Consider the following 57,671-nt stretch of genomic DNA (forward strand, 5'->3'; position numbering starts at 1 on the left):
TTTATGAGTGACCAAACCAGGATAAAAGACTTGTTCAACTTCAGGGCGTTCTTTTAAGAAGTGTGCGACCGCAAAAGCATTTTTTTGATGTTCTGCCATTCGTACACTTAATGTTTTGATTCCTCTTTGAAGTAGCCAGCTGTCTTGTGGCCCTAATACACCGCCAATGGCATTTTGATAATAGCCGATAGCATCCGCTAAGGTTTCATTATTTGTAGTAACCAAACCTGCAACGAGATCACTGTGTCCTCCGAGATATTTTGTTCCGCTGTGTAAGACGATATCTGCCCCTAAGTCAAGTGGTCTCTGGAAATAAGGGGTGGCAAAAGTATTATCAACAATTGTTATCAGTTGGTGTTTTTTTGCTAGTTGACTATTTTTTTGGAGATCAGTGATTTTTAATAACGGGTTACTTGGTGTTTCTAAATAAAGTGCTTTTGTGTTGGGTTGAATGGCTTGCTCTACTTGTGCCAAATCACTCGTATCGACAATTGTATATTCCAGACCACTTTTGGTTAGGACTTGATCAAAGAGTCGAAAAGTACCACCATAAACATCATCACCTAATAAAATGTGGTCTCCTGATTGAAAAAGAGAGAAGACTGCATGAATACCGGCTAAACCAGAGGCAAAAGCAAATCCTTTGATTCCACCTTCCAACTCAGCAATCAATTCTTCAAGGGCAAAACGTGTGGGATTCCCAGAACGAGAATATTCATATTGCTTGGGATTTCCCACGCTATTTTGTCGATAAGTGGATGTTTGATAGATCGGAACACTAACTGCTCCAGTAGTAGGGTCTTCACTGATTCCGCCGTGTATTAGTTTTGTTTGAATATGCATTATTTGTTCCTCCTAATTTTTTATATCTGGATTTCGGACAAAACGACTATTTGTTTTTATGAATAGATTCCTTTTGACAAATAACGGTCTGCTCCATCTGGGAAAATAGTTACCACTGAACTTCCTAAAGGTAATCGTTGGACTTCATGTAAGGCTGCCGCAAAAGCAGCGCCGCTAGAACTGCCAACTAGTATTCCTTGTTGCTTGGCTAGTCGCTTCGTGTAAGCAAAGCCTTCTTGATCAGAAATCGTTTCAAAACCATCTATGGTGATTCCAGAAAGAAATGGTGGGGTAAATTCAACGCCAATTCCCTCGATCTTGTGACTATGAGCAGTACCACCATTCAAAATTGAGCCTTCTGGTTCGACACCAATTAAACGAATGTCTGCATTTTGTTCCTTTAAATATTTAGCGGTGCCCGCAAATGTACCGCCACTACCAATCCCCGCTACAAAGCTAGTGATTGGTTCTGTAAGTTCTTGACTAATTTCCGGTCCGATCGTCTGATAATAGGCCATGGGATTCGCCCAATTCTCAAATTGCATTGGTAGAAAGCTGTGAGGAATGGTTTTCGCTAATTCTTTACTTTTTTCAATCGCACCAACGATGCCCAGTTCACTTGGTGTGTGGATGATTGTTGCACCTAATGCTTTCATCACTTGTTGTTTTTCCATACTGAATTTTTCAGGAACGACAAAGATTGTTTTGATAGAATAACTTAAAGCAGTTAATGCTAAACCAATTCCAGTATTACCAGCAGTAGGTTCAATAATTGTTGTCTCTTTTGTGATCTGTCCGGTTTGAATCCCTTGTTGGATCAGATAATGACCGAGTCGATCTTTGATACTTCCGCCGGGGTTCAGATACTCTAATTTTGCATAAATAGCTGAATGTTGGGGCATAGGATAATCTTTAGCAGTAAATTTAAAAAACGGGGTGGAACCAATTGCTTCGGTGATTGTTGTAATGATCATAATTCCCTCCTAAAAAAATAGAATATAAAAAGGAGCTGACTATTAAATCAGCTCCTTGAAAAAATCATGAAATAAGTATTGGAAAACGGAAGAAGGCAATACCAATTTATGAAGGGCTATTAATAGACATGACAAATCGTATGCTGCTTTTATGCACCATACAACAACAAATATTCATTTGTTTTGATTTGCTGTTTGTCATGTGAAGTCCCTCCAAAAATGAATTTCATTAAAAATAGCATGATTAAACGAGAAAGTCAAAGAGTAAAACTTAAAAATAGATAATTCCCTAGTTTTCTAAGCGGTTGTCTGATACAATAAAGTTGATTATGATTAAGTTAAGAAGGAGCAAAAATAATGATCTCAGCAAGTGATTTAAGAGCCGGTATGACATTTGTTCAAGACGGTAAATTAATTAAAGTTTTAGACGCAAGCCACCACAAACCTGGTAAAGGAAACACTGTGATGCGTATGAAACTAAAAGATGTTCGTTCAGGAGCAACATATGACACAACTTTCCGACCAGAAGAAAAGTTTGAAAAAGCACATATTGATACGAAACCAGTACAATATTTATATACAATGGACGACACAGCATTCTTTATGGATCTTGAAACATATGAACAATATGAAATTCCAGTAGAGACTGTAGAAGAAGAAATGAAATATATTTTAGAAAATATGGAAGTAAAAATTCAATTCTTCGGCAGCGAAGTGATTGGTGTTCAACTTCCAACAACGGTTGTTTTGCGTGTTGTTGAAACACAACCTTCAATTAAAGGAGCAACCGTGACTGGTTCTGGTAAACCAGCTACAATGGAAACAGGTTTAGTCGTTAACGTTCCAGACTTCATCGAAACAGATGAACTACTTGAAATCAATACAACAGAAGGCACATACGTAAAACGTGCATCAAAATAACAATAAAGGCTTTTGTTCAAGATCCAGTAGGATACTTGAGCAAAAGCCTTTATTTATAGCTGTTTTTTTAATTTTTCATGGTGGGCATGTGAAAGTCGTTGATACAATGCCGTTTCAAAATCATTGTAACGACAAAAATCAATGACCGCATATTTTGCTGGGTCTAGCTCTGGAGGAATAAGCAAGGGTGAACCAATAATATAAAAATCATACTGTTTCGTGAGTGGCAGATGGGCTTTTTCAATCTCGATAAAAGGAATCTTTTCACCTAGATTAAATATCTCATAAGTGATCAAGTATTCTGAAACGTTGATAAAGCCAACTTTCAATTTATAGTCTTCTTCCAGCTTGGTATAATACGGATAAAGTAAACAAGCTTGGATGAAAGCTAATTCACTACTACAATTTTTTAACCAAAGGAAGTTTTTACGATTCGCAATCTTTTTCCAATAACTTTCGACTTTAGTAGCTAAAATTTGGATCATAGGATATTTCTTTTGGATATACGTAGAAATAAAAAAGGTTGTTAAAGGGATTTTTTGTTTGAATACAGTAAAATTCAACAATGAAAGGTAGATATTCGCATGAAGGGAAGGCTCTTCATGAAAGTTGAAATTACTAATATATTTTTGACAATGCGTTTCAAACTCTTCCAAGACTTTTTTTAAATGGTTGTTCGCCTGCAGATAAGAATGTTCAACGATTGGTAATTGGACATCTGATTTGGAATTTAGAAAAGGCCAATAATAGAACAAATAAAAAAGGGAATTGATTTCTAAAATATCGAGCTTCAAATTAGCAAGTTGAAAGAAATCATAAAAAAATTCAAGATCTGTTCCACTAGGGATAAAAGAAGTGGGAGTTAATTCATAAATATCAGTGAAATGACCCTCTTTAATTCGTAAAAGATTGATTTTACAATGGAGCATAGCTTGCTTCTTGCCGATTGCATATTTATCTTTCAGGTGTTCCGCTTCGTATAACTCAAATAGTGCTTTTAAATCATCGCTAAAATAGAGATCATCTAGACTTTCACCTAATGAAACAAACCAAAAAAAGTTAAAAAACATAATCCGGATCAGCATTTCCGAACCTGTTAGTGTTAAGTTCGTTAAGTTCATAGTGATATGATAGTCTTTAAAATACTGCGCTAATTTTTTGGTTTGGCGAAAACAAGTGGAACGGCTAATATAGTTGCGTTGACAAAAAGAAGCAAGATCTTCATCTTGCTTCTTGATGATACTAAGCAATAACTGATAAGGGATACTTTGTGTGGTTAAAAAATTTTGATATTGATTGTAATGGATCATTCTTTCACGAATGATCAACTTATTTTTAGCCGTTAATAATTGTTTATTACTTATCTTTGCCAAGTCTTCTTGAATAGAAACAAGGATTTTTTTTAGTTTAACCATACTGATTGTTGTTTCTAAGTTTTCTCTTAGGTTATCGATCAAGTGCTCTCCTGGAGATAACGTCAATAGTTGACCATAAACAGCTAATTTTCCTCGCGAATGATCATCTAACAATAATTGCTCGATCAATAAATCACCATCTTTTCTAATTTAGTATTATTATTATTAACTTATCTTTATCATCTTGTAAATATGTATCTCAGATTTTTATATTTTTTCAATAATTGTAGAAATGAGAAGAAAGTCAGTGTTTCAAATCCAAGTCTATTTGATCGGTTATTTTGAAAATATAAACTACATCATTATATAAAAATAACATAACGTTTATAGATATATTTCTTATTTACATATCTTCTATAGATTTAATATAACTAAAAAATCCACTTAAAAATTGAATGAGAATAAAAAGAGAAAAAATAGAGGTTTTTTCTCTTTTTTTATATTATCTAACTGAATTTTAAATAATTTTTAAGGAGGATATCTATGAGAAAGAAACAATTATTCTTTTTGTTAGGGTCTTTAGGAATCATTGTTGTACTCAATTTTTTCTTTCAGAATAGGAAACTTGTCGAAGCAAGTAATGAGGCTACTATGGAAATAATGGCTAATGAATATGGCCAAGTCCAAGCTCATCAATCTGCGGAACAATTGACCGTCGAATTAGGGCTTTCTGAGAATGACCAAGGACATAGATACTTGGTACGGGTTATTGATTCAGAAACAAAAGAAATGCTTCTGCCAATTCCAACAACTGAATATACGGAATACCTTAATGAAACTAGTGGAAAATGGCTCACAACTAGCCAATTTTTCAAGCAAGAGTATCACGAGAAGTGGATTTTTGCAGGCATCAAGCAGAATCAGTCAGTTGACGTAGAAGTTTTAGTGGAACAACAAACGGCAGAAAATGAGCAAGGAAACGCACTCACGCCGATTGTGAAGGAATCATTTAAGTTTCTGGAAAATAATACATTAGAGCAACAAAGTAATAAGGAAACTTCGCCGGAAACAACGGAGCAATCGACTAAATCTAACGAAGCAGACACAAAGGGATCAACAGAAAGAGGAAATGAAGAGCAGCAAGCAAAGGGACAAGATCTTGAAGAAGAGACAAAAGAAGAGGTTGTACGTCCGTTTGAATTTCCCGCTCTCTTTTCTGCTGGAAATAATAAACAAATTGTCACACCTATCGTACCAAATTATACCAACGATTCTACTGGGGTCTACCCACAAGCAGCGTGGCAGCCGACAGGAAACGAAACGGTTCTCAATCATCAAGGAAATCAAAATGGTCAGTGGGATGGTGTGACGTCATGGAATGGCGACCCATCTAATCGGTCAAATTCTTATATTGAATACGGGGGAACAGGAGAAGAATCCTCTTATGCTATTCGTAAATATGCACGAGAAACGACTACACCAGGATTATACGATGTTTTTTTAAATGTACGTGGGAACGTTCAAAAAGAGTTTTCACCTGTAGACGTTGTATTAGTAGTCGATTGGTCAGGTAGTATGAATGAAGACAATCGTTTAGCCGAAGTGAAACGAGGGGTCAATAGTTTTGTAGATACCCTTGACCATAGTGGTATAGCTGAAAAAATCAATCTTGGCTATATTGGGTATTCTAGTGTGGGTTATAACAACGGTTCAATCCCACTAAGTTCATTCAATTCTGTAAAAAATCAGATTAAAGCGATCACTCCTTCAACGACACAAGGGGGAACCTTTACTCAAAAAGCGTTGAGAGAAGCTGGTGAGATGTTGGCTGAACAAACTAATCATGAAAAAGTGATTGTTTTATTAACGGATGGTGTGCCAACCTACTCCTATCACGTGAACAAAGTGTTTACAGAACAAGATGGTAGTTATTATGGAACTGAATTTAGTGATGTACGAGAAGGAGCCGGAAATACTTCTCTTTTAAATAGATATTACGATGTTCCAGATCAAAACAATCGAGAGAAGCAAATTCGGAGTACGTTTATAGCGACGATTGGCGAAGCATTAGCGTTGAAAGAACGAGGAATCAAGATCCATGGCTTAGGAATCCAATTGCAATCAGATATTCCAGCTGGCTTATCAAAAGCTGATGTGGAAACAAATATGAAGAGAATGGTATCAACGGATGAATCTGGTCAATTCTATTACGAATCGGCTGATCGCGCCACAGATATTTCTGATTATTTAGCGAAAAAAGCGGTCCATATTGCTGGAACCATCAGTAATGGAAAAGTGATTGATCCGATTGCTCAACCCTTTGTTTACGAAGAAAATACTCTCACGATCAAAGATGTAGGGAAAAATGCTGTCGCAGTAATGCCTACGATTGGTATTTCTGGTTCAACGATCCAAAGCAATCAACTATATTTAGGGAAAGATCAGGAAATTCAAATCCATTATCAGGTACGAATCCAAACTGAAAGTAAAACGTTTAAACCCGATGTATGGTACCAAATGAATGAAAAAACAACCTTGCAACCGACGGCGGATGCTTCAACAATTGTTGAATTTGGCGTTCCTTCCGCAAAAGCACCAGGCGTAACATTGTCTTTCGCAAAAGAATGGGAAGAATATGATCATGATACTAGCCTACGACCAGATCAAATCACTTATGAAATAAAACGAACGCCAACAACAGATAAAAATAGTTGGCAAACTGGATTTATCCAGTTAAATAAACCAACTAATGATACCGAGGGAACTTGGAGACGTGAAGACATCAAGTTACTCTCAGCAAGTAATGGCACTGACTATCAAGAAAACATGATGTTGCCAAAATTTAATAACCAAGGACAAGCGTTTAACTATCAAGCAAGTAACGAAATGACCGTTGAAGGCTATGAGGCTGCTAAAGTCAACGATACGACTTGGAAAAATACTAAAAAGTTTACACCATTTGATTTGAACATCACCAAACATTCTTCATCTGGAGCAAAAAATCTTGTAGGAGCAGTTTTCGAATTAACTGGTCAATCTAAAACGATCCGCTTGATTGATAACAAAGATGGCAGTTATCACTTGCCTGCTGATGTTCGATTAATGAAAGGGGAAACCTATACGCTTACAGAGGTACAGGCACCAGACGGACATGAACTTGCTCAAAAAAACACCTGGAAGATTGCGGTATCAGCCGAAGGAAAGGTAACGATTGACGGACAATCCGCAAAAATCGAGGAACAGGCGATTCTTCTAACGATCGAAAATCCTTTCAAAAAAATTCCTTTGGCGATTCACAAATATACACTTCATGGGTCAGAAAAAGTCCACTTAGCAGGTGCTACTTTTGAATTACAGAAAAAAGATGCTGCTGATAGTTATCGAACAGTAGCGACAAAAGTATCGGAACTAACGGGACTGGCTCAATTTACATTAGAGGAACCAGGAGAATATCGAATGGTAGAGACGAAGGGACCCGTTGGCTATGATACGATTGCTGGGAATTATGAATGGACGATTGATCAATATGGCACGATCCACTATGAACATGAAAATGTTGAGGTAGATCCGCAGTGGACATTACAGCATCAAAACCATCTCAAACCTTTTAATCTTACGGTCTATAAAAAACAAGATAACGGGCAATCATTAAAAGGGGCTAGCTTTAAACTAGAGGGGGAAGGGTCAAGTGTCGAACTACCTCAAGCAGGTGAATCAACGGATACATTTACATTTGAAAACCTTCAACCTGGTTCTTACACGTTAACGGAAACCAAAACACCAGATGGGTATCAAGGATTGAAAAAGCCAGTCTTGATCGTGGTGAAGGAAGATGGAACAGTGACCGTGGATGGGTCCAAACAAGAAAGTGGATTAGTAGCTGGAGACGAAAATAATCAAATTACGTTAACGATTACCAATCAAGTCAAAGTTCCTTTACCTGAGACTGGCGGAATGGGTCGTATCTGGTTCTATTTAGCTGGTTTCCTTGCGATAAGCAGCACATGTTTCGTTGCCTTTTTCAAAAAACAAAGAAAGGGCGTGGCGTAATGAAAAAAAGAATCTGGTATATCTTGTTCCTCATTCCGCTGTTGTTGACGATTGGATCGCAAAGAAGTGCGGCTCAAAATATTCCGAATCAATCTTCGAATGAGCAAGTACAGATTATCTTGCATAAACTTCTGTTTACGGAAGGGAATTTACCTGATCCACAAAAAAATACGGGTGAAGAGCAAGTATTCTTCCAAGAAGCTCAGGGACTAAATGAGGTGAGTTTTTCGGTTTATGATGTCACAGCTTCTTTCTATCAATTGAGAGAACGAGGGATCGATGTCACAACAGCGCAACAACAATTAGCAAAAAAGGGACAAGAGATCGGAACGTTTGTAACAGAACAAATCACCAAAACCGTTGGTAACGAAGCTGGTATCGCTCAATTTCAATTACCAAAGCAAGATGCACAAGGAAGAGATCAAGTGTATCTTTTTCAAGAAACGAAGACACCAGTAAACGTCAAAGAAAAATCAGCCAATTTAGTTGTGGTACTCCCAATTAATAATGAGCAAGGTCAAGAATTGAAGACGATTCATTTATATCCTAAGAACGAAGAAACGACTCCACTTTCTTTTTTGGAAAAAAAGATCCAAGGAGATTCCAGTGTTTCGTTTGGTGAAATCGTCACTTATACAGTAGATACCATTGTTTCTGACTGTCAAAGCTATCAACTCATTGATGAAGCTGATGATCATTTGCTCTTCTTACCTGATACATGGAAACTCAAAATTGGCGGACAAGAAATACATTCCGGGTATAAGATGGTTTCTCATCAAAATGGCTTTGAATTGACATTGGCTAAAGAGACACTCCAAAAAATGGTTGGACAACCACTTTCGATTACCTATCAGATGCAAGTATCAGCGACAGCAATTATAGACGAGGAATTGAAGAATAACGTCACGGTCACTACAGAACGTGAGTACCTCCAACGATCAACTGCCATCCGTACGGGAGGAAAGCATTTTTTGAAAATTGATAGTCGAAATCAAAGTCCTCTACAAGGCGCTGTATTTCTAGTAAGAAATCAAAGAGGTAAATACCTTCATCAAACGAAGGAAGGCGTTACTTGGCGAATGAGTAGTGAAGGAGCGTATAGACTAACTTCCGACCAATCAGGGAATTTTTCAGTTCGAGGGTTGACCGACGGGAATTATTACCTTGAAGAGATCCAGTCACCGAAAGGTTATATCAAAAGTGAAGAGCTAATTCCTTTTGTAGTTGAAAAAAATTCGTTTCAGCAAAACGGACAACAGGCGGATCCTTTGAAGGTAAAGAATCGTAAAGCAGATTTCGGTTTGATGCCTAAAACAAATGAAAAAAATAGCCAGTTTTATGTCATCGTTGGGCTAATACTAGTTAGTATCAGTCTGTGGAAATGGAGAAAGAAAGGTGAAAATAAATGAAAAAAGAGTGGAAAGCAATCGACATTTGTTGGGGAATATTATTCGTGTTATCAGCTGTTTTAGGTAGCTGGGTAGGGCAATCGCCTGTCTTTGCAGCTACCGATCAAGAAGTTGCACAAGTGATCTTGCATAAGAAAAAAGCACTTTCTTTACCCAATGTTATTCAAAACAGTGGGAAAGAGATGACAGAGTTTGACCAATATCAAGGTCTAGGAGATGTATCATTTACTGTTTATAATGTAACGAATCAATTTTATGAACAACGAAATAATGGTAAATCAGTCGAAGAAGCGCAACAAGCAGTTCAAGAGCTGACTCCTGGAGAACCTATCACGTTGGGAACGACAGATGCACAAGGAAGCGTAACGCTGGAATTGCCAAAATCTCAAAACGGAAAAGATGCGGTTTATGTCATCAAAGAAGAACCGAAAGCAGGGGTAGTCGCAGCTGGCAATATGGTATTGGCTTTTCCTGTTTATGAAATGATCAAACAACCAGACGGCTCTTATCAGTATGGTACAGAAGAATTAGACACGATTCATTTATATCCTAAAAATCTTGTTTCTAATAATGGGGTATTGCAAGTCAAAAAAGTGGGGACAGCCGAAAATGAACCATTGAATGGCGCAGTCTTTAACATTTCAAAAACCGAAGGAGCAGTAAAAAAATACCTTCATAGTGTGAAAGACGGGCTTTATACTTGGACAACTGATCAAACCGCTGCTAAATCTTTTTTGACTGGGAAAACGTATCATATCGGAACAGCTGACTTCATTGAAGAAAACAGTGAAAAAGGTCAGATGGAAATTTACGGGTTAGAAGTTGGCCACTACCTTTTGGAAGAAGTGAAGGCACCAGATAACGCCGCATTGATTGAGAGTCAAACGAAAACAGCATTTGAAATTACCGAAAATAATCAAACACCTGTTGAAAAAACGATTAAAAATGATACATCAAAAGTTGAAAAAAGTACGCCAAAATTAAATGGCAAAGATGTAGCAATTGGCGAAATGATCCAGTATGAAATCAAGGTCAATCTTCCCGAAGGAATTGCTGATAAAGAAGGTTCAATGAACAAATACACGAAATTCAATTTAATCGATCAACACGATGCAGCATTGACTTTTCATCATGCAGTCAATGGCGCCAATGGCTATGCACTTTACGATGGAGAAACAACAATCGATCCAAGTCATTATACAGTGATTGAGCAAGAAAATGGCTTTACGGTGGCAGTTGATCCAGCGTATATTCCTTCTTTAACGCCTGGAGGAACATTGAAATTTATTTATTATATGTATTTGAATGACCAAGCAAATCCAACTACAGGATACCAAAATGAAGCAAATGTAGAAAACGACTATACGAAAGACCAAACACCACCAACTGTTGAAGTAGTTACAGGTGGTAAGCAGTTTATCAAAGTTGATGGAGCGGTTTCAACAAACCAACCGTTAGCAGGTGCTAGCTTTGTCGTTCGAGACCAAGATTCAAGTGAGGCGAACTATTTGTTGATTGATCCTCAAACGAAAGCCGTTAATTGGACGAAAGAGCAAGGAAAAGCGACTGTTTTTACTACTGAAAAAGATGGGTTGATTACCATCATTGGATTAGCTCATGGAACCTACTATTTAGAAGAAATCAAGGCACCAGAAAGTTATGTACAGTTGACCAACCGCCTTTCATTTGTAGTCGATGAACAATCTTATCATTTGTCTGGACAAGTCATTTCACCAGAAAAGGTACCAAACAAGCATAAAGGAACATTACCTTCTACAGGTGGCAAAGGGATTTACCTTTACCTAACAATTGGTACGATCTTATTAATCATGGGAATTGGTTATTTTGTAAAAATAAAAAAATCCCATCATTAAAAGGAAAAACTAGTCAAAAAAGGATGACGATCAATGAGTAACAAAAAGCGGCGATATTTGGATAGTTTCATGACCTTGTTATTCATCACAGGAATCGTAATTTTTATGTATCCTTTTGTTAGTGATCGTATCAATGATTACCTGGATCAGCAAATCATTAGAAAATACCAACAACAAGCACAACAACAAAAGACAGAAGAGTTAGAGAAAATCCAACAAGAATATCTAGAAAAAAATCGAGAACTTGCAAAAAGTAATTCTTCCCCAGGCTCTGACCCATTCGCCGAAGAAGAACCGGAGAAGGTAACACAATCAACGTTCCAAAAACATACCATTGGTGTGTTATCAATCCCGAAAATCAATGTGCGACTACCGATTTTTGACCAAACGACTTCTTTTTTTCTGGAAAAAGGTGCCTCTTTATTGGCAGGAACCTCTTATCCAGTTGGGGGTGAAAGTACTCATGCCGTTCTTTCTAGTCATCGTGGATTACCCAAAGCCAAACTATTTACGGATTTAGATCAACTAGAGAAAAACGATTTGTTTTTTATCGAAAGTCAGAATGGTAAATTAGCGTATCAAGTGGATCAAATCAAAATTATTGAGCCTACAGCTCTTGATGATCTGATGATTGAAAAAGGGCAGGATTTAGTTACATTATTAACATGTACCCCTTATATGGTCAATAGTCACCGGTTGCTGGTACGAGGACACCGTATTCCCTATGAAGATCAAGACATTGAAAAAGAAGTCAAGAAAATCGATAGCCAAAAAAAACGATCTCTTTTGATTCTTGGATTCGTATTGATTGGATTGCTAGTGGTCGGGATAGTGTGTTTCATTTGCTATTTTAAACATTAAGTTTTAATATAGTTTTGAAAACTAGATGTAAAAGTCTTACAAACAGTATATAATAGGTTTATAAGAAGAAGGCATCAATGATTGGAGGAAATACAAAAATGGAAGTAGAATTTAGTCGGAAGTATCAAATAGTGAATGAAGTGTTGAATGCCGTCACCCATGGAATTGCAGCGTTTTTAAGTCTCATTTGTTTTGACTTGCTGATGGAACAAGCTCATTCAACCCTCGATTATGTTGCGTTTATCATTTATGGCAGTTCGCTGTTTTTGCTTTTTTTCAGTTCTACGTTGTTCCATAGCTTGATTTTTACAAAAGCAAAAAAAGTGTTTCAAATATTCGATCATTGTTCGATCTATTTACTGATTGCCGGGACCTATACGCCTTTTTGCCTGTTAATCGTTCAGGGACTTTCTGGTGTACTATTACTTAGTGTAATCTGGGCAACAGCAGTTATCGGGATCATTTACAAGTGTTTGACTTTAGCGAAAGCCAGTCAGGTTTCTAAAGTATCAACGATTATTTATAATGTGATGGGCTGGGGAATCGTGATTGTTTTACCAAAACTTTATCAAAACATCAATTTGACCGGTTTACTTTTATTGGTCGCTGGTGGGTTAGCTTACTCGATCGGCTCAATTTTTTATAGCATGAAAAGTAAGAGATTCACACATGTTATTTGGCACTTATTTGTGATGTTAGGTGCATCATTGATGTTTTTAGCCGTTTACTTTGGGTATGTGGTTTAAATAAAATCAATTTAAGCATGAATTTTTTGATGAACAAAGGAATAGCTCTCCTTTTTACAACGAAGGATTAAATTAAAAAATACGTTTGGTTTCGATGGAATGATCGCAACCAAACGTATTTTTATTTGATGGAGCAGATGCTTTCACTAGATTGTATGATTGAAATAGTGAGATTTATGAGCATATTCATTGTTTTTTAATCTTTTATTCGCTAGTTTTGTATTTATACAAAAAAATGTATGAATGCACTTTTTTTTATTAAATTTATGAATATAGTAGACAATCACTGAGAATTTGTTTAATATTATTCAAATAAAATTCAAATCTTAATGAGAGAAATTTTAAAAAACATTGCGGAAAAGAGGTAGTCTCGAATGTCAGAATTAATGATCGGTGAAATTCCTGTTAGTCAATTAGTAAAACAATATCAAACACCCCTTTATGTTTACGATGAGAAGCAAATGGTGGAGAACATCAAGGCATTTAAACAAGGATTTCAATCAGATCATTTTAAGACAAAGATTTTATATGCATCAAAAGCATTTCAGACCGTTGCCATGTTAAAACTGATTCAATCACAAGGATTAGGTTTAGATGTAGTTAGTGGTGGCGAGATTTATACAGCTGTGTGTGCTGACTTTCCAATGGAAGAGGTCTATTTTCATGGAAACAATAAAACACCTGCGGAAATCCGTTATGCTATCGAAAATGGACTTGTTCATTTTGTAGCGGATAATCTCATGGAAGTTGAATTGTTAGTCGCACTTAGCCAAGAATATCAAAAAGAACTCCAGGTAATGATCCGGTTGAATGTAGGGATCGAAGCACATACGCATGAATATGTCGTTACCGCTCATATTGATTCAAAATTTGGTCTACTCTATGAAAGTGAAGAGTGTCAAAAAGCGATCCAATTTATTCAGGGTAGTGAATTTTTACAGTTAGAAGGCTTTCATGCACATATTGGTTCGCAGATTTTTGAATTATCGGCCTGGATAGCAGAAATCCACAAACTGATTGGTTATCTTAAAGATTTTGATGAAGTACTTTCGCTAAATCTTGGGGGAGGATTCGGTATTCGTTATACCGAAAGTGATCAGCCATTGCCCATTGAAGAATCTGTTCGAGAATTAGTACGTTTTACGGAAGAAGCTTTAAAAAAACAAGGATTAGTAATCAATGAATTGTTGATCGAACCCGGAAGAAGTATCGTTGGGGAAGCAGGAACGACGCTTTATACGGTAGGATTTATTAAGCAAACGCCAAATAAAAAATATTATTTTGTCGATGGGGGAATGACCGATAATATCCGTCCAGCACTCTATCAAGCGAGCTATCAATGTGATCTGGCAACCAAATTAAGGGAAAAGAAAACCGAAAAAGTCACGATCGCTGGGAAAATGTGTGAGTCAGGTGATGTGGTTATTCAAGAAGCTCTTTTGCCTATCGCTGAACCCGGAGATATATTAGCGGTATATGCCACAGGCGCTTATGGTTATTCAATGAGTAGCAACTATAACCGAGCCTTGACGCCTGCTGTGGTATTCGTCAACGGTGAAACTGCTCGATTAGTGGTACGTAGGCAAGAATATGAGGATTTATTGCGAGGTGAAGTTCAATGATCCTGCATAAATATAATGGTTGCGGCAATGATTTTATCTTAATGGACTATGAAGAAGGTATCGATTATCACCAATTAGCCAGCAAGTGGTGTGGACAGGATCGTTTTGATACAGATGGGTTGATTGTCGTTCGAGAGCAACCTTTAACGATGCTTTATTTCAATAAAGATGGCAGTCAGGCGCCAATGTGTGGGAATGGGATTCGTTGTTTTGCTCGGCATGTATGGGATAAAGCTATGGTAGAAACTTCACCTTTCGACGTACACACATTAGCGGGTGTGATTTCCATTGAAATTTTGACAGAAGAACCTTTTTATTGTACCGCTCAGATGGGACAACCCGATTATTCGACAGAAAAGTTAGCGGTCAATCAAACAGAACCTATCGTGGATCAAATAGTACGTATTGGACAAGTGGATGTCCAGCTAACTAGTTTGTTTATGGGCACGATCCATACCGTTGTTTTTGTAGAGGATGCAAAAGCGCAACAAATGAAAGCGTTAGGGGAACAGATTTGTCACCATCCATTATTCTCAGAAAAAACCAATGTTAATTTTGTCCAACGAGTCAATGAACAGGAACTGATCGTACGCACGTATGAACGTGGCGTTGGTTGGACATTGGCTTGTGGTACTGGCTGTTGTGCGGCTTATGTTGTAGCTAGAGATCATGGATACTTAGCAAGTGCTAAGGCCATGATTCACTTAGAGCAAGGAGAGTTAATGATTACTGGGGAGACACAAATACAAATGACGGGACCAGCTGTTCATGAATGGTCACAAAAGGAGATGTCGTATGATTAAAGGTTCGATCGTTGCATTGATTACACCGATGGATGCGCTTGGCGAAATTGACTATCAAGGATTAGAGAAACTAATTGAGTTTCATCTTTCAGAAGGTACAGATGGCCTGTTAGTGTTAGGAACAACTGGGGAATCTTCGACGTTAACGCCAGAAGAAGAAGAGGAGATTCTACGTTTTACAGTAGCAAAAGTAAATAAAAGAATCCCAGTCATCGCAGGCGCAGGAACAAACGATACGAAAAAAACAATTGAAAGAGTCCAACGTTTAGCAGCGATTGGGGCGGATCAATTGTTAGTGATCACGCCTTATTATAATAAGACAAGTGATGCAGGTTTGTTGGCGCATTTTACTGCAATTGCTGACCAATCACCACGACCGATCATTTTATACAATGTACCATCTAGAACTGGAATGACGATCCCAATCCCAGTCCTGGAAAAATTAGCGACACATCCACAAATCAGCGGGATCAAAGAAGCATCAGGTGATCTTGCTTATGTGATGGCAGTTGGTCGTCTTTTGACAGACTCGTTTGTCCTTTATAGTGGCAACGATGATGCTATTTTGCCGATATTAAGTGTGGGTGGAAGTGGGGTTATCAGTGTTTGGGCTAATATCCAGCCTAGATTAGTCCATGAATTAGTCGCAACGTTTGAGCAAGGGAATCTTCGACGAGCGCAGCAAATCCAATTAACTGCCTTACCATTGATCCATGCCTTGTTTAGTGAAACAAATCCGATCCCAATAAAAGCCGCAATGGAGATGATGGCTCTTCCTTCAGGTGTGTTACGGCTACCACTTGTTCCTCTGTCTGAGGACAAGCGAGGAGTATTACAGGAATTATTACCTATGAAAGGACGAGAACAGGTATGAAAATTGGTGTAGTCGGACATGGACGAATGGGCAAAAAAATCCAAGAAGTCATTGAATCTTATGAACATGAGGTCGTTTTTCCAAAGGTCTCCCTTAAAGAAGCGACTACTTTATCTTTTCCGAGTAATATCTCACTCCTTATTGATTTTTCTCACGCAGATAATTTGGAAAAAGTGCTAGATTATGGAGCAGCACACCAACTTCCAGTCGTGATCGGAACGACTGGCTATAGTGAGGAACAATTCCAAGCAATCGAAGCGTTTGGGCAACGTTTCCCCATTTTATACAGTACGAACTTTTCTTTAGGGATTTTTGTCATGAATCAATTAGTGAAGCAGGCTACTGAATTATTGAAAACATGGCAAATCGAATTGATTGAAAAACATCATGACCAAAAAAAAGATGCGCCTTCTGGAACGGCTCAATCACTACTCGCTAGTATGCAAGAAGTCCGCAAACTATCGCCTGTTTTCCAATGGAAAGATCAACCTAGAAAAACCGATGAAATCGGGGTACACAGTTTACGTATTGGTTCTGTACCTGGAGAGCACGAAGTTTTATTTGCATCTACGGATGAAGTATTATCAATCAAACATGAATCGTTTTCCAATCAGATTTTTGCAGAAGGAGCAGTAAGTGCAGCTTTTTGGTTAAGCAATCAACCAGCTGGATACTATCAATTAGCAGATACTTTAGGTGGATAAAGGAGAGAAAGCAAATGGACGCACAAGCAATTATACGTTTGATTCAAACAGCTGATAAAAAAACACCGGTTAAAGTGTATTTAAATGTCACTGAACCAATTAAATTTGAAAAGTGTAAAGTATTTGGTCAGGGGAATAGCCAAATTATTTTCGGTGATTACCAAGAAATCGCACCAACCCTCGCAAAAGAATCCGCTAAAATCATTGAGATCGAAATAGAAGAAACAGCTAGAAATAGTGCCATACCTCTGCTTGATTTAAAAGAAATCAATGCTCGGATCGAGCCAGGAGCAATTATTCGGGATCAAGTAACGATCGGTGATCATGCGGTCATCATGATGGGAGCGATCATCAATATCGGTGCGGAGATTGGGGAAAACTCGATGATCGACATGGGGGCAATCTTAGGCGGAAGAGCGATTGTCGGCAAAAATTGTCACATTGGTGCGGGTGCAGTGTTGGCGGGTGTGATCGAACCGGCTTCCGCTCAACCAGTGGTGGTTGAAGACGGTGTCTTGGTTGGTGCGAATGCTGTCATTGTTGAAGGTGTCCGTATTGGCAAAAATGCAGTCGTAGCGGCTGGAGCAGTTGTTTTAGAAGATGTAGCCGCTGATACCGTAGTGGGTGGAACACCTGCCCGAGTATTAAAAATCAAAGACGAACAAACGAGGGAAAACACCGCATTGATCGCTGCATTACGGGAATTATAGAGAGGATGAAAAAGATGCGCAAAATAGATACCTGTATCGTTGGAGCAACTGGTTTAGTTGGTCAAACGATGTTGAACGTGTTAGCAGAATATGATTTTCCAGTAGGTCGTTTGAAATTATTAGCATCCAAGCGTTCAGCTGGAAAAATCTGTGTGTTTAAGGGAAAAGAATACACAGTAGAAGAATTAACAAAGACATCATTTGACGGGTATGATTTAGCGCTTTTTTCAGCCGGAGCAGAAATTTCACTTGAATTTGCGCCACTTGCTAGAGAACATGGGTTGGTCGTCATTGATAATTCTTCTGCTTGGCGAGAAGATCCGGCGATTCCGTTGATCGTTCCAGAAGTCAATCTAGCAGATCATGAAATGAACCGATTGATTGCCAATCCAAACTGTTCCACGATCCAAGCCGTTTTACCGTTAAAGGCATTGCAACAGACATTTGGTGTCAACCGCGTGAACTATTCCACCTATCAAGCGGTCTCTGGTTCGGGGCAACAAGGGCTAACTGATCTTCACGCCACTCAAAAAGGGCAGGAACCTTCGCTTTATCCGCATGATATCAGTCAAACAGTCATCCCCGAAATTGATGCACCGTTGGACGATGGGTATACGAAAGAAGAACACAAAATGATGGCTGAGACAAGGAAGATCCTACATTTGCCTAACTTACCTGTCTCGGCTACTTGTGTACGTGTCCCCATCGAAGTTGGTCATGGTGTTTTAATCGCAGTCCAGTTGGCGCAGCCATTTTCACTTGCAGCAGTCCGTCAATGTTTGCAACATTTTCCGGGAATAACAGTCGTGGATGATTTGCCCAACCATAGTTATCCGACCAGTATCCTTGCTAAAGGAACAGATGAGGTATACGTCGGCAGACTCCGGCATGATCCTACATTGGAAAATGGGCTGTTGCTGTATACCGTAGCGGATAATATCCGTAAAGGCGCAGCTGCGAATGCTGTACAAATCGCCTCTGCCTTGTTATCACCAATCAGGGAGGTGATCCAATGAAAGTCGCAAAATTTGGTGGCTCATCGATGGCTCATGAAGAACAATTCAAAAAGGTAAAATCTATTATTTTAGCTGCCTCTGAACGAAGTGTGATCGTTGTTTCCGCTTTAGGAAAACGAACAAAAGAAGATGACAAAGTCACGGATCTCTTGTATTTGATCCATGCCTATCTTCATCATGGAGTCGACTGGACACCTTTGTGGGAAAGGATCTGTGAACGATTCATTCAAGTGAGAGATGTCTTGTCGTTGACTTTTCCGATTGAAGATGAATTGTTAGAGATCCAAAAAAAATTACAGCGAGAAAAAGTCTCACAGGATTTTTTGGTCAGTCGGGGAGAATATCTCACTGCGAAGTTATTAGCTGAATATGTTGGTTATACGTTTATAGATGCGAAAGAACTGATTTTCTTTGATTATACGGGTGAGATCGATGAAGAACGGACGAAACAAGCAATAATAACTATTTATCAAGAAAAAGGCCCACTAGTAGTCCCAGGATTCTATGGTGCTAATCCAGTTGGAAAAGAAAAATTGATGGGGCGAGGTGGGAGCGACATCACTGGCGCAATCTTAGCCAAACTATTGAATGCCGACTGTTATGAGAATTGGACGGATGTTTCCGGGATTATGATGGCTGATCCACGAATCATTGACACGCCAAAAATCATCAAAGAAATTTCATTTAGAGAATTACGAGAGATGGCGTATATGGGGGCAAATGTTCTCCATGAATCAGCTATTTTCCCAGTACAAGAAGCAGGTATCCCGATTCAAATAAAAAATACGAACGATCCAGAGGCGCAAGGCACTAGAATTTCCAGCAAAGAAGTCGAAAAAGAAAATGGCTTAACAGGGATTGCTGGAAAAAAAGATTTTCTTTCGCTAACACTATTTAAACGACATATGTCTGATGAAATCGGGTTTATTTGGAAAGCAATGAGTGTCTTTGCGAATCATGGTATCTCGATCGAACACATTCCTTCGGGGATCGACAATATTGGAGTAGTCGTTTCAGCAGAAGCCATTGCAGATCAATTATTTTTGATTACCAAAGAGTTAAAAGAAAATTTGGGTGTCGAGGAAGTCGAAATTATCGAGAATCTGGCATTGATCTCAGTTGTTGGCGGACCACATAAAGAACTGATTGGACTTTCTGGCAAAGTCTTATCCATCTTAAATCAACTAGAGATTCGGACATCGATCTTATCCCAAGGGGCACAAGAATTAAACTTGATCATTGGGGTAAAAAATGAAGAATATGAAACAGTCGTTAAAGGGCTCTATGAAGGGATGGTGAATGTCGATGTTAGCAAAACATCGCACGGCGTTACATCAAATTCCTGAAATCGGCTTTCATGAATTTAAAACCAAAGCGTATTTGCATGAACAAATCAAGGATCTTGGGGGAGTCCTGCATGAAATCGGCGAGACTGGTTTATTGCTTTATTTTGATCATCAACAAAACGAAACGATTGCTTTTCGGACAGATATTGACGCCTTACCGATCCAAGAAGAAACAAATCTTCCCTTTGCTTCTACTCATGAAGGGATGATGCATGCGTGTGGTCACGATGGACACATGGCGATGTTATTAGGGTTAACGGAATATATCGCAGATCATAAAGAACAGTTAATGTACAACGTTGTTCTGATTTTTCAGCCTTCGGAGGAAATATCTGGCGGAGCGGAAAGTGTTATTCAAACAGGCTTGTTAGAGGACTATCAAGTCCAAGCAATTTTTGGGTTTCATCTATGGCCAGGTCTTCCCAAAGGCGAGATCTATTCACGATCGGGCGCCTTTATGGCACAAAGTAGTGAAACAGATATCATTGTCAAAGGGAGGTCTGCACATATTGCCTCTAGTGAACAAGGGATCGACAGTATCCGAGGTGCCGTTGGTTTTATGAATGAAGTATACGAGTTGGAACAATCTTTACCTAAAGAATGGCGACGTTTAATAAAATTTGGGCAGATCACTGGTGGTACGATTCGAAATGTTTTAGCAAATGAAGTGACTATCTCAGGCAGCATTCGTTCTTATGATCAGCAAATCCAAGATTCGATCAAAGCACAACTGGCTGATTTAGCAGAGAAATTTCAAAAAAATTCGCAGGTATCGATCCAATTCCGTTATAATGATGGATATCCAGCGGTCATCAATGATCCTCACATATATACAGCCTTGAAGCAATCAGAAAAATTACATGAGCTTGAACAACCGGTCTTGCAAGCAGAGGATTTCGGTGTTTATACCCAGAAGTATCCATGTGTTTTTTTCTTTCTCGGTGTCGGTGATACACCAGCACTTCATGATGCACGATTTGATTTTGATATGGCTGTGTTAGAAAAGGGTGTCGCTTGGTATCAAACGATCCTTCATACAAAAGGACTTTTGCTAAAAAAGGATCAGTGACAAAGAAGTGATAAAAAGGAGAAAACCACATGAATTTAACCAATCGTTTTAATCACAGGCTTGCAAAAATAGCAGTGTCACAAATCAGAAGTTTTGACCAACAAATTTCTGCTATCCCCGATGTCATCAAGTTAACCTTAGGAGAGCCTGATTTTCCAACACCCGAACATGTTAAACAGGCGGGGATCACTGCTATTGAAGAAAATTATTCCCATTATACGGGGATGAGGGGACTACCCGAACTTTGTGAAGCTGCTTGTTTCTTTCAAAAAGAACGTTATGGGTTGGTATACGATCCTCAAACTGAAGTACTAACGACAGTTGGTGCCACAGAAGCAATCGCTGCTTCTTTACTAGCGATTTTAGAAGAAGGCGACAAAGTATTGATTCCCGCGCCTGCTTATCCTGGTTATCAGCCGATAGTGGATCTTGCTGGAGCGGAATTGATCACGATCGATACGTCAGAAACAGGCTTTATTTGCCAACCAGAACAGTTAGAAGCAGCCTTTGCTACTTATGGCGACTCGATCAAAGCAATTATCTTGAACTATCCAAGCAATCCAACAGGAACACTGTTAACTTCAGAACAAATGGCAAAATTAGCTGAAGTCATCAAACAACGATCGGTCTTCGTGATCAGCGATGAAGTCTATGCAGAGTTGAATTATGTCGGAGACCATGTTTCGCCAGCGTCTTATCTTCCGGAGCAAACAATTGTGATTAGCGGTTTATCCAAATCTCATGCGATGACCGGCTGGCGGATCGGCTTTATTTTTGCTCAAAAATATGTGATTGATGAAATCATCAAAGTCCATCAATATTTAGTCACTTCAGCCACTACGATGGCTCAAAAAGCTGCGGTTGAGGCACTTACTACCGGAATGTATGATGGGGAAAAAATGAAAGAACAGTATGCGAAGAGAAGAGATTATCTTTTAGGTCAATTAAGTGAGTTAGGGTTTGAAGTCATACCACCTGATGGCGCCTTTTACCTGTTTTGTAAACTGCCAAAAGAAGTTACCCTAAATTCTTGGGAGTTTTGCTTACAGTTAGCAGAACAAGGCAGAGTCGCCTGTATCCCTGGTTCAGCTTTTGGACCAGAGGGTGAAGGCTATATTCGGATTTCTTATGCAAGTAGTTTGGCAGAACTTACGGAAGCTTGCCAACGGATTCGCCTTTTTTTAGCTAATATATAATCAAAAAAATGAAAAGCTTCGTTCGTTTTATTGAACGAAGTTTTTCATTTTTTTGTTTGTTTTGTTGATTGAAAGAGGAACATTTAAGTCAAAAACTTAATAGAGAAAGTCTTATTTTTTCTGTCCAATATTTGGGCATTTCTTTTGATTTATAAAAAATCGAGTGTTATGTTTGAATTGTTTAGAGTTATTCTAAATAATTGAACAAGGAGGTTTCATCAATGGAGAAAACAAAGGTTATTATTGTCGGCGCATCTCATGGCGGACATCAATCGATTTTAGAATTGCTATCTAGATATGGTGAAAATGTCGATATCACCTTATTTGAAGCAGGGGATTATGTTTCGTTCATGTCATGTGGCATGGAATTATATTTAGAGGACCAAGTGACAGATGTTAATGATGTACGAAATTTCAGACCAGAAAACTTTCCACAACCCAATGTTCACATTTTAAACAATCATGAAGTAAAAGCGATTCATGCAGACCAAAAGACAGTAACGGTGACTAGTATCTTAGATAAGAGTACCAAAGAGTATGAATATGATAAATTGATCTTAAGCTCAGGAGTAAAACCAAATTCATTGCCAGTACCAGGAACAGATTTAGAGAACGTTTATTTGATGCGTGGGTACGATTGGGCTACTAGAATCAAAGATAAATTAACTGATCCAGCGATCAAAAATGTAGCTGTTATCGGTGCAGGCTATATCGGGATCGAAGCCGCTGAAGCTTTTCAAAAAGCAGGGAAAGAAGTGACGTTATTAGACGTGATTGATCGACCATTAGGCACTTATTTAGATCCGGAAATGACGGATATTTTAACCGAACATTTAAAAGAAAAGGGTATCAAAGTCGTGACGGGTGCGAAAATCACTGCTTTCACTGGTGAGCAACAAGTCGCTGCGATTCAAACAGCAGATGAAGAAATCGCGACAGATCTTGTGATTCAAGCAGCTGGAGTCAAAGCGAATACGGAATGGCTAAAAGGAGTCGTAGATTTAGATGATCGTGGTTGGATCGTTACCGATGAATATTTGCAAACCAATTTACCTGATGTGTATGCAGTAGGGGATGCAACCCTTGCTTATTCGATACCTGCCCGCTCAAAAATGCCGATTGCACTAGCAACAGTGGCAAGAAGAGAAGCACGATATGTAGTCAAACATCTATTTGAGGATACACCAAGCCAACCATTTGGAGGCGTTGTAGGTTCTTCGGCATTAAGTGTTTTTGATTATCACTTTGCAGCTAGTGGTTTGAATAGTTTTACAGCAGAAAAAGCAGGCGTAGCCATTCGCACAGCTTATTATGAAGATACTATTCGTCCTAAATATGTACCTGAAGAATATGGGAACACGAAAGTTTCAATCCAATTATTCTTTGACCCAATGACACATCAAGTCCTTGGCGGAGCTGTTTTATCTACCTATGATGTGACTGCTCAAGGCAACGTACTAGCGCTAGCGATCCAACAAAAACTGACGATCGAAGATTTAGCAGAAGCTGACTTTTTCTTCCAACCAGGTTTTGATCGCCAATGGAATATGATCAATCTAGCCGCGCAACAAGCATTGGGAGAAGAACCATTTGTAGAATAACATCAAACAATTAGAGACATTCGTTAGACATGTTGTATTTTACGTAAAATATAAATGGACCGCCTGAAACATATCAATTATTTCAGGCGGTTTTTGTTATTTTTTTTGTTAATAACTTTTCGTCACTGTTTTACAGTTGGAATTAGAGAGTTGTACCATTCATGTTTCAACTACTCTTTTTACATCCGTTTTTTTCGGAAATAATCAGGTGTTTTTCCGGTTTCTTTTTGGAAAAGTTTGAAAATCGAAGGGACACTTTTATAGCCGATTTTTAAGGCAATCGTACTTAAACTATCGTTTGTTTCTAGCATGAGTCGCTTTGCTTCAGATAAGCGTTTTTGATCGATCAACTCTTGGAAACTACTACCGGTTTTATTTTTTAACAAGTTGCTTAAATAGTTTTTGTTATAGCCAAAAGTTTCTCCTAATTGCTGTAAGGTGATTTCTGCATAGTGATCATTGATATAATCTAAGATTTGAATCAGCGGCTCATTACGAATCGTTTTTTTATTCGTGATAATCACTGGTGCTTGGGCGCTTTCTACCATCAGTGAAGAAAATAATAAATTCAGCAAAAGTTGCTTATGCACAGACTCTTTTTGATAAGTGGTCATCATCAGACTTTTAATTAGCTGATACGCTAAGGGACTCATTGATAAGTCTAGTAGGATATAACTAGTATGTTCAGTAGGCGAACGGGTTGCTTGAAAGAAAAAATCTGTGATTAGATTATTGGATTTTGGTAGATTAGGCAATAGAATATTTTGAATAGCTGGAATATCAAGGAGGAAATTGATCAAGATATCCTCTGCTCCTACATAATCGATTTGTTGGATAACCTTACTATCTAACAGAAGTAACTGTCCTTTTTCTAAATGAAAAACGTCACCGTTCAAACGCTGGGTGCACTGCCCATTGAATAAAAAATTCAACTCAATAAAATGATGGGTATGCGCGGGTGTGTAAGAAAATCTTGGATGTTTGTTAATTGCGATTGATCCAAACTCAAAGAACTTACTTTTAGGAATTTCTGGAACGATCGAACGATGATAGTTGAGGTTCATCGTATTAATATTTTTACCTGATTTTTTTTGCAATTTTTCGATTTCCGTTTCTTTGAATAACTCTGCGATCCATTTCTCCATGAACTTCACCTCTTAATGATCATCTTACCTTGCTATTAATGTAACACAACTTCTTAACCAAAAAACCTGTAGATTTGATATAAACATTCTGGATTTTGGAAATTGTTCCCTGAATATGAAAGCGGTTAATATGTAGAGGGAGAAAAAGCATAAGTGTTTAGGAAGGAAAACTTAAATCTTTTAGCTGTTGATTGATAACGACTGTTTCTGTTTTTTTTTAAGTGATAGAAAGCGCAAAATGGAAAATTTTAACCTATTTTTGAGGAAGAGTGAGCTATCAAAATGACTAAACAAATGTGTTCATTTGGCTTAACTTTCGCTAGTTTGGGTGAGACGTACGGGGCTGTTTCATTTGTTATTAATCAATGTGTTCAAAAGGCTTAGACTATCAGTTATTGACAATGAGAAAAAAGAATCGTGCATGATTACCATTGCTACGATCCAAAACCAAGGAGTGTGGAAGATGAATAGTGAAAAACAAACAAGATGGTTATGGTACCCAGGAGATTTTGAAATCAGACAAGGATTATTACAAAATTTTTCAAGAGAAGAAAGAGGTTATGACTGGCCTGCTTATTGGAACGTTGATGATTGTCATAAAAATGTGAAATTCAAACGTTACTACGAACTGACAGAACCAACTTCTTTTATTGTTTATGCAACAGGGATTGGCTATGTGGAAGTGAATGGGAAAAAGTATCCACTTAAAGAAACAATCAATTGTCAGCCTGGAAAGAATAAAATCAGGATTTTTGTAGGCAACGCAACTGGATTACCCGCTGTCTTTGTCGAAGGAGAGGTTATCAAGAGTGATTTAGGTTGGCGAGCAAGTAACTTTATTGAAGAACTACCAGCTGGTTGGAGTTCCCTTTATTTAGATAAAGAAAACGATCCAAATCATGTCTATTTTGAAAAAAAAGTGGTTACACCTGTTTCAATCAACGAACAGAATGATGGGGTATTGATTGATTATGGTCGTGCGGTTTACGGAACACTGGCAATCAAAAAAATGACACATGGACAACCGATCATGATTTGCTATGGTGAATCTGCATCAGAAGCATTGGATGTGGAGATGTGCTATTACAAGGAAAAAGCAGCTACTGTTGAAACAATCCCAAGAAAGCGTGCTTTTCGGTATTTGTTTGTTCCAGATGTTGCGAAGGAAGAAATTGAGATCGAGGCGATTCATGAATCCCTTCCTTTAACCAATCATGCTGCTTTTTCTTCAGACAATGTCCTTTTAAACAAGATTTGGGAAGTTTCTGTGGAAACATTTACCCTATGTAGCGGATTGTTCTTTATCGATGGGATCAAGCGAGATCGGTGGATCTGGTCAGGCGATGCTTACCAAAGCTATTTTATCAACCAATATCTCTTTTTCGATGAAGAAATCAATACCCGAACGATGTTAGCGCTTCGTGGGCAAAATGAAATCAAGCAACATATGAATACGATCGTTGACTACTCGATTTTATGGATCATCGCTGTTGAGAATCACTATTTAATGACGGGCGACACGGTTTTCTTGAAACAAATCTATCCTAAGATGAAGACGATGATGGACTATCTCCAAGCACAAACGAATGAACTTGGCTTTATTTATGGGCGAGAAAAAGATTGGTTGTTTATTGATTGGACGGAGATGGATCGAGAAGGAACCTTGGCAGCAGAACAAATTCTATTGCTTAAAGCTTACCAAACGATGATGACTTGTGGAGCTGTTTTGGGTGAGGTAGATGACTACGAACAGAAGTATCAACAACTAAAAGAAAATGTCATGAGCTATTTCTGGGACGAAGAAAAGCAGGCATTTATTGATTCCTATGAATCGAAAAAGCGCCACGTAACTCGTCATGCCAATATCTTTGCCATTTTATTCGATTTAGTGGAACAAGAAAAGAAAGAACAGATTTTAACCCATGTATTGTTAAACCCTGAAATTACCCAGATCACGACACCTTATTTCAAATTTTTCGAGCAAGATGCTCTATGTAAAATGGGTCAAACAGACCAAGTGTATCAAATCATCTGTGATTACTGGGGCGGAATGGTTGAAAGAGGGGCAGTGACATTCTGGGAAGAATATATCCCTGAGGAAACGGGCGAACAAGTGTATGAAATGTATGGGGATCCTTTTGGCAAAAGCTTATGCCATGCTTGGGGAGCAAGCCCAATCTATCTATTAGGCAGATATTTCGCAGGTGTCCGACCACTTTCACCAGGATATCAAACTTTCGTCGTTGAACCTAATCTAGCTGCCTTTGAAAGTCTAAACATGCAAATACCAATCAAAAATGGACTTGTCACAATCAATAAAGAACAAGAACAGCTACACATTTCAACGACACGAGAAGGAGGGATTCTCCGTATCAACCAACAAGAGGTTCATTTAGAGCCAGGAAAAAATTATGATATCTCCCTTGAAACAACTAAGAGCAAACAACTGATTTGAAAAAGGAGAGGATTGGAATGCAACAAACACGAATCAGTGTAAAGGAAAAAATTGGTTTTGCTTTAACAAATCTCGGAAATATCCCAGTGATGACGTTGTTGAATACGTACCTTTTGATTTTTTATACCGACGTAATTGGCATTAATCCTGCTGTAGTTAGTACGCTTTTTCTGGTCTCCAGACTACTTGATGGTTTCAGTGATCCTTTATTAGGTTTTTTGATCGATCGTTTCCCAGTGACACGCTTTGGCAAATATCGCCCGATTTTGGTGCTAGGAACAGTAATTTGTTGTATCAATTATTTACTCGTTTGGTTTGCACCGTTACTTTTTACTAGTCAAAAAATCGTCGTTATCTATATTTCTTATATTTTGTTAGGTATCACTTTTGATTTAATGGATATCCCATTAAATAGTTTGATCCCCGTATTAACTGATCAAGAAGCCGACCGAAACATCTTGTCGTCCATAAAAGGTGTGTCGTATACAGTAGGACCTACTTGTTTGAATATTTTGGCACCGTTGATCCTTTCCGCTTACAATAATGGGCTTTCTGGGTATACCTTGTTGATTGTCGGAACGGTACTAGTCGTCTTGTTCTTCACGATTTTTGGTACATTAGCACTGAAAGAAAGAGGGAATGAAGAGCCCGCTGAATTATCGCAAGAGCGCGGCTATTCTTATAAAGAAGCGCTTGCTATCTTAAAAATTCGTCCAGTGATGACCCTATTTATCAGTATGCTTTTTATTACCGCCGCAAGCAATATCTTTAGTGGATCGCTTTTGTATTATTTGAACTATATTTTGAATGACACAAAATTGCTTAGTTTCGCTAGTTTTTTAGGATTGTTTGGTGCTTTAGGAGCAGGTGTGTTGGTCCCTAGTTTATCTAAGCGATGGGGGAAGAAAAAAGTATATGTTGGCGCATTATCTTTACTCTGTTTAGCGATGATCGTGATGATCGGCGTGCATCAATCGAAAATGATTTTCTTAGGGGCTTATCTTGCTGTCCAAGTTGGCTTAGGGCTGACCAATACTTTGCAGTATAGTTTATCTGCTGATAATGTGGATCAAATAAAACACGAGTTGGGAATTGAAACAGCAGCGCTGATCGCTTCATTGAATTCTTTTATCATGAAATTTGCGATGGCGATTGGTGGAGCTATCCCAGGATTTGTTTTGAGCTATACAGGCTATGTAGCGAATCAGGCGCAATTATCTAGCGCATCATTTGGCATTATTTTCTCTACTTTTGTAGTACCACTTGTTTTTTACCTAATCACGCTCGGTGTTTTCCAAATCGGTTATCCAGCGAATGATTTATTTGTTACGACTAAGGAAAAACCTTCCATTGGTTGATTTGCTGCTTTTTCGTTCGTTAGACTGAAAGATAGTTACCTAATTACCTAAAAGATCTGGTTGCTATTGACGAAAAGCTAACTGAAAATGAAGAAAAAGGGGAGGATGCCAGTGTTTACCTTTGAGCAACTAAAAACATTTTTGATGGAAAATAACGAAATTGAATGTCGACAACAAATTGATGGTCAAAATATCAATGACCAACAGTTGCCCTATGAGACAGTCGCAGTACCTAAAATGCCCAAAAACCAATTTTTCAAAGAGGGTAATATCTTTATCAATAAACATCATCGTTACGCTGAAATGCCTGCACATACGCATGAATTTGTTGAATTTAACTATATGTTGTCTGGTTCATGTGTCCAATATGTCAACGATAAGAAAATTCACTTGAAAGAAGGTGAATTGCTGTTATTAGACAAAGAAATCGTTCAGCGTATCGATCCTTTAGAAGAGGAAGACCTTTTGATCAATATTTTATTGAAAGGGGAATCGATTACGACTGACATCGTGATCAATATGGTGAAGTCACGTGGATTGGTCAATGAATTTCTATTAAATGCTTCGCAGGAAAAAGGAAAACATGATGAATTTATCCATTTTCATTGTGGTGATAACTTAGAAGTGCAAGGGTTATTGCACAAAATGATTTTGGAATATTACAACAAACAAGACTATTATATGCGGGCACTGAATCTGAGATTGTCTTTACTATTGATCGAACTTACCCGTGATTTAGAAGAATATGTTACGCAACGTGAGAATCAGGAATTATTAGAGATTTTACGATATATCGATCTTCATTTTCGAAAACTGACACTGAAAAATCTAGCGAAACATTTTGGTTATAATGCAAATTATTTAAGTAATAAATTGAAAAAAGAAACAGGGAGTTCTTTCCAAGAATTGATCAATTCTTTGCGGTATAAAACGATGATCGAGTTGATGAGAGAAACGAATAAAACTTTTGAAGAAATCTCGTATGAACTTGGTTTTGAAACTCTTGCTTCTTTGTATAAATTAGTCGGAAAATACACAGAACTGACACCTAAAGAACTCAAAGATAGTCTGTTAAAAAAATAGAATAGGCAGTTGTGATGCAACGAGTCCTTTTTCTCAGGTGATCTGTAAAAAAGATTTGACCAATCATGAACTGGCAATGAAAAGCGAAGATTAATTAAAGCGTATTCCAAATGTATTGGATAAGTGTGAACCTTCTTTTCGTTTCCTGAATGTTCGAAAAAGAATCGCTTGTTTGATTCGCTGAAGCATACGAATGTGATTTGGATAAAAAGAACACTTTTTTTGCTATAGTCCTGAGTAATTCATACGTTTACAATTCTAACTGTTCGAACTTATAAAACTTATTTTAAGGAGTGTTTTTTATGAAGAAACAACAGGCATCAACTACTACCACGGTCAAAGAGTATTCGCCTCTAGCTGTCGCTGCTGGAATTGGCTCCATGCTTGGGTCTGGCTGTATTGTTGGACTCTCAGCGACGATTCCCGTTTGGCAAAAGGGACTAGAGCTGACAACTGGACAAGTCGGGATCGTTTCTGGCGGGCTAACTTTTGCAATCGCTTTCGGATCGCTGTTTACCGGACAGATATCAAAAGCATTTGGCTTGATCCGTTCATTTAACTGGATCAATTTGTTTTACGCGATCGGAGCTGCGGTCTGTATTCTAGCCACAAGTTTCCCAATGCTCTTATTAGGCGTGATTATCATGGGCGTAGCATCTGGAGCAGACTTACCATTAAGTTTGACCGTTGTTTCTCATGATGCACCTGATGAGCATACTTCTGCTCGTTTGATTTCTTCCACACAGATTTTTTGGCAAGTGGGGATATTCATTTCTTACATCTGTTCGTTTCTTTTATCGGGAATCGAAGGTGTGTTAGGAGCAAGAATTGTTTTTGCCATCTTATTTACGTTTGCAGTGATCACTTGGTTATGGCGGACACTTTCACCTAAGTTTAGACAATTTCATGAAGCCGGAGCTGCTCGACAAGCAATGACCAAAGTGACAAGCGACTCGAAAGAAGTTTCTTTCAAGACAGTACTATTTGGGGAAAACAAACAAAAATACCTTGGCTTTTTCGCCGCTATCTTGATTTTTTATGTGTGTTGGAACCTCTTAGCGAATACTTGGGGACAATTTCAAACCTATGCTTTGACAAATGCCGGAGCTAGTCAAGCACAAGCTACAGGATTAGGGATCGGGTTGAATGTGATTTCTTTAGCAACAACGATTGCATTTGCCTCTGTTGCAGGTGGTAAATTTAGAAACAAAGCTTTCTTTATTGGGGCAGTCGTTCAATTTGGCGCAATGTTAGGTATGGCATTGATCGGTGGTGGTGCAGGATTTATTGCATTAGCGATCACAATTGCTTTTTATAATTTTGGGAATCCACTAGCCGGAGAAGCAATCTACAAAGTGTGGACACAAGAATCTTTCCCAGCAGAAACACGAGCTTCACTTCAAGGGTTCATCAATGGTTTTTCAAGAATGTGTTGTGGATTATTTGCTTTTGTTACCCCTTACTTAGTTGCTCCTGATCGTATCCAGACGTCTATGTTTGGCTTTGCGGGAATCGTTTTGGTAGCGACAATTGCTGGAGTGATCATGATGCGTCTACAGAAAAAATACCCAGTGATTGATCCCGTGGATAAAGAGCTGACTGAAGGAGAAATGACTGCATCGTTCACCAAGTAAAGAAGAGGAGAAAGCAAGATGGCATTTACTTTTCAAATCAATCAAGATGTGCGTTGGAAGAAAGACGAGGCACTGCTAACCAAAGCACAACAACATGTACCAAATCTTCTGAAAACGAAGATCGAACCAGTAGCAATCACTGAAGTCGTTGAAGACCCACATGGTTTGAATGGGTATTCAGCAATTAACAGTGACAAAGAAATCAAACAACTAGCTGATTATACCTTAAAAAGGGATGAAGCGATTATCTTAGATTTAGGGGATCATTATGTTGGGCATTTTAGTCTGTCCATTGACTCGGTTGGTTCGCCAATGGATGCGCCCTTATATTTACAACTGAAATTTGCGGAAGTACCCGCTGAACTTGCGGCAGATTCTAGTGTATATGATGGTTGGTTGTCAAAGTCTTGGATTCAAGAAGAATTTATCCATCTAGATGTTTTACCGGCACGTTTAGAATTACCAAGAAGATATAGCTGTCGTTATATTGAGCTAAAGGTGTTAGATACTTCACCCAAGTGGCAAGCTAGTTTTTCTGATCCGCTTTTTATCGCAGAAAGTTGTGTGTCACTCGATCAATTACCAAAGCCTGTGATCGCTGATGAAGAACTTGCTTCCATCTACCAAGTTTCTGTTAAAACATTATTTGATTGCATGCAAGAAGTCTTTGAAGATGGGCCCAAACGAGATCGCCGATTATGGATTGGTGATTTACGTTTACAAGCGTTAGCGAATTATGCGACTTTCGGTGATTTAGCTTTAACGAAACGTTGTCTTTATTTATTTGGTGGGATGACGACCAGTGAAGGGAAGATTCCAGCTAATGTTTTCACAGCCCCGCAATTGACACCAGATGATACGTTTTTATTCGACTATAGTTTGTTTTTTGCAGTGATCTTAGCTGATTTTTACCATCAGACGAAAGATTCAGTTGTCTTGCAGGATTTATATCCAGTAGCGAAAAAGCAGATGGAACTAGCACTGACATGTGTCGATGAAGAGGGACGCCTGAATTTGTTAGAAGAGTGGCCAGTATTTATCGACTGGTCGAATGAGTTTGAAAAGAGTACAGCAGGGCAAGCAGTGTTGATCTATGCGATGAAACGATTCAACCAGTTGGCAGAACAAGTGAAAGATCCACAACTGAGTCATTACCAAGAAACAACAGAGAAACTGATTGCGTTTGCGAAGCAACAATTATTTGATGAAGAACAAAAGCAGTTTATTATTGAAACAACCGGAGAAATCAATGTGGCGAGTCAAGTTTGGATGGTTTTAGCAGAGGTCTTTGATCAACCAATGAATCGAGAAATTTTGGAGACGATGATTGCGCATCATTTTCCGATCACAGGGATTGCTACACCTTATATGTATCATCATGTAGTCGAAGCGTTATTTGTAGCTGGACTTCAAGAAGAAGCTATCCAGTTAATGAAAAACTATTGGGGCAAAATGATTCAGCTGGGAGCAGACACTTTTTGGGAAGCTTTTAAACCAGAAGAACCAGATTTTTCTCCTTATGGCAGCCCGATCATCAGTAGTTATTGCCATGCGTGGAGCTGTACGCCAGCGTACTTGATCGAAAAATATCTAAATTGAAAAAGCAGTCAGTTACTTTACATTGTCAACTGAAAAAAAGACAGTTGGATCGTTAAGTAATGATTCACTGATTCATCCTAGACATAAGCCAAAAATCTCAAAACCATTTTTGCGGTTTTGAGATTTTTTGCTGTAGTATGAAACGGACGAGCAGTTTATCCGTATAATCAAAGGTTTATCGCTTACGAGAAGACTTGTACGTTTTTTTGGGGGGAGTCCATGCGTTCCATATAATAGGATTAGGTGTTCCAATTATATGGCTTTGTTAGGATGTCGGTTCCTTTAGATGTAAAATATCTTCCCAAAAGTGAAAGTATTGATCGGTCAATTGGATTTCAACGATGTCCACCCAATGAATCAATTGCTCATCTAAGGAAAATCCTTTTTCTGTCATGTCTCGTTGGACAAATCCTCGATAAGTGTTGTTATCCTTACAGCGGACAATGATTTCTTGTTTGGCAATAAACGCAGTGATAGCGATCGTTTCAAAATGTTGATGGACTGTTCTCAAAAAATCACTTCTTTCTAGTTTAATGAAATAGGCATTTTATGCTGATCAATGGCAAAACGCTACTCTTCTTCAGGAAAACTTTGGTAAAATTCATCTTTGATCGGAACGATCTCTTCGTTAAGACTTCGGTTACTTAACGTTTCATGTTGTGTGACTGACTGGGGAAAATAGGAAACATCAAACCACTTATCTTCCTGTTTTATTTGAACATGTCGGACGTCACACCAGTGAACGGTCTGTTCTTCAAGGATAAAATAGTCGTGATAAGCTTCACCAGTAAAGAAACCCTCGATGCTTTCTAAGTAGCGGCCAAATTCATCCTTGGTATTTAATTGCAGACTTACTTTTTTATGGTAAAGAAAAGCCTCTAATAAAACACTATCCATTTCTTCTCGAGACATTTGTTCCAACGGACGAATCTCTTTCACTGCCCACGCTTCATTTTTTTTGATCCCAGTGACTAGCTCTTCCATAGCGAATGCGGTGCCCCATTTTAATCCAAATGGGCGATCTCGGTATTCATTGTAGTCGAGAAATTCTTTTTTTGTTCGACGCATAGCCCTCACCTTCAATACCGGCATGACCACCAGCGTGTCCGCCAACGAGTGAACTCCTTGCGATCGCACGGCCACCTTCTAATAAGCTATGGGCATGGACAATTGCACTGAACCCATATTTTTGGCGAATACGATCAACGACAAAATCGATTTTGGCATCGTTGACTTGTTCATCGGGATCTGTAAATAGATTCAATTGCAGACTGTCTGTGTAAATTAGTTTGGAGCAGTTGACACCGACACTGCGAATGTCTTGATGCTGGTAATGTTTACGAAAAAGATTCAATAAAATGAGACTGAGTTCATGACTAGAATTTGTCGGCTCAACTTTTAGTTGTTGATGAAATCCAGTTTTCCCTAGACGATCTCGATAACCTAAAGAGTAGCCCATCCACAAGCTAACAACTTGCGCTTTCGCATGTTCACGCCGCAGACGAGTTCCGACTTGATCAGCCATTTCTTTAAGAACGATTTCAAGTTCTTCACGCCTTGTATAATCACGATTCAAAATTTGACTATTCCCAATACTTTTTGATTTGGGGGTATAGTCTTCTCCCAAAAAGCTTCGATCAATTCCCCAAGCATGGGCAAAAAGCTGGGTGCCAATCACTCCAAATTTTTCTTTTAGTTGGTAATAATCCGCATGAGCTAAATCATGAACAGAATGAATCCCCAGTCGTTTGAGTCGTTTGGCTGTCCGATGACCAATTCCCCAAAAATCGGTGAGAGAAGGAATACGCCAAACGTTGTCTGCCACATTTGCATAGCGCCATTCGGCCTTTCGCTCTTTTCCTTTAGAACCGTTATCCAATGCTAACTTAGCTAGTAGTGGATTATCACCAATCCCAATAGTTGTATGGATTCCTGTTTGTTGGTAGACATCCTGATAGATGATTTCAGCTAGATCCCAAGCACTTTTGACTTTAAAAAGTTTCAAGCTGTTGGTGACATCAAGAAAGCTTTCATCGACAGAATAGACATGGTGATTCTCTTCATCCACGTACTTTTTATAAATAGCATTGATCTCGGTATTTTTTTTCATGTAGTAAGCCATTCGTGGAGGGACCATATAAAGATCGTCGGGATAGGGAAAGGGTAAATCTCTTGCTCGACTGATATTTGTAATATGATAGGCTTTTTTTGCGGCTGGACTAGCAGCTAAGATCAAGCCGCTCCCACGTTCATCGGTTTTCCCTGACGGATAGGACATGACGACGAGTTTGGTTGTTAGAGGATCTAAATGACGTTCGGCACACTCAACAGAAGCATAAAACGACTTACAATCGATGCAAAGAATATCTCTCGAAGGTTCTTTTGTGTAATCAAAGACTGGATTTTGATTTCGAATCATATTCGTCACCTCTTCTTATTGATTAGAACACATGTTCGTGTTTTGTGTCAACGAAAAAAACGTGATGGAATGGGTAAAAAAACAGTGGAGAAGAAGATTATTGTCTTTTTATCGTTTAGAGAAATGGGTAGTATCTGAAGCAAAATTAATTGAAAGAAAAAACAGCTGGATGACCTCATTAGTTAATAAAAAAAGTTATTTTATTTTTTGCTGATCAGAAAGTCATTAGGAAGTTTTACACTGAAAAAAGAATGAGCCTAGATATACTCATCATTAGAATGGTAAAAAAAGATTTGCTTTGAAATTATCGTGTAAAAGTGCACAAAATCGTTTATAATGAATCCGATCGAATGAGAACGATTCTCAATGAAGGAGGAAGTAAAATGAGAGAGATCGATTTTTCCAAAACATTATTTGAATTAGTTACTGAATATCCAGAAGTCAAACAAATCATGGCAGAGCTAGGATTTAATGCCATCAACCAACCTGGGATGTTGCAAACTGCTGGTCGCTATATGACGATTCCTAAAGGGGCTCAAATGAAAAAAATCCCTTTGGAACAAATTGTTACGGCCTTTGAAACATCAGGATTTATTGTGAAAGGATTGGTAAAATGAAACCCACGAATCAACGACAAGAACGGATTGTTGAAATCCTGTCACTTTTACATAAAGGTGGTTCTTTTGAAGAAGCAAAACGATTGTTCAATGAAGAATTTGAGGGAGTCGATGTTACAGAAATCACTGCTGCGGAAAAAGCATTGATCCAAAGCGGTCTTGATCCGTCAGAAATCCAAAAGTTATGTAATATCCATGCAGCTGTTTTTAAAGGAGCGATCAATGAGATCCATCATTCCAATTATGAACACGCACAACCAGGACACCCGATCCATACTTTAAAGTTAGAAAACCAAGTGTTGCAGTCGTTACTGACGGATGAAATTGACGGGTTATTGGCAAAAATGGCTAAAGGTGATTGGTCACAAAAGGAACGATTGCAACACGCTTTGACTGATTTATTGCAAATCGACAAGCACTATGCACGAAAAGAAACGTTGATCTTTTCTTATATGGAAAAATACGGAATCTCAGCTCCACCTAAAGTGATGTGGGGTGTAGATGATGATATCCGTGAAATGATCAAAGCACTGAATGCTTATTTAGCTACAGACAAAGCGGCTTATAATCCGTTATCCGAAAAATGGGAAGCAGTAAAAACAGAAATTGAAGAGATGATTTTTAAGGAAGAGGAGATCATGGTACCCATGACCTTAGATGTGTTTAGCCTTAAAGATTGGGAACAAATCGCTCATGACAGCTTTGATATCGGTTTTGCGTTTATCCCTGAACCACTTCCATGGAAGCCAAGCCAAGAATCACTCGAAAAAGAAAGCGAACGGGAACCAGCTCGTCAATTAGCCATTAAAAAAGCTAAAGAAACGACCGATGGTATTGCTGCTGGTCTTGGGATCGAAGAGTTTACGTCAGAGGAAGTTCAAGACGAAACAGCACCTATGACTGATTTAGTTGTGCAATTTCCGACAGGAGCGTTACAGTTGGAGCAATTAGTTGCCTTGTTTCAAGTGTTGCCTGTGGATTTGACATTTGTTGATCATGAGGATCGGGTTCGTTTCTTCTCAGAAGGAAAGAAACGGGTCTTTCCAAGAACTACTTCTGTCATTGGTCGTGAAGTCGTCAACTGTCATCCACCAAAAAGCATGCATCTTGTCCAACAAATCCTTGACGATTTCCGTACAGGAACAAGGGATTCAGCAGAATTTTGGATTGATATGAGAGGACGGAAAATTTATATTCGCTACTTTGCTTTAAAAAATGAGACAGGTGATTATCTTGGGTGCTTAGAAGTCACGCAAGATATTACTGAGATCCAAAAGTTAGACGGACAAAAAAGATTGTAAGAGCGGGAAAATTTCAAAATAAAGAACAATTTCAGCTCACTTTTGGGCTCGTTTGATTATAGAAGTAGAAGCCGGACATGCTGTTGATACTTTTCTATGGTATTTTCAGCATTCTCCTGCGACTATTTAGTGGGTAAATTGGAGTTTTTATCAGGTAAAAGCCCTTTTTTCATACCCTTTGATCATTTTATTCAAGAAATTGTTTGACTTCTATCAAAAACATCTCTATACTTAAACTCAATCTTATATCAGTTTGGAGCGATTATTATGAAAATCACACATAGTTCACAACTGAATAATTATTACTTTAGCTATTTTAGATAAGTTTGTATTCATACGATTATGGGTGCAAACATCAGCGTTTGTTTGTATCTATGATGGCTAAGGATGTTTGAGATGACTTGCTCGCCGCATAGATGAAAAATCTATAGTGGCTTTTTTATTTGATTGATTCAGGGGCTCACTGTAGATGGATTTTCTACGGTGGGCTTTTTTTGTTACATAAAGGGGGAACTAAACGCATTCAAACAAGGTATAAGCAAAGTAACGATTGATTTGCAAGAATTTATGTAATCCAATCAAACAGCGAGGAAATCGATGAAGCGAAACACAAAATAAAAAACAAAGGGAGTTATTGTATGATTCTAATCATTAAACCAGGTATCCAAGAAAGTGAGTTAACACAAGTGATTGAACGTATTAAAGAAGAAGGGCTAGATGTACAGATCAACCATGGTAAAGATCGTTTTGTCTTAGGGCTTTTAGGAGATCCAAAGGTAATTCGGGATGTTCCGTTTGAACGCTACGATATCGTAGAACGTGCCGTACCGATTACCAATACGTACAAATTGACGTCACGAGAATTTCATCCTCAAGATACGATCGTTGATGTAGCTGGAGTGAAAATCGGTGATGGAAGTTTTGTGACAATGGCTGGTCCTTGTTCTGTCGAAGGGGAAGAACAAATCATGGAGACAGCACGAATGGCTAAGGCTGGTGGTGCTAAAATCTTACGTGGTGGTGCCTACAAACCAAGAACGTCACCATACGCTTTCCAAGGATTAGGTGAAGAAGGGTTGAAAATGATGCGTAAAGCTGCGGATCATTATGACTTGAAAGTGATTACCGAAGTGATGGATGAAGCGCATATCGATGTGGTCAGTGAATACGCAGATATCATTCAAATCGGCGCACGAAATATGCAAAATTTCCGTTTATTAGAAGCTGTAGGACGAACAGGAAAACCAATTGGCTTAAAACGTGGCATCTCAGGTACGATCGAAGAGTGGTTAAATGCCGCTGAATACATTGCAGTTCAAAACAATTCAAACATCGTCTTCATTGAACGCGGAATCCGCACTTACGAAACAGCTACTAGAAATACATTCGATCTAAGTTCCGTACCACTGATCAAAAAATTAAGTCATTTCCCGATCATCGTTGACCCAAGTCATGGAACGGGTGTCTGGGACTTAGTGACACCAATGGCACGAGCAGGTGTTGCTAGTGGGGCAGATGGAATGATTGTAGAGATCCATCCTGATCCGATTCATGCTTGGTCTGATGGACAGCAGTCATTGAATGAGAAAAACTACCTGAAAATGATGAATGAAGTGGACATCTTAGTAGAAGCGATGAAGAAAATCAACGCTTTATAGAGAGGAGAAACACGGATGTTAGAAGTTGTCTTACCCGAAAAAAGCTATGAGATCATCATCCAACGAAACGCACTAGATCAAGTCGCAGATTGGCTTTCCGGTTTATGGCAAGAAAAGAAAATTGCGATCATTAGTGATGAAAATGTCTTTCCGCTTTATGGTCAAAAGATACAACAACAATTAGCCGATCGGTATGAGGTTGTGAATTATGTTATTCCGGCTGGCGAAGAAAGTAAATCACTGTCGATGGCTGCTAAATTATATGATTTTCTAGCCACTGAACAATTGACGAGAAGTGATGGCATTATTGCTCTAGGTGGCGGTGTTGTAGGCGATTTAGCTGGTTTTGTGGCATCAACTTACATGAGAGGAATTTCTTTTGTACAGATTCCTACCTCCTTATTGGCACAAGTAGACTCAAGCATAGGTGGCAAAACAGCAGTCAATGCACCAAACGCCAAAAATATGATTGGCACATTTGCACAGCCAGACGGTGTGTTGATTGATCCAGAAACGCTGACGACATTACCAGTAAAAAGGATCCAAGAAGGAATTGCAGAAATCATCAAGTGTGGTGCGATCAAGGATGAAAGTCTTTGGAGAGAGTTAGCTCGTTTTATTGATGTAGCTGATTTAGTAGCACATAGCGAGCTAGTGATCGAAAAAGCTTTACGTGTAAAAAAAGAAGTGGTAGAAGAAGATCAATTTGATCAAGGCAGTCGTTTGTTCCTCAACTTTGGTCACACGATTGGACACGCTATCGAGCAAACAGCAGGATATGGACAGATTAGTCATGGAGAAGCAGTGGCGATCGGCATGGTACAAATCAGTCGGAATGCTGAAAAAAGGAAAGAAACACCTGAAGGAACGACGCAACAACTTATCAAGATGATCCAAAAGTATCAGTTGCCCATTTCTTACGAACCATGGGATGAACAGGCGTTGTTCCAGGCGATCACTCATGATAAAAAAGCCCGGGGAAAACAGTTGAAAATTATTTTATTAGAAAAAATCGGTCAGGCAAAAATCCAATCGATCCCAATCGAAGCAATCAAAAATTATTTAGAAGAAGGTGAGTAAATGCGTTACTTAACAGCAGGAGAATCACATGGGCCTAATTTGACAGCGATTATTGAAGGAGTTCCAGCAGGCTTAACCTTATCGATTGAGGCAATCAATCAAGAATTAGCTAGACGACAAGGTGGTTATGGTCGAGGTGGGCGCATGAAGATTGAAAAAGATCAAGTGACAATCACGTCGGGTATTCGTCACGGCAAAACATTAGGCTCACCGATCACAATGACTGTCACGAACAAAGATTGGAAGAACTGGCAAACGGTGATGTCAGTTACTCCAGTTTCTGAAAAAGAAGAAAATCTACGACGAGTGGCTAAACCAAGACCAGGTCATGCCGATTTAGTTGGTGGTATGAAGTATCAACACCATGATCTTAGAAATGTATTAGAGCGTTCTTCCGCAAGAGAAACGACGATGCGAGTAGCAATCGGGGCACTAGCAAAACAGATTTTAGCTGCTTTAGATATAGAGATTGCTAGTCATGTAGCGATCCTTGGAGGAATCAAAGCGAATGTGCCAGAGAATTTGACCGTGACAGAAATCAAAGAAAAGACGACTATCTCCGAAGTGAACATGGTAGATCTAATGATTGAAGAGGAAGTAAAAGCCTTGATCGATGCTACTAAAAAAGCAGGAGACACTTTGGGAGGTGTAGTGGAAGTTCGGGTCGAAAATGTGCCAGCAGGGTTAGGGAGCTATGTACAGTGGGATAAAAAATTAGACGGTAAGTTAGCTCAAGCGATGTTAAGCATCAATGCTTTTAAGGGAGTCGAATTTGGAATTGGGTTTGAAGCTGCTTCGTTACCAGGATCACAGGTGATGGATGAAATCACTTGGGACGAAAGCGGCTATCACCGAGCAAGTAATCATTTAGGTGGCTTTGAAGGTGGAATGACCAACGGAGAACAGATTATTGTTCGGGGCGTGATGAAACCAATTCCTACTTTATATAAACCTCTCATGAGCGTGAACATCGATACTAAAGAACCTTATAAAGCTAGTGTGGAACGTTCCGATAGTACGGCAGTTCCAGCAGCTTCAGTCGTCGCAGAGCATGTGATTGCGACCACTCTTGTTCGCGAGATACTTGAGCATTTTCCAGCAGATAATATGCAAGAATTAAAAAAAGCCGTTGCAAATCACCGCCAAATGACCAAAGAATTCTAATCGGAGGTAGCGATGAAAAAAAAGGTGTTTGTCATAGGATTGGGTCTGATTGGCGCTTCCTTATGCCGAGCGATCAAAGGGTCAGCAATTACCCTTTATGGCTGGGATCATTCAGAAGAAACAAGAGAAATAGCGGAAAAAACACAGTTAGTCGATCAGGTTGTCACAGGGATCGAGGCAGCTAGTCAAATGGATGTGATTATCCTTGCCGTTCCAGTTCAAGTCAGCCTGGAGTATCTCAACTGTTTGGCGACACTTCCCTTGAAAGAAACAGTATTAGTAAGTGATACCGGAAGTACGAAAGCGACGATAATGGCGCTAGCGAAGCAACTCCCATTTGATTTTATTGGTGGGCATCCGATGGCTGGTTCACATAAATCAGGAGTAAAAGCAGGCAATCCGTATTTATTTGAAGAAGCGTATTATATCGTAACGGATGACTGTCAAAGTGAACGTACAGAAGAACTGATCGCTTTACTAGGTCCTACTCGAGCAAAGTTTGTTCGCTTAACTGCCAAAGATCACGATGAGATCGTTGGGGTGCTAAGTCATTTGCCACATATTGTCGCTTCAGGATTAGTACAAATCAGTGAGCAGCTGAATCAAAAATATCCACGTGCCTCACAATTAGCCGCTGGCGGATTTCGGGATATCACACGGATTGCTTCATCAGATCCCCAAATGTGGACGGATATTTTAATGACGAACCAAGAAATGATGATTCAGTTGATGGAAGACTGGCAAGGCGCAATGGAAACGTTAAAACAGGAACTGATTGATCAAAACCAATCGGCAATTCAAGAGTTCTTTGTGCAGGCAAAACAAACACGGGATCAGTTGCCCCGGAAAAAACAAGGAGCGATTCCAGCTTTTTATGATTTATATGTCGATATTCCCGATATCGCTGGTGCTGTCGCAAAAGTTACTAACGTACTAAGTCAGGCAAATCTTTCCATTATTAATTTGAGCATCCAAGAAACAAGAGAAGATATTTTTGGTGTGTTAGAGTTGTCTTTTAAAAATCAAGCGGATTTACTTAAAGGACAGAAGCTGATCGAAGCCGAAAAATTTCATTGTTGGATAAGGAGTTGAAGTCATGAAACTATTGACAGCTAAAAATGGGATCAATGGAGAATTAGTGATTCCTGCTGATAAATCGATTTCCCATCGCAGCATCATGTTTGGTGCGATCAGCAAAGGAACTACGATCGTCAACAATTTTTTAAAAGCTGAAGATTGTTTAAGTACGATTGCAGTTTTTAAGCAATTAGGGGTACGTATTACCGAAAAAAATGAACAAATCATGATTGAAGGAAAAGGATTTGAAGGATTAACAGCACCATCTTCCAGGCTAGATGCAGGAAATTCTGGCACAACGATGCGCTTAGTATTAGGAATTTTAGCAGGCTGTCCATTTACTTCTGAGATTGCAGGGGATGCTTCTTTGAATCGCCGTCCGATGGAACGTGTGATGAAGCCATTGCGTGAGATGGGTGCTGATTTACAAGGAACGGCCGAAGCTGAATTTCCTCCACTAAAAGTAACTGGAAATACATTGCACGGGATCGAGTATCACATGCCCATTGCTAGTGCGCAAGTGAAGTCTGCTATCCTTTTTGCAGCTTTACAAGCCGAAGGGACCACTAAAATCATCGAGAAAGAACAGTCAAGGAACCATACCGAAGAGATGATCAAACAATTCGGTGGGAAGATCCAAGTGGAAGGAAAAGAAATTATAGTCACTGGACCACAGCAGTTGATCGGCCAAGAAATCACTGTCCCAGGGGATATTTCTTCGGCTGCGTTTTATCTCGTCGCAGCAAGTATTTTAGCAAATAGTGAAGTCCTCTTAAAACAAGTAGGAATCAATCCGACACGGACAGGGATTCTCGATGTGTTGATGCAAATGGGTGCTAATATTGAAGAAAGACAGTTGGATGAGCAAAATCAAGCAGCAGATTTGATTGTCCGTTCTGCGCAACTCCATGCTTGTGAGATCCAAGGAGAAATCATCCCACGCTTGATTGATGAGTTACCGATCATTGCATTAGCTGCTACTCAAGCAACAGGCACAACCATCATTCGTGATGCTCAGGAATTAAAAGTCAAAGAAACGAATCGGATTGATGCAACTGCGGAAGAATTAACGAAAATGGGTGCGAACATTGAACCGACAGAAGATGGTTTGATTATTCACGGACCAACACCTTTACATGGAGCGACAGTGGATAGCCATGGGGACCATCGAATTGGGATGATGTTACAAATCGCCGCTTTACTAACCGCAGAACCTGTCGAATTACTCAATCCTGAAGCAGTCAATATTTCATATCCTGAATTTTTTACGGATCTAGCCAAATTGGTTCAGGAGGACCCATCATGACGTCACTTGTATTGATCGGTTTTATGGGCGCTGGTAAGACGACGATCAGTAAAAAATTAGCGGCTCGATTGGATCAACCAGTCATCGATATGGATGACTATTTAGTTCAACAATTAGGCTGTTCCATTGAGCAATACTTTGCTACCTTCGGAGAAGCCGCGTTTCGCGACCACGAAACCGCTCTTTTAAAAACAATTTTACAAAAAAAGGCAGTGATCGCTACTGGTGGCGGGGTTGTCTTACAGAAAGAAAATCAGGAACTATTAAAACAGCAACAAGTCATTTATTTAAAAGGAGAAGCCGATATCTTGATCGAACGGATACGACAAGATCAAACAAATATTCGACCGTTAGCGTTAAAGAATAGTGACACAAAACTACGTGAGATCATGTGGGAACGGGAAAAAATATACAAAAGTTTAGCAAAAATCACGATAGATACGTCTAAGAAATCGCCAGACGAAATTATCACAGAAATCATAAAGTGGGTAGAAAATAATGATGAAAATTGGGTATCTAGGTCCTAAAGGTTCCTTTACTTATAGTGCAGCCACACGTTATTTCAAACAAGGTACTTTTCTTTCTTATGATTCCTTGATTGATTTGATCGATGCACAATTAGAAAAAGAGATTACTTATGCAATGGTGCCGATCGAAAATACGATTGAAGGTTCTGTTTTGTCAACACTTGATCATGTGTATGAGACATTACCTTCTATTCAAGGAGAAATCGTTCTGCCGATCCGACAACAATTGATGGTCCATCCGACCCAACAAGCCAACTGGCGAAATATCACAAAGATTTGTAGTCATCCGCAAGCATTAGCCCAATCACAACTTTTTCTACGGGCAAATTTTCCAAAGGTCGAGATTGAACAAGTAGGTTCCACTGCCCAAGGAGCCCAGCAAGTAGCAACCCATCCAGAAGAATGTCTAGGTGCGATCGGCTCCAAAGAAGCTGCAAACGAATTTGGGTTGACCATCGTGCAATCAGATATCCAGTCCATTGCAACTAATGAGACCCGTTTTTGGGTTCTAAGTGCCGCGCCTGTTGATGCAAAATTACAAAAAAACAGTCATAAAGCGACATTCTTTGTGGATTTGCCAGAAAATAAACCAGGGGCGCTTTATCAAGTTCTTTCGGTCTTTGCTAATAATCAAGTGAATTTAACAAAAATCGAATCACGCCCACAAAAAACGCGGTTAGGTGAATACTTTTTTGTTATCGATGTTGCTATCGATGACAAGATCGACAAGGTGAATGAGCTAATTGAAGTGCTAAAAGAGCAAGGCTATCCTACGCATTTGGTTGGTTGTTATCCGGTTTATCACATCGATGAATGACTAAAAGAAACAAGACGGACGGAGACAAAAACCGATCTTTAGTCCAAACAGATGATTTGCACACTTGAATAAATTCCTTTAGGCTTGAATTAAGCGATAAGAAAGGAAGAGAACAAATGGCAAAAAAAGTTGCAGCAATCGTTACAGATTTAGTTGAAGATGTGGAACTAACGTCACCGAAAGAAGCACTAGAAAAAGCTGGACATACAGTGACTTTGATTGGGTTTGAAGGAAATCAAACAATCAAAGGAAAAAAAGGCGCAGAATTCACAGTCGAACAAAGTATTGCAGATGTTTCTCCTGAAGACTTCGATGCGCTATTGATACCAGGGGGATTTTCACCGGATCAATTACGAGCAGATCAACGATTCGTTGATTTTGTTTCTTACTTTTTAAAAAATGATCAACCGTTATTTGCAATTTGTCACGGTCCACAATTATTTATTCAAACAGGTTTAACTGAAGGACGGACAATGACAGCTTATGATACGGTACGTCCAGATATCGAATATGCCGGTGCCGTCGTGAAGGATGAGCCAGTGGTAATTGATCGAGGCTTGATTACTAGCCGAAATCCTGATGATATTCCAGCATTTAACGAAGCAATCGTTGAAGCACTAGGAAGCTAATTTGAAAGAGGTTGAGAGAATAGTGTTTAGCATCAAGAAATAAGAAGGAATTTCCGAAAATCGACAAGAAACACAAAAACTAGTTTTTGATGTTGATTGTTACCTACTTGGTGCTTCTCAAATTTTTGGTAAATTTCGGCAAATTTTCCGAAGATGCTGCTTTTGTCCCAGTCTCATTAAAAAAAGCAGTCGTATCGGTCGAAAATGGCATCAGCTATTTTCTGAAGGATGCGATTGCTTTTTGTCGTTTTTCGAAAAACTCTTTCTTATTTCTTGATGCTACACACTTTTATCTCAACCTCAGACGATGCGATGCTATTAGTCCATGTTGGTAAAGATTCCCATATTTTTCTACAAGCACCAAATAACCGTTTTTCGAATACTTAGCGATCTAAGTACTTGAAAAACGGTTAGTTAGTGAAACGAATGGTTCTTGACATGATTAGTTAGAGAGTAAATATAAATGGCTACTTCCTGGTTGTAAGCGAGAATCATTTGTATGTAAATGTTCACCATCAAAAATTTGATAAGAATCATTTTTAGTCTTACAAAGTTCTTTTATTTTTCGGACTGTATTTGTGCCTTCAATTAAGACACCAAAGTCTTGTTCACAGGAGTAGTTATACACTACAGCAGAAGGATGTTTGGTGATGCCCATTTCTCGAGCAATTTTTTGATCAGAGAAAAAAACTTCTTTAACAAACTCGGATTGACGATCTTCTTTGAACATCTCGATATCGCCGCCGACTTCTGCAAAAAGTGATTCAGCAAGTTCTGGAGAATACGGTACTTTATTACAACCTACAGCTTCTTGCATTTTGATCAAAAATTGACGTCCTTTTTTCTTACCTTGAAACTGTGCCGCTTTACAGTCTAACGCAGCAGAATAGGTAGTTGAAAATAAGTGGTTACGCGTAACGAGGTCGTTTTGAGAAATTCCGTTACGTTGCATGACATCCCCAATTGTCTGCAAATTAACTAAAGGCAGAAAACGAAATTGCATCTTTTCTTTGGATGTTTTTCCGTACTCTTCTTCAATAAATTGTAATAACTGTTGTTCTAGTGTAAAACAATGTTTCCCCAAAGGATTAACAAATAAATAAATTTCGATCATATGAATCTCCCCCAAAATAGATTCTATACAACTCGTGAATTCTTTTATTCACAACGTATAACTTAACAGAAAAATGATAAAAAATGAACTCAAGTGCCTTGTGAAAATGATAGAACTTTAATTTTTCGCTGCTAGCATCCGTTGAATTTTATTTTTAGCTGGTCGATAAGGGAAAGAATGTCTTTCCAAAAACGCTAAAAAGGCAGATTTACCAAGAGTAGCATCAGATACTTCTAACTCCAGTTCAAAATCATGTAATTGTTCTCCAAAACTTTCATCAATCGCTAAAAGACCTTCCTCAATGTGAAATTCCGCACGTTTGGTAGTAATGTCTCCAATTTTGCCCAATTCATCCGAAGGAACAGCCAATTCTAACAATTTTTGAAAAACAGCACCCTGACGTGGTAATTGACGTTGCTCAATGAAAGAGAGTGCTTCCTCTTTGCTTAAAGTATCAGTGGTTTCAAGTTTTCCTTCTTTTGCAGGTGTTTTTAGTGTATATTCTGCCCGATCTTCAAGTAATCGGATGCGTAATCCACAATTTTTTTGTGCTAGCTGTCCATCTGGTGTATCAAAATAGATATTCGTTTGAACTGTAAAATCTTCTGGTTTTAGTTGATAATACTGGATCAATTGACTATATTCTTGTTGCGTCAGCATGGACTTGTATTCAATTTCTAACATTTCAGACATAATGATCGCCCCTTTCATTCATTCTGCCTAATTTTTCCTTTTTGGTCAATACAAAAAGCCGAGAGGTACAAAAAAACTTCATTTATATGTTAAAATAGAAAAGAATGTTAACGAAGTAGAGGGATCAGCGATGGAACGAGATTGGGAAGAGTTTTTAGCACCGTATGAACAAACAGTATCAGAATTAAAAGTAAAGTTACGCGGGATCCGTAAGCAATTCAGAGAACAAAACCGACATGTTCCGATTGAGTTTGTTACTGGACGAGTCAAACCAGTCGATAGCATTGTGACAAAATCACAGCTGCGTCATATTCCGATGAGCCGTTTAGAAGAAGAAATGTCTGATATTGCTGGATTACGAATCATGTGTCAGTTTGTAGAAGATATCCACCAAGTAGTAAATATCATTCGTAAAAGAAAAGATATGAAAGTGATTCAAGAAAGAGATTATATTACAAATAAAAAAGCCAGTGGGTATCGTTCGTATCATTTAGTGATTGAGTATCCTGTTCAGTTGATCAGTGGCGAAAAGAAAATTTTAGCTGAAATTCAAATCCGGACGTTAGCTATGAACTTTTGGGCGACAATCGAACACTCATTGAACTATAAATATCAAGGCGTGTTTCCTGAAGAAATGAGTGAAAGACTCCAACGTGCGGCAGAAGCGGCTTATCAATTGGACGAAGAAATGTCCAATATTCGGGAAGAAATCCAAGAAGCTCAACGTCTGTTTTCCCATGGTAGAGGAAAACGAGATGACGTTTACTATCGTACCGTATTAAATCGAGAGAAAAAAGAGGAGGCCACGGATGAAAGTAGCGATCGTTCATAACCAAGAAGCGAAAACAATTGAAGTTACCGAACGATTGAAAGCTCTTTTGACACAATCGGCTATTCAAATCGACGGACAACGCCCCGATTTAGTGATTTCCGTAGGTGGTGATGGGACGTTATTGTCCGCTTTTCACAAGTATAGCCATCTATTAAATGAAGTTCGTTTTTTAGGGGTCCATACAGGGCACTTAGGTTTTTATACGGATTGGCGTGACTATGAATTGGAAGAATTAGTCAATAGCTTACAGACCAATCAAGAACAAAGTGTAAGTTATCCTTTGCTCGATATAAAGATCAGTTATTTAGATGATAAGCCAGCAAAACATTTCTTGGCTTTGAATGAATCCACGATTAAACGATCAAATCGGACGATGGTTGCCGATGTATATATCAAAAATGAATTGTTTGAAAGTTTCAGAGGGGACGGATTGGCTGTGTCTACGCCAACAGGTTCAACCGCTTATAATAAAAGTATCGGCGGGGCAGTTATTCATCCGAGTATCAATGCCTTTCAGTTAACTGAAATTGCTTCATTAAATAATCGAGTTTTTCGTACACTCGGTTCGCCTATGGTCATCGCACAAGACGAATGGCTGGAAATCAAATTAGAAAATACAGAGGATTATCTTGTTACAGTCGACCAATTGGATATTAAGGAATCGAATATTCGTTCCATCTATTATCGCATTGCAAAAGAGCGAATTCATTTTGCTTCTTATCGCCACATGCATTTTTGGCATCGTGTAAAAGATTCCTTTATTGGTGAGGGATAACATGGAATTTGTGTGGACGTATGAAAAAAATCATCCGCAGCAGATAAAATATTTTTTAAAAGAAAAAGGAATTTCTAAAGGTTTGTTAGCGAAAATCAAATTTCAAGGTGGCGAGATCAAAGTAAATGGTCAAACTGAAAATGTCTTGTTTTCTCTATCGTACAATGATAAGGTAACGATTGTCATTCCAGCAGAAGGCGAACACGAAACGGTACTTTTAGATGAAACACCGATCGAGATCGTTTACGAAGATGAACATCTATTAGTTGTGAATAAACCAGCTGGCGTTTCTTCGATTCCAGCACAATATCATCCAAACTATACGATGGCTAATCGAGTAAAAGCTTATTACAAACGACAAGGTTACGAAAATCAAGTCATTCATGTGGTGACAAGACTAGATCGGGATACTTCTGGGTTGATGTTGTTTGCCAAACATGGCTTTGCTCATGCAAAGTTAGATGTACAGCTTCGAGAAAAACGATTTGTGAAGAAATACCAAGCACTTGTGAGTGGCGAAATAACTAAATTAGCACCTCACGGCTGGATTGACCTTCCAATTGCGAGAGACCAATCTTCTTTACTGAAACGGATGGTTTCGACAGCTGGGCGAAGCGCACAAACCGAATATTGGTTAACGAAAAACACCGCAGAGGTTGCTTTGGTAGATATACAACTGCATACGGGGAGAACCCATCAAATCAGAGTTCATTTTTCAGAAATTGGCTGTGCGCTATTAGGAGATGAAATGTATGGTGGGCGTATGGATCTTGGAATAGCAAGACAAGCTTTACATTGTTACGACCTGCGTTTTGATCATCCTTTTACACAGGAACGATTGGAATTTAAACAGCCTTTGGCTAAAGATATGGCGACTGTTCTCCAGCATTTTGAAAGTTAGGGTGAGGTGAGATAGAGTTGGATGAAAATCAAGAACTAGAGGAACGATTTGCCCAGTTACTACAGGATTTAAGAGAAAATAACCTACAGGAATTTAGAAATAGTTTCCTGGAAATGCATATTTACGAGCAGGGGCAATTCTATCAATCTCTGAACGAAGAGGATCGTCAACTGATCTATTCCTACTTATCTCCTAAAGAATTGGCAGATATGTTTGATGTGATTGAAGAAGACAATGAATATATGAAAGAGTATTTAGCTGAAATGCGTCCGAGTTATGCTGCAGAAATGCTTTCAGAGATGTATACCGATAATGCGGTAGATTTGCTAAATACCTTAGATAAAAAACAAGTCGCTAAATATTTAAGTTTAATGACTACTGACGATGCTAGTGAAATCAAAGAGTTATTACACTATGAAGATGAAACAGCTGGCGCGATCATGACGACAGAATTTGTTTCGATCGTGGCGAATCAAACGGTTCGTTCTGCGATGTATGTCTTAAAAAACGAAGCAGATGTAGCTGAGACCATTTACTATATCTATGTCGTCAATCAAGAAGAACAATTGGTTGGAGTTATTTCATTGCGGGATTTGATCGTTAATGATGATGATGCAATGATCTCTGACTTGATGAGCGAACGTGTGTTATCCGTCCATGTGGGAGATGACCAAGAAGATGTCGCGCAAACCTTTCGTGATTATGACTTTCTAGCATTACCCGTAACAGATTACGATGACCATCTACTGGGGATCGTAACAGTTGATGATATTATTGACGTTATTGATGATGAGGCTGCCAGTGATTATTCTGGTTTGGCAGGGGTCAATGTTGAGGAAATCAATGAAAATCCCGTGAAGTCAGCTGCTAGACGTCTTCCTTGGTTGATCACCTTATTATTTTTAGGGATGTCTACGGCTTCGTTGATCAGCCATTACGAAGAACTGGTGAGTGAAGCAAGTATTTTAGCCGTCTTCATTTCGTTGATCACCGGAACTGCGGGGAATGCTGGCACCCAATCATTGGCGGTTGCAGTTCGTCGTTTGGCTGTTTCTGACGACAAAGATGCTGGTTTTGTCCGTTTGATTCTAGCTGAAGTACTCACAGGACTTGTGACAGGGGCAATCACTGGCTTGACGATCTTTTTGATTGTAGGAATTTGGAAACATAACTTTATTTTAGGCTTTGTGATTGGGATTGCCATGTTATTTGCGATTACTGTAGCCAACTTGGCAGGAAGCTTGATTCCGATGTTGATGGATCGCTTAGGGTTTGATCCTGCCGTGGCTAGTGGTCCTTTTATTACCACCTTGAGCGATTTGACTAGTGTCTTGATCTATTTCAACATCGCTTCATTGTTTATGGGGTATTTTATGTAGCCATTCCTTTTGAGATGGTAACAAGTCTGTGATAAAAATAAAAAACGTAAGGAGCAAAGTAATCAACTTGCTTCTTACGTTTTTATTATTACTAGAAAAAATTTAGTCGAATGAAACGATCTTTGTTCCATGAACTTCATTCACGCCTAGTTCTTTGGCAACATGTTCTGCATTTTTGTAATCGATCTTGCCACCAGGTAAGATGATCAGACGTCCGTCAGCATAAGCAATCAATTTTTTTAAATGGTCAAAATTGGCTTCAATTGGTGCGTTCGCATCTCCACCATGAGTTAAAATACGGTCTACACCGTGTTCAACCAGCCAATCAATTGCTTCAAATTGCCGTTCTTGCGGGATACAATCAAAAGCCATGTGGAACGTGATTTGTAGTCCTTCTGAGGTTTCGATCAATAATTCCATTGCCTCTTCATCAATCCAATTTGAAGGAGTCAAACAGCCTATAACTACGCCATCTGTACCTAATTTCTTCGCTTCGATTAAATCAGTATGCATGATCTTTAATTCAATATCATTATAGACAAAATCGCCACCTCGTGGTCGGATAATTGTCATTACAGGTACTTCTTTTTCATTGGCATAGCTTAAAACTTCTTCGATCACTCCGGTGCTAGGTGTGGTTCCGCCAGCAGCTAAGTTATCGCATAATTCGATCCGGTTCGCTCCCTTAGCAATTGCTAGAGGAATGGAAGTATAATTTTCTGCACAAAATTCTTTGATCATTTGCCTGCTCCTTTATCATTCGCCTTCTTCTTCTAAAATTGTACCATATTTTTTGTAGTTGCTAAAGTTTTCTTCTAACGGTAAGATGAAAAGGGAATAAAGCAATATTCAACGATTAAAACAAGAAATGAGCAAAAAAAATGTTAAAAAAAATTGATCAAGGTCGCCAATTTTTAAAGGAAAATCAACAGCTGTTCCGATGCCCACTTTGCCATGCTGGAGTAGCAGTCACTGAGAACGGTTTGGTTTGTCATCAGAACCATCGCTTCGACTTATCCAAAAAAGGCACGCTTTACTTTTTATCTCATGGGGTAAAAACGGAATATGATCAGAGTATGTTTGATCCCAGACGTAGAATGATCCAAGCAGGGATGTATCAGCCAGTGATCGACTTGTTAGCACAACAAGTATCGCAGGGATCAGAGGTCTTAGATGTTGGCTGTGGCGAAGGAAGCTTTTTAAATGAATTAGCACGACTGCAACCGTTGAAAAAGGCCGTAGGTTTTGATCTTTCTAAAGAAGGTGTTTATGCGGCTACTGCTCAGCCGGTCGAGGCGTTTTGGTGTGTAGCAGATTTAACCAATCTTCCTTTTGAAGACCAAACATTTACTACGATTCTAAATATTTTTTCGCCTTCTCACTATAAAGAATTTCAACGTGTGCTAACCGATGATGGGGAAGTCTTGAAAATCGTTCCGCAACAAGATTATTTAAAAGAATTACGCCAAGCGTTTTATCCAGATCAGCCTGAGAAACAACAGTATTCAAATGAACGAGTGGTGGCTAAGTTTGCGGAGTCCCTAGAATTGACTGAACGTCGGCGTGTTACTTACGAATTTGATATCCCAGAAAAAAATCGGCAAGATTTGTTAGCGATGTCTCCGCTCGAATGGCAAGTCAGTCAAGACGTCAAAGAGCGTGTGTACCAGAATCCTTTGAAAAAGATTACAATTGACGTAGAATTATTAAAAGGAAATAAGAGAAAACGATTGCAATGAAATTATTCATTTCTAAAGGTTGCAAAAAGAGTTTGTTGATGATATAGTAACGACAAGTTGTTTTTTCATTGGTTTTTATCAGGTTCCTGTTCTGATAAAAGTTAGTGAGAAGAGCTTCACTAACGTAACGACTCGCAGTGACTGACACCGAGTTGATACGTTTTTTTTTATGCCAAAATCACTACTAGTTAGTTAACATATAGATGAGAGGATGGATCTTAATGAACCATATCGTTTTATTTGAACCATTGATTCCAGCAAATACTGGAAACATTGCCCGAACTTGTGCAGCAACCAATACGCCCTTGCACTTGATTGAACCGTTAGGATTTTCAACAGATGATAAACATCTAAAACGTGCAGGATTGGATTATTGGAACGATGTCAATATTACCTATCATCAAAATTTAGATGCTTTTATGGCTTATTTAGGGGAACGTAAACTTCATTTGGTATCGAAGTTTGCCCATAAAGTATATAGTGACGAAAATTTTGCTGATGGAGAAGACCATTTCTTTTTATTCGGCAAGGAGACAACAGGATTACCTGAAGAATTTATGCGTGAAAATGAAGAAAAATGTTTAAGAATCCCAATGAATGACGAACATGTCCGTTCATTGAATCTCTCAAATACGGCTGCAATGATCGTCTATGAAGCATTGCGCCAACAAGGATTTCCTAATTTAGAGTTAACGCACCATTATGAAAATGATAAACTAGACTAGAGGTCATTTTCCAAGTGCTCTGATTCAAGCATTAAGGAGAAACAAAGAAAAACAGCTTTTCATGTTTTACTTGGTTTGGACTTAATGCACAGAATCAACTTGGAAAATACCGTTTATCAAGAGGTCATTTATCAAGTATTCTGATTCAATACGAATAATCACAAGGACTTTTTATTGAAGGAGTTCTTTGTTTTTAAGGAACAAATTTTATAAAATAGTAGCATCATCTTTGTCTAAATGAGCCTATAAGGAGTCCGATATAAATGGAATTATATTTTACCCGACATGGAAAAACACAATGGAATCTCGAACGCCGTTTTCAAGGAAGCCAAGGCGACTCACCACTTTTACCTGAAAGCTATGAGGAAATCAAAGCATTTGGTAAAAAAGTGAAGTATGTACCATTTAAAGCAATCTATTCAAGTACCGCTAAGCGTGCCCGTGACACAGCCGAAGGAATCAATCAGGAATTAGCGCATCCAGTCGAAATTATTTATACTGATAAATTAAGAGAATTGGGTTTAGGAGAATTAGAAGGTCAATCAATTGATGAAATGTACGAACGATATCCGGAAAACCTTCCCAATCTACGTAACCACTTAGATCGTTATGATCCGACACCTTTTAAAGGAGAAGCGATCGATTGTGCCATTACTCGTATTGAAACAGTTGTGGCTGATGCCGTTGCTTTACATGATGGACCGATCTTGTTTGTTGGACATGGGGCATCATTAACTGCGACGATCCAATGGTTGACAGGAAAAAAACTGAGTCAACTAAGAGAAATGGGTGGCTTATATAATAGTAGTTTGACGATTTTAGAAACAGGAGAACCCAACAATTTGTTGCCTTATGAACTAAAAGTTTGGAACGAAATTGACTTTTTAGGAAAAGAGACAAAACCAGAACCATTACTCTAATTGGAAAGGAGGCGGCAAGATGCAGCCAGAAGAAATGCCTTATTTTGTTGGTACAGTTGCCGCAATCTTTTTTCAAAATCCAAGTAATTTTTATAAAGTACTGTTGGTTCGGCTCACTGAAACAACAGCTGACTATCGTGAAAAAGAAATTGTGGTCACTGGAAGCTTTGGTGAAATCCAAGAAAATGAGCTTTATCGTTTTTACGGCGAATTAGTCGATCATCCTAAATATGGGCGACAGTTAAAGGTTGAACGCTATGAGCAGGAGAAACCAACAACAGTCAACGGGATCGTGGGTTATCTATCCAGTGAAAAATTTCCTGGGATTGGCAAGAAAACAGCTGAGAAGATCGTGGAGAAACTAGGTGAAGAAGCGATTGAAAAAATCATCGAAGAGCCGTCCGTATTAGAACAAATCGCAGGCTTGAATCAGGCCAAAAGAGATATGATCGTTGAGACGATTCGTTTGAACCATGGGATGGATCAAGTGATCATGGGCTTGAATCGTTATGGCTTTGGTAGTCAGTTAGCTTTTAGTATCTATCAAGCATATAAAAATGAAGCTTTAGATATCATCCAGGAAAATCCCTATCAGTTAGTCGAAGATGTGGAAGGGATCGGCTTTAAAAGAGCAGATAATCTTGCAGAACAATTAGGGATCGCGGCTGATTCACCAAGACGGATTCGAGCTGCAGTTTTACATCAGATTTTTCAACATGCTGTTCAAACTGGCGATACATATGTACCAGCTGAAACGCTTCTTCATCAAACAATCAAAATTCTGGAAACCAGTCGACCAATTGAGATCCAACCTGATCAAGTGGCGACGGTCATTATTCAACTTGTGGAAGAAGGTAAGATCCAACAAGAAGAAACCAATCTCTATGAAAATAGTCTGTATTTCTCAGAATGGGGGATCGGTAACTCGATTCAACGGTTACTTAGTCGAAAAAAAGAAATCAACTATGACGAAAAAGAAGTGCAGAAAAACATTCGGCGAATTGAAAAAATATTTGGTATCCAATATGGAGAATCGCAAGAAAAAGCAATTTCGGAAGCAATCCGATCACCTTTATTTATTTTAACTGGGGGTCCCGGCACAGGGAAAACAACAGTTATCAATGGAATCGTCAATTTGTTTGCGGAATTAAATGGCTTAGAATTAGATCCAAACAAATATACCCAAGAAATTTTTCCGATCCTACTGGCTGCACCAACTGGTCGAGCAGCCAAACGAATGAACGAGACGACAGGATTACCTGCCAGTACGATCCATCGACTACTAGGTTTGAATGGTCGAGAAAAATCTCCTTCAGTAAGTACGAAAGAATTAGAAGGTGGGTTGTTGATCATCGATGAAATGTCGATGGTCGATACATGGCTAGCTAATACGCTATTTAAAGCTATCCCTACCAACATGCAAGTGATTTTAGTAGGAGATAAAGATCAATTACCTTCTGTCGGACCGGGACAAGTCTTGCATGATTTATTAGGAATTGACCAAATCCCGAAAGTGGAATTGAATCAAATTTATCGGCAGGGAGACGGATCAAGTATTATCCCCCTTGCTCATGAAATCAAAGAAGGCCATTTACCAAGTGATTTTTTGCAAAATCAAAAAGATCGTTCTTTCTTTCGAAGCGATGCCTATAGTATCGAACCTTTAATCGCAAAGATCGTTGAAAAAGCTAAAAATAAAGGCTTCACTGCACAAGATATCCAAGTCTTGGCGCCAATGTACCGTGGTCCAGCTGGTATTGATGCGTTAAACAAAATGATGCAGTCGATTTTTAATCCTGGAGGTGCAGGACGGAAAGAAGTCCACTGGAATGAGACTGTTTATCGAATCGGTGATAAAGTATTACAATTAGTGAACACACCTGAACTCAATGTGTTTAATGGTGATATGGGTGAGATCACGGGGATCGTGTTAGCGAAAGATTCAGAAGATAAAGTGGATGAATTAGTGATTCAATTTGATGCGAATGAAGTGACTTACAAACGCAATGAATGGAATAAAATCACCCTTTCTTATTGTTGCTCGATCCATAAATCTCAAGGAAGCGAATTTAAGATGGTCATTTTGCCGATGGTTCATCAGTACCAAAGGATGTTGCAACGGAATCTTCTCTACACGGCTGTCACAAGAAGTAAAGAACTATTGATTCTACTAGGGGAAGAACAAGCTTACGTTACTTGCGTTGCGAATGAATCGGCTAGTCGAATGACGACATTGAAGAAACGGATCGAAGAAAATGACAGTATGAGTCTTGTTACACGAACGAAACTTGTCGCTTATGAAGATTCCCTTGTAGGTAATGATCCTTTTGAAGAAGGAAATTATACCAAGGCGGGAGAAACTGCTCATCCCGTAAAAGCAGAGACAAGTCAACAAGCCACTCAAGAAAATGCCGTAGATTCAACGGAGGGAAATGTTGGCGATGATCTCTTTACTTTATCAGTAGAACAAGACACAACCGAAACGGCTGTCGAATCAAAAGTGATGGAAGAAGCACCAACAGAGCAACTACCAAAAACATATATTTTAACAACCGAAGCGATTGAAAAACAGTGGATTGATCCAATGATTGGGATGGAGCAAGAGGCTGTGAAAGAAGTGTTTAGCTCCGAATAAGAGAGGATTTTTTTAAATAGCTCCTCATATTTTAGAAAATCATCGCTTATTGTTGAGGAGTTGCTTCTTGAACACCGTTTAGCAAGAGGTCGTGAAAACATCGGGTAGCTCTGAT

49 protein-coding genes (1 of these 49 cut by a window edge) are annotated in these 57,671 nt (G+C 38.9%); 39 read left to right on the forward strand and 10 right to left on the reverse strand.

Features of this window, described 5'->3' with window-relative positions; translation table 11 throughout:
- Window positions 1-843 carry the 5' portion of a cystathionine gamma-synthase gene (locus IGJ18_RS01585; protein ID WP_081127634.1) on the reverse strand. Its footprint begins 306 nt before the window's first position, so only the first 843 of its 1,149 coding nucleotides appear in the window; its start codon is at window positions 841-843; its stop codon lies off the left edge, out of view.
- Window positions 844-899: 56 nt separating this feature from the next.
- Window positions 900-1,817 carry a PLP-dependent cysteine synthase family protein gene (locus IGJ18_RS01590; RefSeq protein WP_438842771.1) on the reverse strand — a complete coding sequence of 306 codons (918 nt, stop codon included), beginning with the start codon at window positions 1,815-1,817 and terminating at the stop codon, window positions 900-902.
- Window positions 1,818-2,174: 357 nt separating this feature from the next.
- On the opposite strand from IGJ18_RS01590, the gene efp reads away from it, so the two are divergent.
- Window positions 2,175-2,738, forward strand: a complete 564-nt coding sequence (efp, locus tag IGJ18_RS01595) for an elongation factor P (RefSeq protein ID WP_010720208.1) — start codon at window positions 2,175-2,177, stop codon at window positions 2,736-2,738.
- Window positions 2,739-2,791: 53 nt separating this feature from the next.
- On the opposite strand, the gene IGJ18_RS01600 is transcribed toward efp, so the two are convergent.
- The gene (locus IGJ18_RS01600; RefSeq protein WP_096709643.1) at window positions 2,792-4,282 is read right to left on the reverse strand and encodes a helix-turn-helix domain-containing protein; all 1,491 of its coding nucleotides are present in this window, start codon (window positions 4,280-4,282) and stop codon (window positions 2,792-2,794) included.
- A 354-nt stretch (window positions 4,283-4,636) separates the two neighbouring features.
- Between IGJ18_RS01600 and IGJ18_RS01605 the strand changes: the two genes are divergently transcribed.
- The 15 genes from IGJ18_RS01605 to IGJ18_RS01675 all read left to right on the forward strand — a co-directional run bounded on the left by IGJ18_RS01605 (window position 4,637) and on the right by IGJ18_RS01675 (window position 23,974).
- Entirely contained in the window at window positions 4,637-8,143 is a 3,507-nt protein-coding gene (locus IGJ18_RS01605; RefSeq protein WP_438842772.1) for a SpaA isopeptide-forming pilin-related protein, read from the forward strand.
- A complete protein-coding gene (locus tag IGJ18_RS01610) occupies window positions 8,143-9,552 on the forward strand; it encodes a SpaH/EbpB family LPXTG-anchored major pilin (RefSeq protein WP_438842773.1) in 1,410 nt (469 codons plus the stop codon). The genes IGJ18_RS01605 and IGJ18_RS01610 overlap by 1 nt, the downstream gene beginning before the upstream one ends.
- On the forward strand, window positions 9,549-11,426 hold the full coding sequence (locus tag IGJ18_RS01615; RefSeq protein ID WP_438842774.1) for a SpaH/EbpB family LPXTG-anchored major pilin: 1,878 nt from the start codon (window positions 9,549-9,551) through the stop codon (window positions 11,424-11,426). Before IGJ18_RS01610 ends, IGJ18_RS01615 begins: the two co-directional genes overlap by 4 nt.
- A 33-nt stretch (window positions 11,427-11,459) precedes the next feature.
- The gene (locus IGJ18_RS01620) at window positions 11,460-12,287 is read left to right on the forward strand and encodes a class C sortase (RefSeq protein ID WP_438842775.1); all 828 of its coding nucleotides are present in this window, start codon (window positions 11,460-11,462) and stop codon (window positions 12,285-12,287) included.
- Window positions 12,288-12,385: 98 nt separating this feature from the next.
- Window positions 12,386-13,033: a PAQR family membrane homeostasis protein TrhA gene (gene trhA, locus IGJ18_RS01625; RefSeq protein ID WP_025480259.1), complete on the forward strand. Its 648-nt coding sequence runs from the start codon at window positions 12,386-12,388 to the stop codon at window positions 13,031-13,033.
- 374 nt (window positions 13,034-13,407) lie between these two features.
- Complete coding sequence (gene lysA / locus IGJ18_RS01630; protein WP_088745662.1) at window positions 13,408-14,655, forward strand: diaminopimelate decarboxylase; 1,248 nt, start codon at window positions 13,408-13,410, stop codon at window positions 14,653-14,655.
- On the forward strand, window positions 14,652-15,458 hold the full coding sequence (gene dapF / locus IGJ18_RS01635) for a diaminopimelate epimerase (RefSeq protein WP_053765851.1): 807 nt from the start codon (window positions 14,652-14,654) through the stop codon (window positions 15,456-15,458). Before lysA ends, dapF begins: the two co-directional genes overlap by 4 nt.
- Window positions 15,451-16,332: a 4-hydroxy-tetrahydrodipicolinate synthase gene (gene dapA, locus IGJ18_RS01640; protein ID WP_053765850.1), complete on the forward strand. Its 882-nt coding sequence runs from the start codon at window positions 15,451-15,453 to the stop codon at window positions 16,330-16,332. The genes dapF and dapA overlap by 8 nt, the downstream gene beginning before the upstream one ends.
- Window positions 16,329-17,036 carry a 4-hydroxy-tetrahydrodipicolinate reductase gene (dapB, locus tag IGJ18_RS01645; RefSeq protein ID WP_438842776.1) on the forward strand — a complete coding sequence of 236 codons (708 nt, stop codon included), beginning with the start codon at window positions 16,329-16,331 and terminating at the stop codon, window positions 17,034-17,036. Before dapA ends, dapB begins: the two co-directional genes overlap by 4 nt.
- A gap of 14 nt (window positions 17,037-17,050) precedes the next feature.
- Window positions 17,051-17,746: a 2,3,4,5-tetrahydropyridine-2,6-dicarboxylate N-acetyltransferase gene (gene dapD / locus IGJ18_RS01650; RefSeq protein WP_438842777.1), complete on the forward strand. Its 696-nt coding sequence runs from the start codon at window positions 17,051-17,053 to the stop codon at window positions 17,744-17,746.
- Window positions 17,747-17,760: 14 nt separating this feature from the next.
- Window positions 17,761-18,762 carry an aspartate-semialdehyde dehydrogenase gene (locus tag IGJ18_RS01655; RefSeq protein WP_438842778.1) on the forward strand — a complete coding sequence of 334 codons (1,002 nt, stop codon included), beginning with the start codon at window positions 17,761-17,763 and terminating at the stop codon, window positions 18,760-18,762.
- A complete protein-coding gene (locus tag IGJ18_RS01660; RefSeq protein WP_053765847.1) occupies window positions 18,759-20,108 on the forward strand; it encodes an aspartate kinase in 1,350 nt (449 codons plus the stop codon). The genes IGJ18_RS01655 and IGJ18_RS01660 overlap by 4 nt, the downstream gene beginning before the upstream one ends.
- The gene (locus IGJ18_RS01665) at window positions 20,068-21,177 is read left to right on the forward strand and encodes a M20 family metallopeptidase (RefSeq protein WP_438842779.1); all 1,110 of its coding nucleotides are present in this window, start codon (window positions 20,068-20,070) and stop codon (window positions 21,175-21,177) included. The genes IGJ18_RS01660 and IGJ18_RS01665 overlap by 41 nt, the downstream gene beginning before the upstream one ends.
- A gap of 29 nt (window positions 21,178-21,206) precedes the next feature.
- Window positions 21,207-22,373, forward strand: coding sequence for a pyridoxal phosphate-dependent aminotransferase (locus IGJ18_RS01670; RefSeq protein ID WP_207433237.1), 1,167 nt, complete (start codon window positions 21,207-21,209; stop codon window positions 22,371-22,373).
- A gap of 221 nt (window positions 22,374-22,594) precedes the next feature.
- Window positions 22,595-23,974 carry an FAD-dependent oxidoreductase gene (locus IGJ18_RS01675; RefSeq protein WP_010738534.1) on the forward strand — a complete coding sequence of 460 codons (1,380 nt, stop codon included), beginning with the start codon at window positions 22,595-22,597 and terminating at the stop codon, window positions 23,972-23,974.
- A 179-nt stretch (window positions 23,975-24,153) separates the two neighbouring features.
- Here IGJ18_RS01675 and IGJ18_RS01680 read toward each other — a convergent pair whose 3' ends face one another.
- Window positions 24,154-25,119 (reverse strand): AraC family transcriptional regulator, encoded by a 966-nt coding sequence (locus IGJ18_RS01680; protein ID WP_081127653.1) that lies wholly within the window; start codon window positions 25,117-25,119, stop codon window positions 24,154-24,156.
- Window positions 25,120-25,582: 463 nt separating this feature from the next.
- On the opposite strand from IGJ18_RS01680, the gene IGJ18_RS01685 reads away from it, so the two are divergent.
- From IGJ18_RS01685 to IGJ18_RS01705, 5 genes are all read left to right on the forward strand, one after another.
- Window positions 25,583-27,574: an alpha-L-rhamnosidase-related protein gene (locus IGJ18_RS01685; protein ID WP_368014362.1), complete on the forward strand. Its 1,992-nt coding sequence runs from the start codon at window positions 25,583-25,585 to the stop codon at window positions 27,572-27,574.
- A gap of 17 nt (window positions 27,575-27,591) precedes the next feature.
- On the forward strand, window positions 27,592-28,932 hold the full coding sequence (locus IGJ18_RS01690) for an MFS transporter (protein WP_053765842.1): 1,341 nt from the start codon (window positions 27,592-27,594) through the stop codon (window positions 28,930-28,932).
- Window positions 28,933-29,043: 111 nt separating this feature from the next.
- Window positions 29,044-30,015: an AraC family transcriptional regulator gene (locus IGJ18_RS01695; RefSeq protein ID WP_010720188.1), complete on the forward strand. Its 972-nt coding sequence runs from the start codon at window positions 29,044-29,046 to the stop codon at window positions 30,013-30,015.
- A 302-nt stretch (window positions 30,016-30,317) separates the two neighbouring features.
- Complete coding sequence (locus IGJ18_RS01700; protein WP_053765841.1) at window positions 30,318-31,649, forward strand: MFS transporter; 1,332 nt, start codon at window positions 30,318-30,320, stop codon at window positions 31,647-31,649.
- 18 nt (window positions 31,650-31,667) lie between these two features.
- Complete coding sequence (locus IGJ18_RS01705; protein WP_438842780.1) at window positions 31,668-33,248, forward strand: alpha-L-rhamnosidase-related protein; 1,581 nt, start codon at window positions 31,668-31,670, stop codon at window positions 33,246-33,248.
- Between the two features lie 265 nt (window positions 33,249-33,513).
- Here IGJ18_RS01705 and IGJ18_RS01710 read toward each other — a convergent pair whose 3' ends face one another.
- From IGJ18_RS01710 to IGJ18_RS01720, 3 genes are read right to left on the reverse strand one after another with little or no spacing between them, the layout of a single operon-like run.
- A complete protein-coding gene (locus tag IGJ18_RS01710; RefSeq protein ID WP_284613662.1) occupies window positions 33,514-33,759 on the reverse strand; it encodes a hypothetical protein in 246 nt (81 codons plus the stop codon).
- Window positions 33,760-33,818: 59 nt separating this feature from the next.
- On the reverse strand, window positions 33,819-34,316 hold the full coding sequence (locus tag IGJ18_RS01715; protein ID WP_053765838.1) for a hypothetical protein: 498 nt from the start codon (window positions 34,314-34,316) through the stop codon (window positions 33,819-33,821).
- Window positions 34,279-35,667, reverse strand: coding sequence for a Y-family DNA polymerase (locus IGJ18_RS01720; protein WP_438842781.1), 1,389 nt, complete (start codon window positions 35,665-35,667; stop codon window positions 34,279-34,281). Before IGJ18_RS01720 ends, IGJ18_RS01715 begins: the two co-directional genes overlap by 38 nt.
- A gap of 383 nt (window positions 35,668-36,050) precedes the next feature.
- On the opposite strand from IGJ18_RS01720, the gene IGJ18_RS01725 reads away from it, so the two are divergent.
- The 10 genes from IGJ18_RS01725 (at window position 36,051) to IGJ18_RS01770 (ending at window position 45,843) form a co-directional block, all read left to right on the forward strand.
- Window positions 36,051-36,284, forward strand: coding sequence for a DUF1858 domain-containing protein (locus tag IGJ18_RS01725; RefSeq protein WP_034699449.1), 234 nt, complete (start codon window positions 36,051-36,053; stop codon window positions 36,282-36,284).
- Entirely contained in the window at window positions 36,281-37,585 is a 1,305-nt protein-coding gene (locus IGJ18_RS01730) for a DUF438 domain-containing protein (protein ID WP_438842782.1), read from the forward strand. Before IGJ18_RS01725 ends, IGJ18_RS01730 begins: the two co-directional genes overlap by 4 nt.
- Before the next feature lie 638 nt (window positions 37,586-38,223).
- On the forward strand, window positions 38,224-39,243 hold the full coding sequence (gene aroF / locus IGJ18_RS01735; RefSeq protein WP_438842783.1) for a 3-deoxy-7-phosphoheptulonate synthase: 1,020 nt from the start codon (window positions 38,224-38,226) through the stop codon (window positions 39,241-39,243).
- Between the two features lie 15 nt (window positions 39,244-39,258).
- On the forward strand, window positions 39,259-40,323 hold the full coding sequence (gene aroB, locus IGJ18_RS01740; protein WP_010738524.1) for a 3-dehydroquinate synthase: 1,065 nt from the start codon (window positions 39,259-39,261) through the stop codon (window positions 40,321-40,323).
- On the forward strand, window positions 40,324-41,487 hold the full coding sequence (aroC, locus tag IGJ18_RS01745; RefSeq protein ID WP_010720178.1) for a chorismate synthase: 1,164 nt from the start codon (window positions 40,324-40,326) through the stop codon (window positions 41,485-41,487).
- Window positions 41,488-41,499: 12 nt separating this feature from the next.
- Window positions 41,500-42,579, forward strand: coding sequence for a prephenate dehydrogenase (locus IGJ18_RS01750; RefSeq protein WP_438842784.1), 1,080 nt, complete (start codon window positions 41,500-41,502; stop codon window positions 42,577-42,579).
- A 4-nt stretch (window positions 42,580-42,583) separates the two neighbouring features.
- A complete protein-coding gene (gene aroA, locus IGJ18_RS01755; RefSeq protein ID WP_438842785.1) occupies window positions 42,584-43,870 on the forward strand; it encodes a 3-phosphoshikimate 1-carboxyvinyltransferase in 1,287 nt (428 codons plus the stop codon).
- A complete protein-coding gene (locus IGJ18_RS01760; RefSeq protein WP_010720175.1) occupies window positions 43,867-44,397 on the forward strand; it encodes a shikimate kinase in 531 nt (176 codons plus the stop codon). Before aroA ends, IGJ18_RS01760 begins: the two co-directional genes overlap by 4 nt.
- Window positions 44,369-45,214: a prephenate dehydratase gene (gene pheA, locus IGJ18_RS01765; RefSeq protein ID WP_438842786.1), complete on the forward strand. Its 846-nt coding sequence runs from the start codon at window positions 44,369-44,371 to the stop codon at window positions 45,212-45,214. Before IGJ18_RS01760 ends, pheA begins: the two co-directional genes overlap by 29 nt.
- A 116-nt stretch (window positions 45,215-45,330) precedes the next feature.
- Complete coding sequence (locus tag IGJ18_RS01770; protein WP_034699465.1) at window positions 45,331-45,843, forward strand: type 1 glutamine amidotransferase domain-containing protein; 513 nt, start codon at window positions 45,331-45,333, stop codon at window positions 45,841-45,843.
- Between the two features lie 442 nt (window positions 45,844-46,285).
- Here IGJ18_RS01770 and IGJ18_RS01775 read toward each other — a convergent pair whose 3' ends face one another.
- A complete protein-coding gene (locus tag IGJ18_RS01775; protein ID WP_034699468.1) occupies window positions 46,286-46,957 on the reverse strand; it encodes a ClpXP adapter SpxH family protein in 672 nt (223 codons plus the stop codon).
- 117 nt (window positions 46,958-47,074) lie between these two features.
- Window positions 47,075-47,650 (reverse strand): CYTH domain-containing protein, encoded by a 576-nt coding sequence (locus tag IGJ18_RS01780; protein ID WP_025480558.1) that lies wholly within the window; start codon window positions 47,648-47,650, stop codon window positions 47,075-47,077.
- Between the two features lie 130 nt (window positions 47,651-47,780).
- On the opposite strand from IGJ18_RS01780, the gene IGJ18_RS01785 reads away from it, so the two are divergent.
- The 4 genes from IGJ18_RS01785 to mgtE are packed head-to-tail and all read left to right on the forward strand — an operon-like array spanning window position 47,781 to window position 51,537.
- Window positions 47,781-48,482: a GTP pyrophosphokinase gene (locus IGJ18_RS01785; RefSeq protein ID WP_438842787.1), complete on the forward strand. Its 702-nt coding sequence runs from the start codon at window positions 47,781-47,783 to the stop codon at window positions 48,480-48,482.
- Window positions 48,460-49,257, forward strand: a complete 798-nt coding sequence (locus IGJ18_RS01790) for an NAD kinase (RefSeq protein WP_010720169.1) — start codon at window positions 48,460-48,462, stop codon at window positions 49,255-49,257. Before IGJ18_RS01785 ends, IGJ18_RS01790 begins: the two co-directional genes overlap by 23 nt.
- Window position 49,258: 1 nt before the next feature.
- Window positions 49,259-50,158 (forward strand): RluA family pseudouridine synthase, encoded by a 900-nt coding sequence (locus IGJ18_RS01795; RefSeq protein ID WP_010720168.1) that lies wholly within the window; start codon window positions 49,259-49,261, stop codon window positions 50,156-50,158.
- Between the two features lie 17 nt (window positions 50,159-50,175).
- Complete coding sequence (mgtE, locus tag IGJ18_RS01800; RefSeq protein ID WP_010720167.1) at window positions 50,176-51,537, forward strand: magnesium transporter; 1,362 nt, start codon at window positions 50,176-50,178, stop codon at window positions 51,535-51,537.
- Between the two features lie 102 nt (window positions 51,538-51,639).
- On the opposite strand, the gene IGJ18_RS01805 is transcribed toward mgtE, so the two are convergent.
- On the reverse strand, window positions 51,640-52,278 hold the full coding sequence (locus tag IGJ18_RS01805; RefSeq protein ID WP_010720166.1) for a copper homeostasis protein CutC: 639 nt from the start codon (window positions 52,276-52,278) through the stop codon (window positions 51,640-51,642).
- A 140-nt stretch (window positions 52,279-52,418) separates the two neighbouring features.
- Between IGJ18_RS01805 and IGJ18_RS01810 the strand changes: the two genes are divergently transcribed.
- From IGJ18_RS01810 to recD2, 4 genes are all read left to right on the forward strand, one after another.
- Window positions 52,419-53,276: a methyltransferase domain-containing protein gene (locus tag IGJ18_RS01810; protein ID WP_438842788.1), complete on the forward strand. Its 858-nt coding sequence runs from the start codon at window positions 52,419-52,421 to the stop codon at window positions 53,274-53,276.
- Between the two features lie 221 nt (window positions 53,277-53,497).
- Window positions 53,498-54,001: a tRNA (uridine(34)/cytosine(34)/5-carboxymethylaminomethyluridine(34)-2'-O)-methyltransferase TrmL gene (gene trmL / locus IGJ18_RS01815; protein WP_010720164.1), complete on the forward strand. Its 504-nt coding sequence runs from the start codon at window positions 53,498-53,500 to the stop codon at window positions 53,999-54,001.
- A 263-nt stretch (window positions 54,002-54,264) separates the two neighbouring features.
- A complete protein-coding gene (locus IGJ18_RS01820; protein ID WP_438842789.1) occupies window positions 54,265-54,921 on the forward strand; it encodes a histidine phosphatase family protein in 657 nt (218 codons plus the stop codon).
- Between the two features lie 19 nt (window positions 54,922-54,940).
- Window positions 54,941-57,556, forward strand: a complete 2,616-nt coding sequence (gene recD2, locus IGJ18_RS01825) for an SF1B family DNA helicase RecD2 (RefSeq protein WP_438842790.1) — start codon at window positions 54,941-54,943, stop codon at window positions 57,554-57,556.
- Window positions 57,557-57,671: the final 115 nt, after the last annotated feature.

The sequence above is a fragment of the Enterococcus sp. AZ078 genome, assembly GCF_051714985.1.
GTDB classification, from domain to species: domain Bacteria; phylum Bacillota; class Bacilli; order Lactobacillales; family Enterococcaceae; genus Enterococcus_B; species Enterococcus_B hirae.

What these genes read in the sequence shown, in the direction of transcription:
- IGJ18_RS01590 (WP_438842771.1), bottom strand. Translation starts at nt 1,817, where the DNA reads ATGATCATTACAACAATCACCGAAGCAATTGGTTCCACCCCGTTTTTT.
- efp (WP_010720208.1), top strand. Translation starts at nt 2,175, where the DNA reads ATGATCTCAGCAAGTGATTTAAGAGCCGGTATGACATTTGTTCAAGAC.
- IGJ18_RS01605 (WP_438842772.1), top strand. Translation starts at nt 4,637, where the DNA reads ATGAGAAAGAAACAATTATTCTTTTTGTTAGGGTCTTTAGGAATCATT.
- IGJ18_RS01610 (WP_438842773.1), top strand. Translation starts at nt 8,143, where the DNA reads ATGAAAAAAAGAATCTGGTATATCTTGTTCCTCATTCCGCTGTTGTTG.
- IGJ18_RS01615 (WP_438842774.1), top strand. Translation starts at nt 9,549, where the DNA reads ATGAAAAAAGAGTGGAAAGCAATCGACATTTGTTGGGGAATATTATTC.
- IGJ18_RS01620 (WP_438842775.1), top strand. Translation starts at nt 11,460, where the DNA reads ATGAGTAACAAAAAGCGGCGATATTTGGATAGTTTCATGACCTTGTTA.
- trhA (WP_025480259.1), top strand. Translation starts at nt 12,386, where the DNA reads ATGGAAGTAGAATTTAGTCGGAAGTATCAAATAGTGAATGAAGTGTTG.
- lysA (WP_088745662.1), top strand. Translation starts at nt 13,408, where the DNA reads ATGTCAGAATTAATGATCGGTGAAATTCCTGTTAGTCAATTAGTAAAA.
- dapF (WP_053765851.1), top strand. Translation starts at nt 14,652, where the DNA reads ATGATCCTGCATAAATATAATGGTTGCGGCAATGATTTTATCTTAATG.
- dapA (WP_053765850.1), top strand. Translation starts at nt 15,451, where the DNA reads ATGATTAAAGGTTCGATCGTTGCATTGATTACACCGATGGATGCGCTT.
- dapB (WP_438842776.1), top strand. Translation starts at nt 16,329, where the DNA reads ATGAAAATTGGTGTAGTCGGACATGGACGAATGGGCAAAAAAATCCAA.
- dapD (WP_438842777.1), top strand. Translation starts at nt 17,051, where the DNA reads ATGGACGCACAAGCAATTATACGTTTGATTCAAACAGCTGATAAAAAA.
- IGJ18_RS01655 (WP_438842778.1), top strand. Translation starts at nt 17,761, where the DNA reads ATGCGCAAAATAGATACCTGTATCGTTGGAGCAACTGGTTTAGTTGGT.
- IGJ18_RS01660 (WP_053765847.1), top strand. Translation starts at nt 18,759, where the DNA reads ATGAAAGTCGCAAAATTTGGTGGCTCATCGATGGCTCATGAAGAACAA.
- IGJ18_RS01665 (WP_438842779.1), top strand. Translation starts at nt 20,068, where the DNA reads ATGTTAGCAAAACATCGCACGGCGTTACATCAAATTCCTGAAATCGGC.
- IGJ18_RS01670 (WP_207433237.1), top strand. Translation starts at nt 21,207, where the DNA reads ATGAATTTAACCAATCGTTTTAATCACAGGCTTGCAAAAATAGCAGTG.
- IGJ18_RS01675 (WP_010738534.1), top strand. Translation starts at nt 22,595, where the DNA reads ATGGAGAAAACAAAGGTTATTATTGTCGGCGCATCTCATGGCGGACAT.
- IGJ18_RS01680 (WP_081127653.1), bottom strand. Translation starts at nt 25,119, where the DNA reads ATGGAGAAATGGATCGCAGAGTTATTCAAAGAAACGGAAATCGAAAAA.
- IGJ18_RS01685 (WP_368014362.1), top strand. Translation starts at nt 25,583, where the DNA reads ATGAATAGTGAAAAACAAACAAGATGGTTATGGTACCCAGGAGATTTT.
- IGJ18_RS01690 (WP_053765842.1), top strand. Translation starts at nt 27,592, where the DNA reads ATGCAACAAACACGAATCAGTGTAAAGGAAAAAATTGGTTTTGCTTTA.
- IGJ18_RS01700 (WP_053765841.1), top strand. Translation starts at nt 30,318, where the DNA reads ATGAAGAAACAACAGGCATCAACTACTACCACGGTCAAAGAGTATTCG.
- IGJ18_RS01705 (WP_438842780.1), top strand. Translation starts at nt 31,668, where the DNA reads ATGGCATTTACTTTTCAAATCAATCAAGATGTGCGTTGGAAGAAAGAC.
- IGJ18_RS01715 (WP_053765838.1), bottom strand. Translation starts at nt 34,316, where the DNA reads ATGCGTCGAACAAAAAAAGAATTTCTCGACTACAATGAATACCGAGAT.
- IGJ18_RS01720 (WP_438842781.1), bottom strand. Translation starts at nt 35,667, where the DNA reads ATGATTCGAAATCAAAATCCAGTCTTTGATTACACAAAAGAACCTTCG.
- IGJ18_RS01725 (WP_034699449.1), top strand. Translation starts at nt 36,051, where the DNA reads ATGAGAGAGATCGATTTTTCCAAAACATTATTTGAATTAGTTACTGAA.
- IGJ18_RS01730 (WP_438842782.1), top strand. Translation starts at nt 36,281, where the DNA reads ATGAAACCCACGAATCAACGACAAGAACGGATTGTTGAAATCCTGTCA.
- aroF (WP_438842783.1), top strand. Translation starts at nt 38,224, where the DNA reads ATGATTCTAATCATTAAACCAGGTATCCAAGAAAGTGAGTTAACACAA.
- aroB (WP_010738524.1), top strand. Translation starts at nt 39,259, where the DNA reads ATGTTAGAAGTTGTCTTACCCGAAAAAAGCTATGAGATCATCATCCAA.
- aroC (WP_010720178.1), top strand. Translation starts at nt 40,324, where the DNA reads ATGCGTTACTTAACAGCAGGAGAATCACATGGGCCTAATTTGACAGCG.
- IGJ18_RS01750 (WP_438842784.1), top strand. Translation starts at nt 41,500, where the DNA reads ATGAAAAAAAAGGTGTTTGTCATAGGATTGGGTCTGATTGGCGCTTCC.
- aroA (WP_438842785.1), top strand. Translation starts at nt 42,584, where the DNA reads ATGAAACTATTGACAGCTAAAAATGGGATCAATGGAGAATTAGTGATT.
- IGJ18_RS01760 (WP_010720175.1), top strand. Translation starts at nt 43,867, where the DNA reads ATGACGTCACTTGTATTGATCGGTTTTATGGGCGCTGGTAAGACGACG.
- pheA (WP_438842786.1), top strand. Translation starts at nt 44,369, where the DNA reads ATGATGAAAATTGGGTATCTAGGTCCTAAAGGTTCCTTTACTTATAGT.
- IGJ18_RS01770 (WP_034699465.1), top strand. Translation starts at nt 45,331, where the DNA reads ATGGCAAAAAAAGTTGCAGCAATCGTTACAGATTTAGTTGAAGATGTG.
- IGJ18_RS01775 (WP_034699468.1), bottom strand. Translation starts at nt 46,957, where the DNA reads ATGATCGAAATTTATTTATTTGTTAATCCTTTGGGGAAACATTGTTTT.
- IGJ18_RS01780 (WP_025480558.1), bottom strand. Translation starts at nt 47,650, where the DNA reads ATGTCTGAAATGTTAGAAATTGAATACAAGTCCATGCTGACGCAACAA.
- IGJ18_RS01785 (WP_438842787.1), top strand. Translation starts at nt 47,781, where the DNA reads ATGGAACGAGATTGGGAAGAGTTTTTAGCACCGTATGAACAAACAGTA.
- IGJ18_RS01790 (WP_010720169.1), top strand. Translation starts at nt 48,460, where the DNA reads ATGAAAGTAGCGATCGTTCATAACCAAGAAGCGAAAACAATTGAAGTT.
- IGJ18_RS01795 (WP_010720168.1), top strand. Translation starts at nt 49,259, where the DNA reads ATGGAATTTGTGTGGACGTATGAAAAAAATCATCCGCAGCAGATAAAA.
- IGJ18_RS01805 (WP_010720166.1), bottom strand. Translation starts at nt 52,278, where the DNA reads ATGATCAAAGAATTTTGTGCAGAAAATTATACTTCCATTCCTCTAGCA.
- IGJ18_RS01810 (WP_438842788.1), top strand. Translation starts at nt 52,419, where the DNA reads ATGTTAAAAAAAATTGATCAAGGTCGCCAATTTTTAAAGGAAAATCAA.
- trmL (WP_010720164.1), top strand. Translation starts at nt 53,498, where the DNA reads ATGAACCATATCGTTTTATTTGAACCATTGATTCCAGCAAATACTGGA.
- IGJ18_RS01820 (WP_438842789.1), top strand. Translation starts at nt 54,265, where the DNA reads ATGGAATTATATTTTACCCGACATGGAAAAACACAATGGAATCTCGAA.
- recD2 (WP_438842790.1), top strand. Translation starts at nt 54,941, where the DNA reads ATGCAGCCAGAAGAAATGCCTTATTTTGTTGGTACAGTTGCCGCAATC.